This is a genomic window from Methylobacterium sp. DB0501 (genome assembly GCF_011043735.1).
GTDB classification, from domain to species: Bacteria; Pseudomonadota; Alphaproteobacteria; order Rhizobiales; family Beijerinckiaceae; genus Methylobacterium; species Methylobacterium alsaeris.
Genome location: NZ_JAAKGV010000016.1, coordinates 1 through 55,914 on the forward strand (window position 1 = coordinate 1; position 55,914 = coordinate 55,914).

52 protein-coding genes and 1 pseudogene (1 of these 53 only partly in view) are annotated in these 55,914 nt (G+C 73.1%); 25 read left to right on the forward strand and 28 right to left on the reverse strand.

Annotated features, from left to right (window positions below):
- From G4G93_RS35550 to G4G93_RS36030, 8 genes are all read right to left on the reverse strand, one after another.
- The coding region (locus G4G93_RS35550) for a hypothetical protein (RefSeq protein ID WP_206289950.1) at positions 1-183 on the reverse strand (183 nt) is incomplete at its 3' end.
- A 948-nt stretch (positions 184-1,131) separates the two neighbouring features.
- Entirely contained in the window at positions 1,132-1,620 is a 489-nt protein-coding gene (locus G4G93_RS22040; protein WP_165087202.1) for a hypothetical protein, read from the reverse strand.
- Between the two features lie 152 nt (positions 1,621-1,772).
- Entirely contained in the window at positions 1,773-2,669 is an 897-nt protein-coding gene (locus tag G4G93_RS22045) for a general secretion pathway protein GspK (RefSeq protein ID WP_165087203.1), read from the reverse strand.
- A gap of 25 nt (positions 2,670-2,694) precedes the next feature.
- Positions 2,695-3,345: a general secretion pathway protein GspJ gene (locus G4G93_RS22050; RefSeq protein WP_165087204.1), complete on the reverse strand. Its 651-nt coding sequence runs from the start codon at positions 3,343-3,345 to the stop codon at positions 2,695-2,697.
- Complete coding sequence (locus tag G4G93_RS22055; protein WP_312892198.1) at positions 3,342-3,749, reverse strand: type II secretion system protein; 408 nt, start codon at positions 3,747-3,749, stop codon at positions 3,342-3,344. Before G4G93_RS22055 ends, G4G93_RS22050 begins: the two co-directional genes overlap by 4 nt.
- Positions 3,746-4,192, reverse strand: coding sequence for a prepilin-type N-terminal cleavage/methylation domain-containing protein (locus G4G93_RS22060; RefSeq protein ID WP_246736943.1), 447 nt, complete (start codon positions 4,190-4,192; stop codon positions 3,746-3,748). The genes G4G93_RS22055 and G4G93_RS22060 overlap by 4 nt, the downstream gene beginning before the upstream one ends.
- Complete coding sequence (locus G4G93_RS22065) at positions 4,192-4,692, reverse strand: prepilin peptidase (RefSeq protein ID WP_246736944.1); 501 nt, start codon at positions 4,690-4,692, stop codon at positions 4,192-4,194. Before G4G93_RS22065 ends, G4G93_RS22060 begins: the two co-directional genes overlap by 1 nt.
- A complete protein-coding gene (locus G4G93_RS36030) occupies positions 4,692-5,627 on the reverse strand; it encodes a hypothetical protein (protein WP_246736945.1) in 936 nt (311 codons plus the stop codon). The genes G4G93_RS22065 and G4G93_RS36030 overlap by 1 nt, the downstream gene beginning before the upstream one ends.
- Positions 5,628-5,820: 193 nt before the next feature.
- On the opposite strand from G4G93_RS36030, the gene gspG reads away from it, so the two are divergent.
- Positions 5,821-6,273 carry a type II secretion system major pseudopilin GspG gene (gene gspG, locus G4G93_RS22075; RefSeq protein ID WP_165087451.1) on the forward strand — a complete coding sequence of 151 codons (453 nt, stop codon included), beginning with the start codon at positions 5,821-5,823 and terminating at the stop codon, positions 6,271-6,273.
- Positions 6,274-6,960: 687 nt separating this feature from the next.
- On the forward strand, positions 6,961-9,309 hold the full coding sequence (gspD, locus tag G4G93_RS22080; protein WP_165087206.1) for a type II secretion system secretin GspD: 2,349 nt from the start codon (positions 6,961-6,963) through the stop codon (positions 9,307-9,309).
- 160 nt (positions 9,310-9,469) lie between these two features.
- Here the strand turns inward: gspD and G4G93_RS22085 are convergent, their stop codons facing one another.
- From G4G93_RS22085 to G4G93_RS22095, 3 genes are read right to left on the reverse strand one after another with little or no spacing between them, the layout of a single operon-like run.
- Positions 9,470-10,030, reverse strand: a complete 561-nt coding sequence (locus G4G93_RS22085; protein WP_165087207.1) for a hypothetical protein — start codon at positions 10,028-10,030, stop codon at positions 9,470-9,472.
- Positions 10,027-10,551, reverse strand: a complete 525-nt coding sequence (locus tag G4G93_RS22090) for a hypothetical protein (RefSeq protein ID WP_165087208.1) — start codon at positions 10,549-10,551, stop codon at positions 10,027-10,029. Before G4G93_RS22090 ends, G4G93_RS22085 begins: the two co-directional genes overlap by 4 nt.
- Positions 10,548-11,621: a hypothetical protein gene (locus tag G4G93_RS22095; RefSeq protein ID WP_165087209.1), complete on the reverse strand. Its 1,074-nt coding sequence runs from the start codon at positions 11,619-11,621 to the stop codon at positions 10,548-10,550. The genes G4G93_RS22090 and G4G93_RS22095 overlap by 4 nt, the downstream gene beginning before the upstream one ends.
- Positions 11,622-11,795: 174 nt before the next feature.
- On the opposite strand from G4G93_RS22095, the gene G4G93_RS22100 reads away from it, so the two are divergent.
- The 3 genes from G4G93_RS22100 (at position 11,796) to G4G93_RS22110 (ending at position 15,129) form a co-directional block, all read left to right on the forward strand.
- Positions 11,796-13,526, forward strand: coding sequence for a GspE/PulE family protein (locus tag G4G93_RS22100; protein ID WP_165087210.1), 1,731 nt, complete (start codon positions 11,796-11,798; stop codon positions 13,524-13,526).
- Positions 13,527-14,741 (forward strand): type II secretion system F family protein, encoded by a 1,215-nt coding sequence (locus G4G93_RS22105; RefSeq protein WP_165087211.1) that lies wholly within the window; start codon positions 13,527-13,529, stop codon positions 14,739-14,741.
- Between the two features lie 64 nt (positions 14,742-14,805).
- Entirely contained in the window at positions 14,806-15,129 is a 324-nt protein-coding gene (locus G4G93_RS22110) for a hypothetical protein (protein WP_395411606.1), read from the forward strand.
- Positions 15,130-15,168: 39 nt separating this feature from the next.
- Here G4G93_RS22110 and galU read toward each other — a convergent pair whose 3' ends face one another.
- Positions 15,169-16,035: a UTP--glucose-1-phosphate uridylyltransferase GalU gene (gene galU / locus G4G93_RS22115; RefSeq protein WP_165087212.1), complete on the reverse strand. Its 867-nt coding sequence runs from the start codon at positions 16,033-16,035 to the stop codon at positions 15,169-15,171.
- A gap of 180 nt (positions 16,036-16,215) precedes the next feature.
- On the opposite strand from galU, the gene galE reads away from it, so the two are divergent.
- The 3 genes from galE (at position 16,216) to G4G93_RS22130 (ending at position 19,261) form a co-directional block, all read left to right on the forward strand.
- Positions 16,216-17,208 (forward strand): UDP-glucose 4-epimerase GalE, encoded by a 993-nt coding sequence (galE, locus tag G4G93_RS22120; protein WP_165087213.1) that lies wholly within the window; start codon positions 16,216-16,218, stop codon positions 17,206-17,208.
- Between the two features lie 2 nt (positions 17,209-17,210).
- On the forward strand, positions 17,211-18,398 hold the full coding sequence (locus G4G93_RS22125) for a lytic murein transglycosylase (RefSeq protein ID WP_206289951.1): 1,188 nt from the start codon (positions 17,211-17,213) through the stop codon (positions 18,396-18,398).
- A gap of 65 nt (positions 18,399-18,463) precedes the next feature.
- Entirely contained in the window at positions 18,464-19,261 is a 798-nt protein-coding gene (locus G4G93_RS22130; protein WP_165087214.1) for an aldolase, read from the forward strand.
- A gap of 3 nt (positions 19,262-19,264) precedes the next feature.
- Here G4G93_RS22130 and G4G93_RS22135 read toward each other — a convergent pair whose 3' ends face one another.
- The 8 genes from G4G93_RS22135 to G4G93_RS22170 form a co-directional block, all read right to left on the reverse strand.
- On the reverse strand, positions 19,265-19,720 hold the full coding sequence (locus G4G93_RS22135) for a DUF4267 domain-containing protein (protein ID WP_312892199.1): 456 nt from the start codon (positions 19,718-19,720) through the stop codon (positions 19,265-19,267).
- 84 nt (positions 19,721-19,804) lie between these two features.
- A complete protein-coding gene (locus G4G93_RS22140; RefSeq protein ID WP_165087215.1) occupies positions 19,805-20,548 on the reverse strand; it encodes an ABC transporter ATP-binding protein in 744 nt (247 codons plus the stop codon).
- The gene (locus G4G93_RS22145; protein WP_165087216.1) at positions 20,529-22,334 is read right to left on the reverse strand and encodes an ABC transporter permease subunit; all 1,806 of its coding nucleotides are present in this window, start codon (positions 22,332-22,334) and stop codon (positions 20,529-20,531) included. Before G4G93_RS22145 ends, G4G93_RS22140 begins: the two co-directional genes overlap by 20 nt.
- The gene (locus tag G4G93_RS22150) at positions 22,331-23,191 is read right to left on the reverse strand and encodes a branched-chain amino acid ABC transporter permease (RefSeq protein ID WP_165087217.1); all 861 of its coding nucleotides are present in this window, start codon (positions 23,189-23,191) and stop codon (positions 22,331-22,333) included. The genes G4G93_RS22145 and G4G93_RS22150 overlap by 4 nt, the downstream gene beginning before the upstream one ends.
- A 24-nt stretch (positions 23,192-23,215) precedes the next feature.
- Positions 23,216-24,412, reverse strand: coding sequence for an ABC transporter substrate-binding protein (locus G4G93_RS22155; RefSeq protein WP_246736946.1), 1,197 nt, complete (start codon positions 24,410-24,412; stop codon positions 23,216-23,218).
- 39 nt (positions 24,413-24,451) lie between these two features.
- Positions 24,452-25,540 carry a mandelate racemase/muconate lactonizing enzyme family protein gene (locus tag G4G93_RS22160; RefSeq protein WP_165087219.1) on the reverse strand — a complete coding sequence of 363 codons (1,089 nt, stop codon included), beginning with the start codon at positions 25,538-25,540 and terminating at the stop codon, positions 24,452-24,454.
- A gap of 14 nt (positions 25,541-25,554) precedes the next feature.
- Entirely contained in the window at positions 25,555-26,667 is a 1,113-nt protein-coding gene (locus G4G93_RS22165; RefSeq protein WP_165087220.1) for a mandelate racemase/muconate lactonizing enzyme family protein, read from the reverse strand.
- Positions 26,668-26,726: 59 nt separating this feature from the next.
- Complete coding sequence (locus tag G4G93_RS22170) at positions 26,727-27,515, reverse strand: IclR family transcriptional regulator (protein ID WP_165087222.1); 789 nt, start codon at positions 27,513-27,515, stop codon at positions 26,727-26,729.
- Positions 27,516-27,875: 360 nt separating this feature from the next.
- Here G4G93_RS22170 and G4G93_RS22175 point away from each other — a divergent pair, with 360 nt between their 5' ends.
- From G4G93_RS22175 to G4G93_RS22185, 3 genes are read left to right on the forward strand one after another with little or no spacing between them, the layout of a single operon-like run.
- Positions 27,876-29,006, forward strand: coding sequence for a thiolase family protein (locus tag G4G93_RS22175; RefSeq protein ID WP_165087224.1), 1,131 nt, complete (start codon positions 27,876-27,878; stop codon positions 29,004-29,006).
- The gene (locus tag G4G93_RS22180) at positions 29,003-29,377 is read left to right on the forward strand and encodes a Zn-ribbon domain-containing OB-fold protein (RefSeq protein WP_165087225.1); all 375 of its coding nucleotides are present in this window, start codon (positions 29,003-29,005) and stop codon (positions 29,375-29,377) included. Before G4G93_RS22175 ends, G4G93_RS22180 begins: the two co-directional genes overlap by 4 nt.
- A gap of 10 nt (positions 29,378-29,387) precedes the next feature.
- Positions 29,388-31,481: an acetate--CoA ligase family protein gene (locus G4G93_RS22185; RefSeq protein WP_165087227.1), complete on the forward strand. Its 2,094-nt coding sequence runs from the start codon at positions 29,388-29,390 to the stop codon at positions 31,479-31,481.
- Positions 31,482-31,666: 185 nt separating this feature from the next.
- Here the strand turns inward: G4G93_RS22185 and G4G93_RS22190 are convergent, their stop codons facing one another.
- Positions 31,667-32,332, reverse strand: a complete 666-nt coding sequence (locus tag G4G93_RS22190; protein WP_165087229.1) for a GntR family transcriptional regulator — start codon at positions 32,330-32,332, stop codon at positions 31,667-31,669.
- Between the two features lie 532 nt (positions 32,333-32,864).
- Between G4G93_RS22190 and G4G93_RS36775 the strand changes: the two are divergent.
- The 9 genes and pseudogenes from G4G93_RS36775 to atzF form a co-directional block, all read left to right on the forward strand.
- A pseudogene (locus tag G4G93_RS36775) lies at positions 32,865-33,053 on the forward strand (ABC transporter substrate-binding protein); the annotation flags it as partial.
- Positions 33,054-33,121: 68 nt separating this feature from the next.
- Positions 33,122-34,162 (forward strand): ABC transporter substrate-binding protein, encoded by a 1,041-nt coding sequence (locus tag G4G93_RS22195; RefSeq protein WP_409513826.1) that lies wholly within the window; start codon positions 33,122-33,124, stop codon positions 34,160-34,162.
- A gap of 200 nt (positions 34,163-34,362) precedes the next feature.
- Positions 34,363-35,376, forward strand: coding sequence for an ABC transporter permease (locus G4G93_RS22200; protein WP_165087231.1), 1,014 nt, complete (start codon positions 34,363-34,365; stop codon positions 35,374-35,376).
- Positions 35,373-36,269 carry an ABC transporter permease gene (locus tag G4G93_RS22205; RefSeq protein WP_165087233.1) on the forward strand — a complete coding sequence of 299 codons (897 nt, stop codon included), beginning with the start codon at positions 35,373-35,375 and terminating at the stop codon, positions 36,267-36,269. The genes G4G93_RS22200 and G4G93_RS22205 overlap by 4 nt, the downstream gene beginning before the upstream one ends.
- The gene (locus tag G4G93_RS22210; RefSeq protein ID WP_165087234.1) at positions 36,266-37,930 is read left to right on the forward strand and encodes an ABC transporter ATP-binding protein; all 1,665 of its coding nucleotides are present in this window, start codon (positions 36,266-36,268) and stop codon (positions 37,928-37,930) included. The genes G4G93_RS22205 and G4G93_RS22210 overlap by 4 nt, the downstream gene beginning before the upstream one ends.
- Before the next feature lie 218 nt (positions 37,931-38,148).
- On the forward strand, positions 38,149-38,376 hold the full coding sequence (locus G4G93_RS22215; RefSeq protein ID WP_165087237.1) for a DUF4089 domain-containing protein: 228 nt from the start codon (positions 38,149-38,151) through the stop codon (positions 38,374-38,376).
- Positions 38,373-39,758, forward strand: coding sequence for an AtzE family amidohydrolase (locus G4G93_RS22220; protein ID WP_165087238.1), 1,386 nt, complete (start codon positions 38,373-38,375; stop codon positions 39,756-39,758). The genes G4G93_RS22215 and G4G93_RS22220 overlap by 4 nt, the downstream gene beginning before the upstream one ends.
- Positions 39,759-39,886: 128 nt before the next feature.
- Positions 39,887-40,276, forward strand: coding sequence for an oxalurate catabolism protein HpxZ (gene hpxZ, locus G4G93_RS22225; protein ID WP_165087240.1), 390 nt, complete (start codon positions 39,887-39,889; stop codon positions 40,274-40,276).
- On the forward strand, positions 40,273-42,057 hold the full coding sequence (gene atzF, locus G4G93_RS22230) for an allophanate hydrolase (RefSeq protein ID WP_165087241.1): 1,785 nt from the start codon (positions 40,273-40,275) through the stop codon (positions 42,055-42,057). The genes hpxZ and atzF overlap by 4 nt, the downstream gene beginning before the upstream one ends.
- Positions 42,058-42,184: 127 nt before the next feature.
- On the opposite strand, the gene G4G93_RS22235 is transcribed toward atzF, so the two are convergent.
- The 5 genes from G4G93_RS22235 to G4G93_RS22255 form a co-directional block, all read right to left on the reverse strand.
- Positions 42,185-44,614 (reverse strand): glycosyl hydrolase 2 galactose-binding domain-containing protein, encoded by a 2,430-nt coding sequence (locus tag G4G93_RS22235; RefSeq protein ID WP_165087243.1) that lies wholly within the window; start codon positions 44,612-44,614, stop codon positions 42,185-42,187.
- Positions 44,615-44,885: 271 nt separating this feature from the next.
- Positions 44,886-45,890: a DUF1839 family protein gene (locus G4G93_RS22240; protein ID WP_165087245.1), complete on the reverse strand. Its 1,005-nt coding sequence runs from the start codon at positions 45,888-45,890 to the stop codon at positions 44,886-44,888.
- A 7-nt stretch (positions 45,891-45,897) separates the two neighbouring features.
- The gene (locus G4G93_RS22245; protein ID WP_165087246.1) at positions 45,898-46,866 is read right to left on the reverse strand and encodes an amino acid--[acyl-carrier-protein] ligase; all 969 of its coding nucleotides are present in this window, start codon (positions 46,864-46,866) and stop codon (positions 45,898-45,900) included.
- Positions 46,866-48,071 carry an acyl-CoA dehydrogenase family protein gene (locus tag G4G93_RS22250; RefSeq protein WP_165087459.1) on the reverse strand — a complete coding sequence of 402 codons (1,206 nt, stop codon included), beginning with the start codon at positions 48,069-48,071 and terminating at the stop codon, positions 46,866-46,868. The genes G4G93_RS22245 and G4G93_RS22250 overlap by 1 nt, the downstream gene beginning before the upstream one ends.
- A 2-nt stretch (positions 48,072-48,073) precedes the next feature.
- Positions 48,074-48,328, reverse strand: coding sequence for an acyl carrier protein (locus G4G93_RS22255; RefSeq protein WP_165087248.1), 255 nt, complete (start codon positions 48,326-48,328; stop codon positions 48,074-48,076).
- Positions 48,329-49,012: 684 nt separating this feature from the next.
- On the opposite strand from G4G93_RS22255, the gene repA reads away from it, so the two are divergent.
- The 4 genes from repA (at position 49,013) to G4G93_RS22275 (ending at position 52,333) form a co-directional block, all read left to right on the forward strand.
- Positions 49,013-50,242: a plasmid partitioning protein RepA gene (gene repA / locus G4G93_RS22260; RefSeq protein WP_165087250.1), complete on the forward strand. Its 1,230-nt coding sequence runs from the start codon at positions 49,013-49,015 to the stop codon at positions 50,240-50,242.
- A complete protein-coding gene (gene repB / locus G4G93_RS22265; RefSeq protein WP_165087251.1) occupies positions 50,239-51,333 on the forward strand; it encodes a plasmid partitioning protein RepB in 1,095 nt (364 codons plus the stop codon). Before repA ends, repB begins: the two co-directional genes overlap by 4 nt.
- A 348-nt stretch (positions 51,334-51,681) precedes the next feature.
- Positions 51,682-51,903: a hypothetical protein gene (locus G4G93_RS22270; RefSeq protein ID WP_165087253.1), complete on the forward strand. Its 222-nt coding sequence runs from the start codon at positions 51,682-51,684 to the stop codon at positions 51,901-51,903.
- A gap of 7 nt (positions 51,904-51,910) precedes the next feature.
- Positions 51,911-52,333 (forward strand): MgtC/SapB family protein, encoded by a 423-nt coding sequence (locus G4G93_RS22275; protein ID WP_312892202.1) that lies wholly within the window; start codon positions 51,911-51,913, stop codon positions 52,331-52,333.
- A gap of 312 nt (positions 52,334-52,645) precedes the next feature.
- Here G4G93_RS22275 and G4G93_RS22280 read toward each other — a convergent pair whose 3' ends face one another.
- Together G4G93_RS22280 and G4G93_RS22285 are read right to left on the reverse strand one after the other, a co-directional pair.
- Positions 52,646-54,073: a HAMP domain-containing sensor histidine kinase gene (locus G4G93_RS22280; RefSeq protein WP_246736947.1), complete on the reverse strand. Its 1,428-nt coding sequence runs from the start codon at positions 54,071-54,073 to the stop codon at positions 52,646-52,648.
- Entirely contained in the window at positions 54,070-54,756 is a 687-nt protein-coding gene (locus G4G93_RS22285) for a response regulator transcription factor (RefSeq protein WP_165087254.1), read from the reverse strand. Before G4G93_RS22285 ends, G4G93_RS22280 begins: the two co-directional genes overlap by 4 nt.
- A gap of 149 nt (positions 54,757-54,905) precedes the next feature.
- Between G4G93_RS22285 and G4G93_RS22290 the strand changes: the two genes are divergently transcribed.
- Positions 54,906-55,914 carry the 5' portion of an efflux RND transporter periplasmic adaptor subunit gene (locus G4G93_RS22290; protein ID WP_165087256.1) on the forward strand. Its footprint extends 341 nt past the window's final position, so 1,009 of the gene's 1,350 nt are visible here — the first part of the coding sequence; the start codon lies at positions 54,906-54,908; the stop codon falls past the right edge of the window.

A 55,914-nucleotide genomic window follows, 5' to 3' on the forward strand; every position in this document is an offset into this window, starting at 1 on the left:
CCGTCGCCCTTTCAGGCGCGAGGCGAGATCTCCCCAGGTAAGAGCACGTTCCGTCCCTGCACGACCGCCGGATCTACGCCGCCTCGCCTTGATCACGAGAGCTTCGCGGCTGTTTGCCCGCTCGCCCTGCTCAGCGTCGCCTTCTATCCGGTTCTTGTTCATCGGCCCGCAGGTGCGCTCCACGCTTCCTCCCCACGGTCGGTCGCCCTTCCGCAGTTGCGCTTCACTTCGCTCGCCGTGACCAGCTCACGGAGGGACTTCCACCCTCAAGAACGCGCCCATGCTGGGCGCACAAACGACGAAGGCCCGCCGGCGCACCGACGAGCCTTAAGGGGCAGGGTCCACGTTTCAGGGTTCGCGGGTGGTTTCGCACGATACGATCGTGATGGCCGTCTCGGCCCCGTACCGTATTTCAGCCCGCCCTGAAGCCACTATCCCTGTCGATCGACATTCGGTGGATTGTCCTGGTCAGCGGCATCGATGTGAGAAGCGTGAGGGCTGCAACCTTGAGAAGTCATGGCCACCTCCTCGAGTTCGTCTCGATGAAGGCTATGCTGCCCCTCCTCGCGGAGGCGGTCAAGAGCATTTCGTAGCCGGCTGCCATGGATCTTCGCTAAGGATTATAAACCTTGCGGAAGAGGCGCGGGACGGCGCGCCTCGTCGCCACGGCAACGATCATCAGGTCGAGGGCGAGACGACGGAGCCTCCGCGACGACGCCGCGGATCCGATCGCGCCGCGAGCCGGGATATCGCCGGGCCCGAAACACAACGAAGGCCCGCCGGCGCACCGACGAGCCTTAAGGGGCAGGGTCCACGTTTCAGGGTGCGGGTGGTGTCGCACGATACGATTGTGATGGCCGACTCGGCCCCGTATCGTATTCAGCCCGCCCTGAAGCCACTATCCCTGTCGATCTGTGTCCGGTGGAGTTTCCTGGTCACCGGCATCGGTATGTGTCGCGTGAGGGCTGCAACCTTGAGAATTCATGGCTACCTCCTCGAGTTCGACTCGACGAGGACTATGCTGCCCCTCCCCGCGGGGATGGTCAAGGGGAATTCGTAGCCGACTTTTTTTCAACTGCCGTGCTGGAACAAAACCTAAGGACAGGTTAAGGGGCCGCGCCGGTGCCGCGGTCACGCGACGTGCAGGATGGCGTCATTCATCACCCGGGCGACGACGTCGCAGGTCAGGTCGCTCGCGGCGCAATGGGTCACCTGGCGGTCGCGGTGATCGTGGTCGAGGCGGGGGTCGCAGGCGCTGGCCAGGAAGTAGCCCGCATCGGTGATGCTCATCACGTAGACGTCCGAGGCGCGGCCGGTATGCCGGTCGATCAGCATGAACTGAGTGTAGGCCTGTTCGAAATCGGGCCGACCGCGCAGGGAGGGCCCGCGCTCGATCAGGACGCCGTGGGGCGCGAGCTGGGCGCCGGCCGCCTCCAGCACCTCGGCGGCGATGTCGTGCAGGAGCGCCACGCGCTGCGCGTCCTCGGGCGAGAGCGGCTCGGCCTCCTGCGGCTCCGGATCCGCCTCGGCCTCGCGCCGGCGCCGGTGCTCCTCGAAGAAGGTCCCGAAATCCGACAGCACCACGTCCGGGCACCGCGGCAGAGTCCTGGTCTCCATCATCGCCTGGTCTCCGTCATCGCACCGCGCTCCGTCCCGTTCTCCAAGGTCCCGCCCCGAAGATCTCGTCGACGCTTCGCCCAAGCTTAACTCCGTGCCCCGCCGATCAGATCCGGCTCGGTCCGGGCAACGGCGCGGTTTCCTCTTCGGCATCGTCACGGACCGGCCCCGAGGGCCGCCGTCACCATTGCGCAGGCGGGGTGGCCGACGCCGCCGACGAGGTCGGGCGCCACGGTCTGCTGCCAGACGACGAAGCCGGCGCCGCCGAGGTTGAGGATCGCCGAGCGTCCGGCCCGGGCCCGGCCCTCCTCGACGACGACCGAGAGGCGGAAGACCTGGCGCGGCGACGGGACCGGGCCGGCGGAGCCCGGCAGGGAGCGGATGGCCGAGGGATTGGCCCGCCGCACCAGGGCGGCGAGGTCGAAGCGACCGCCCTCGTTGTAGACCGTCAGCACCGGCCGCAGCCGGGCGGCGATGGCCGGCGTCATCGAGGGCAGGCGGTCGACCTCGTCGATGCTGACGAAGGGTGCGTTGCGCGGCCCCCAGGGCAGCCCGCGGGCGCGGTATTGCGGCAGCTCGGCGCCGCCATTGGGTTCCGGCACGTCGTCGGGATCGCGGTAGTCGACGATCTCGGCGGCGAGCGCCAGCACCTCCCGGTCCGGGATGCCGAGGAGCCGGAACGCCTCCTCCATCGCCGGGCGCAGGCTGGCGTTGAGGTCGATCAGCGTGCCCTGGTCCTGGAGCGACAGGTACGCGGTGCGGCCCGGCGCGAGCGGGCAGGCGGTGACGGTGCCGTCCTCCGGCAGGCCGCCGCCGGCGCGGCGGTAGCTCCGGCCGAGATCGAGCTCGTAGGCGATCAGGCGGCCGAGGCCGTCCGCCGCGCCCTGGAGCCGCACCGCCTCGGCCCGGGCCTGGGCGAGGCCGGTGGCGGAGCGCACCTGCAGGATCGCCGCCGCCAGCACGGCGCCGACGACGATGAAGATCGCCAGCACCGAGAGCAGCACGAAGCCGGCCTCGCGGTCCTCGGATGGGCGCCCGCCGGAGGGGGTCATGGCGGCGATGGCCTGTCGGCGTTGGTCATGGGCCGGGATCGAGGGCGATCAGCAGGGGCGGCCACCGGCGGCGGTCCGCGGGGGAGAAGGCGACCTGGATCTCGACGATCTGCGGCGGCCGGTCCGGCCGCGACCAGGCCGGCAGCCAGACCGGCCGGGCGCCCTCGGACGGGGCGCCGTAATAGCGCAGGGCCAGCCCGCCGATCCGCCCGAGGATCACCTCGGCCCTGGGGAGCGCCGGCTGCCCCGGCGGCGGCTCGGCCTCGGCGCGGCTTTCCAGGAGGTCGAAAGCGCCGTCCCGGCCGGGCACCCGCGAGGGCAGTTGCCCGCGCGAGGGCACCCGGGAGAGGGTCACGGCGAGCTCCGTCGGGCGCTCCAGGGCCTGGTCGGGGGCGAGCGCCGCCACGAGCCCGTCGGGGCCGCCGCGCAGCGTCGGCCGCCGGCCGTCGGGGCGGCGTTGCGCCAAGCTGCCGAGGGTGCGCCGCAGGTGGTCGCGGACCGACTGCACCTCCTCGGCCCCGGCCGCCCGGGCCGCCGCCGCCGAGGCGCCGCCGGCGATCCGCACGGCGTTGAGCAGCAGCACCCCGATCAGCCCGGCGAGCGCGAGGCAGACCAGGGTCTCGACCAGGGTGAACCCGGCCTCCACGGCCCCGCGGTCGGGCGCGCTCCGACTCATCGGGGCTTCTCGGGGATCAGCGTGGCGTAGAGCGGGACGCCCGCCCCGCCGCGGGAAACCCGGACCTGCCAGAGCGGCGGCACCCGGCCGAGGCCGAGCACCGGGCGCAGGTCGGTGATGCTGAGCGTCCAAGGCGTGCCGTCCGAGAAGGCGCCCTGCAGGAGGCCCGGCCGCAGCGGGCCGGCGGCGAGGCGGCGCAGCACGACGCCCTCGGCCTCGTCGGCGGCGACGCGGCTCGCCTCGATTGCCTTGACCGCGCCCGCCGCCGTGCCGGCGATCTGGAACGCCATCACGGTGGCGGCGGCGGCGATGCCGAACGCCACCAGCACCTCGACGGTGGTGAAGCCGTCCTCGTCCGACGGGCGCGGCCGGCGGCAGCGCAGGCGGCGGAGCCGCGCGATCACCGGGCATCCTCCCGCAGCACCCGGCCGGTGAGCGCGCTCACCGACAGGACCCGGCGCGCCGGGCCGGCGGCGAGCACGATGCGCCCGCCGGACGAGCTGCCGTCGGGCAGGAGCCGCAATTCGCCCGGCACCGGCCGCCCGGTCGGGCCGGGCTCGACGGCGATGCGCAGGGTGCCGACCGGGATCGGCGGCGCGCCGGGTCGGGAGCTGACGAAGCGGGCGCCCTGCGGCTCGAAGGCGAGGCGCCCGGGCCGGCCCGTGCGGATCGCCTCGGCGCGCAGGCGACCGATCTCGGCGGCGACGGTCTCGGAGACGAGGAGCGCGCGCCGGTCGAGGGCGCCGGGGCCGAGGGACTGGAACGCGATCCCGGCGGCGAGGCCCAGGATCGCCATCGTCACCAGCATCTCGACGAGGGTGAAGCCCTCCTGCCCCCGCCCCGCCATCATCGATCGAGGAGGCCGGCGACGAGGGAGGCCTGGAATCCGAGCGCCGCGTGCAGCCCGAGCGCCAGGAACGGCCCGAACCGCAGGGCGGTGTCGCGCCCGATCTCCCGGCCCGCGGCGGCGAGGATCCCGATGACGGCGAGCGCCGACAGGCTGGCGGCCAGGATCAGCACCGGCAGGCCGGTCAGCCCGGTCCAGGCGGCGGCGGCACCGATGAACTTGACGTCGCCGAGGCCGAGCCCGATCCGGCCGGTGAGGCGGGCGTGCCCGGCGCGCACGGCCCGGAACAGCGCGTAGGCGGTCGCGGCCGAGGCGAGAGCGAGAGCGACCCCCCGGGCCCCGTCCTCCCAGGCGGCGGCACCGAGGCCGGCGACCAGGAGCGCGAGGTTGAGCGCGTTCGGGATGATGCCGCGGCGCAGGTCGATCAGGCCCGCCGGCAGGGTCAGCGGCAGCGGCAGCAGGGCGGGCAGCATCGCGCCGGCGAGGAGGGCGGCGGACATCACGCCCGCCGGCCCGGACGCGCCCGGACCGGGGTGAGCGCCAGGATCCGGTCTGAGGGAATCCGCGCCGCGGCCAGCCGCGCCGGCACGGGGGCCGCCGGGCGAGCCGCCGCGGGTGCCGGTGCGATCCCGGGATCGCTCGTCGGGACGGGCTCCGGAACGGGCTCCGGCCCGAATTCAGATCCGAGTTCAGACCCGAGTTCCGGGGCCGGGCGGGGGGCGTGCCGCAGGGTCCATTCGCGCAGGTGCAGCCAGTAGACGTAGGCCGCCAGGGCGGCCGCCATGACGGCGGCGAGCCACAGGGCGAGGAGCAGGCCGGCGGGGACGCGGCCGTTCAGCTCGCGCATCAGCCCGAGGGCGAAGGCCGCGTACCACGACACGCCGGAGACCGCGCCGGAGACGAGGAAGATGGCGGTGCGCCGGCCCGACACCCCGTCGAGCATCGGCCGCGAGAGGTCGCGCAGCACGCCGGGCAGCACGACCGCGTGGATCAGGAGACCGTTGACGGTGAGCGCCAGCACCACGGCGATCTTGGCCCAGAGCTTCGGGTTGTCGAACTTCTCCGGCGATTCCACCGCGTAGACGGCAAGGAAGCCGAGCCCCGAGAGCCAGAGCAGCCCGAGCCCGACCGACACGACCTTGCCGACGAACAGGAACATGCGGGCGATCTCGCCCGGCAGGCTGCCCCAGCGCATCCAGCGCAGGATCCAGAAATCGAGCATCGTCGCGCCGCCCAGGCCGAAGCTCAGGCCGACGAGGTGCACGGCGACGAGCAGCGTCAGGACGCGGACCGGGGGCAGCGGCGCCGGCAGCGGGATCTGCAGCGGCTCGCCGGCGAGCGCGGCGCTTCCGAGCGCGACGAGGCCGGCGAGCGCGAGGCCGGCGACCGCCAGGCGGCGGCCGGGACGACCCGCGTGTTCGGCTGAGCGCACCATGCTTCCTCCTGCCGCTGCCCCAGGGACTCTCCGACGAGGGCGGGATCCTGGCCGGAATTGGATAACAAATCCCGACCGCACCCGCGGCCCGTCCCTCCGTCAACCCCGGCAGTGAGGGGTTCTTTACGAAGGAGTGGCAGCGTGCCGGCGACTTGTCCGCTCGCCCCGAGGCCGCACGATGCCCGTCACGACCATGCAGGACCGCCGGACGCCGCCGGAGACGCGGCAGGATGGCCGGAACGAGAACCAGGCCGGGTTCTCGCTGGTCGAGTTGCTCGTCGTCCTGGCGATCATCGGCATGATCGCCACGATGGTGACGCCGCAGGTCCTCGGCTATCTCGGCCGCGCCAAGGGCGAGACCGCGCGCATCCAGGTCAAGAACATCGCCCAGGCGGTCGAGCTGTACTACCTCGATCTCGGCGCCTACCCGACGACCCAGCAGGGCCTGCAGGCGCTGCTGCAGCCGAGCGGCCCGTCCTGGCGCGGCCCCTACGTGCGCGACGCCCGCGGCCTGACCGACCCGTGGGGCCACACCTACCTCTACCGCTCCCCGGGCGCCGGCGGCACGCCGTTCGAGGTCTACAGCCTGGGCGCCGACGGCAAGCCCGGCGGCAACGGCGACCAGGCCGACGTGGCGAGCAACTGATATCGTTTGCGCCCGATCGGCTCTGGACCAGCATGGCGCAGGATCACCTCCCCCCAAGTGGGAGACAGGACGTGCGCTGCGCCTCTACTCGAACGGCTCAAGCCTGACCTGCACGAGCCGAGCCAGGGGACTGCGCCGGTCAATCAGGCATAACCATCGACACCTCTTCACGTCATCCCGGGGCTCGCTGCGAGCGGGAGCCCGGGATCCGTGACCGCTGACGATACAGAGTGAGACGAACCGCGTCCCGACCTGTTCTCTGACGTCAACGGCGATGCGTCCCGGGTTCTGCTGCGCGGCTCCAGGATGAGGATGGAGGGTTCGCGTTCGGTCGATCCGATCGAACAAGCAGCGCCGTCATCGTCGTTCCAAGTCTGCGCAGCAAGGCTCGGACCAACGGGTCGGGAATCGGCAAGGCTAGCGAGCGCCCGTTCCCGCCTCCGGCCAGATTCAATCCCCCGATCGAGCGGACTTGCGTCGAGTCTCCGGCCCTCCCGGCCCCCGCAGGACTCCGTGCCCACCCTCGGCCGCATTGGCAACCGCTCCGGCAAGACGCACCCGAAAGCTGCATTCTTCATCGACGGCAACTGCCGGCACTGGGTCTCCGGCCCGCCCTCAACCCCTCATTAACCATGATCCGCCTAACGTTCGGTCATCGACGAAGCGGGTTCAAGGGACGGCGAGCGGATGACCAGAGGTGCGCCTGTCCTCGTCCTGGCGCTCGCCTGCGGCTGGTCGTCGACGGCCTACGCCGCCGAGCCGGTCCAGCACCATCCCGGCCCCCGCGATCCCGGCGCCCTGGTGATGCGCGGCACCGACCGCCTGATCGGCGGCGAGGCGCCGGCCCGGGAGCCGATTCCGGGCGGCCCGGTCAGCCTCAACCTCGTCGAGGTGCCGCTGCCGGTCGCCGCCAAGGCGGTATTCGCCGACACGCTCGGCTGGGGCTACAGCCTCGACGAGCGCGCCTCCGGCACCATCACCCTCCAGACCGGCGGGCCGGTGAGCCGCGACGCCCTGCTGCGGATGTTCGAGGGCGCGCTGGCGAGCCGCGGCCTGTCCCTGCGCCGCGCCGGCCGCAGCGTCCAGATCGTGCCGGCGGGCACGCCCGCCGAGATGCGGCCGGTCCAGGGACTGGGCGGCGAAGCAGGCGCGGTGGCGGTACCCCTGCGCTGGATCTCGGCGGCCGAGATGCAGGCGATCCTGGGGTCGGTCGCGCCGCGCGAGGTGGTCTTGCGCGCAGACCGGGCGCGCAACCTCCTGATCCTCTCCGGCGACGCCAACCAGATCCGGATCCTGCGCCAGACCATCGCGGTGTTCGATGTCGACTGGATGCGCGGCATGTCGACCGCGATGGTGCCGGTGCGCAGCACTAACCCGGTGGCGCTCGCCCGCGACCTGACCCAGATCTTCGGCGGCGAGACCGCCGGCACCGGCGACGTGATCCGCTTCATCCCCAACGAGGCCCTGAACGCGATCCTGGTGGTGAGTTCGCGTGCCGCCTATCTCGACCGCGCCCGGGCGCTGCTGGAGCAGCTGGAGACCCTGGCCGCCGACCGCGAGCGCCAGCTCTTCGTCTACCGGATCCAGAATCGCTCGGCCAAGGAACTCGCCGCCGTGCTGCAGGGCGTGGTCATGGCGGAGATGGGCGGCGCCTACGGGGCCGCCGGGATGGGCGGCTACGGCGGGTCCTACGGGGGAGGCTCCGGCGGCGGCTACGCGGCGATGGGTGGCGGGACCCTGGGTGGCGGGCTCGGGGGCGCGGGCGGCTTTGGCGGCGCGGGCGCCGGAGCCATGGGATCAGGAGCGTCGGGCGGTCCCTTGGGTGGTGCAGCGGGCGCCTCCCCGTCGGGCTCGGGCTGGGCGGCGAGCGGATCGGGCGATCCCGCCGCCGGCGGGGCGGGCCTCGGCGGCGCGGCGGGAGGCTTGGCGGCGGGAGGCTTGGCGGCCGGGGGCTTGGGCGCCGGCATGGCCGGGGGCGGCTACGGCGGCGGCTATGGCGGCGGGTTCGACGCGGGCTTCGGCGGCGCCGGGATGCGGCGGGACGCCGTCGGCATCGTGGCGGACGACGCCAACAACAGCCTGGTGATCTCGGCCACCCGCAACCAGTACGACAAGATCCTGCGCATCCTCGGCCGCCTCGACGCGATGCCGACGCAGGTGCTGCTCGAGACGGTCATCGCCGAGGTGACGCTCAACGACAACCTCGCCTTCGGCGTGCAGTGGTTCCTCAAGCAGCAGGGCAGCCGCTTCAATCTCGGCAGCGTCGACACCAGCAAGGCGGCGGCGAATCTCGGCCTCAGCGGCACCTCGGGGCTGGTCGCCGCGGCGGCCCGGGGCATCCCCGGCTTCAACTACCTGCTCAACGCCGCCGACTTCAACGTGGTGCTCAACGCGCTCCAGGGCGTCACCCGGGTCAACGTGATCTCGTCGCCCAACATCACGGTGCTCGACAACCGCACCGCCAAGCTCCAGGTCGGCGACCAGGTGCCGATCATCAAGCAGACGGGCCAGAGCGCGCTCACCGCCGGCGCGCCGATCCTCAACCAGATCGAGATGAAGGATACCGGCGTGATCCTCTCGGTCACGCCGCGGGTGAACAAGAACGGCCTCGTCGTGCTCGACATCAACCAGGAGGTCAGCGACGTCGTCCCGACCACGACGTCGCAGATCGACTCGCCGACGATCCGCCAGCGCCGCGTCGCGACCAGCGTCGCGGTGAACGACGGCCACAGCCTCGCCATCGGCGGCATGGTGCAGGAGAAGGCGCAGATCACCAACGAGAACCTGCCGGTGCTGAGCGACCTGCCGGTGATCGGCCCGGCCTTCCGCAACCGGGTCGACAGCCGGGTGCGGACCGAGCTCCTGGTGTTCATCCGCCCCCGGGTGATCCGCGGCACCGCCGAGGCCGACCGCATCGCCGAGGATTTCCGCCAGAAGTTCCGGACGATGATGCCGGTCCGCCCGGTCCTGCCGCCCCCGCCCCTGCCGGTGGCGCATGAGGGCTCGCAGGGGATCCTGCGGCGGATGCTGGATTAGGCGTCTGGTCGTTCCGGGTTGCAGGGGACGCGCAGTACGAATCCTGACGTGGCGCCCGAACCCTCCCCCGCAGAGGGGGGAGGGTTCGGGCGCGCGGTCGAAGCGGCTCCCGGTTCGCCGCAGAGAATACAGTAAAACCAGAGACCTAGGGCAGCGCCCCTCACCGCCGCAAGCCCGCCTCCGACTCCGCCACGGGCCTCGCCCCCACCGGCCGCAGGGTCGTGGGCGCTCCCAGGAAGGTCGCGACGTAGCGGCGCTCCCCCTGGACCAGGGTGACCCGGTCGCGACCGACCTCGGCGATGCGCCAATCCCCCCTCCCCTCGCCGCGGGCGAGCCAGGCCTGGACGCCGCTGCCGTCGTCGATGAGCGCCCGGGCGATCGCCCCGTCGAGGAGGATGCCGCGCACGGTCAGCACCGGGCGCAGCGGGTCGCCGGCGAGGATGTCGCGCGGGCCGCGGGCGGTCCAGGGGCGCCGGCCGGGATCGAAGAGCGGGCGGGCGAGCGCGGTCTCGTCGGAAGGCGGCGCCGGGGCGGCGGCCCGGCGCGGAGGGGCGTCCGGCCCGCCATCGACCGGCCAGGCGAAGGCGGCGAGCATCAAGGCCGCCGCGGCCGCGCAGGCGGCGCGCGGCCCGCGCCCGGTCGCCGCCAGGGCGGCGCGCAGGGGGAGGCCGATGCGTCCCACGGCGCGCTCGGGGATGCGCTCGGAGATGCGCTCGGTCATGGCGTCTCCTTGGCCGGTGGAGGAGGCAGAATCACGCCGCGCACGGTGAGGTTCAGGCGCATCACCGTCGGCCGCCCGATCTCCGGATCGGCCGGGCGCTCGACGCTGAGCTCGGCCGCCTCCGGCACGACCAGGGGGCTTTCCGTCTCCAGGGCCTGGACCAGGCCGTGCAGGCCCTCCGCGGTGCCGCGCAAGGAGGCCGAGAGGCGCGGCAGGGTCGGGCGCGCCGGATCGGGCTGGAGCCCCGCCCCGTCCACCAGAACCGCCCGCCCGGCGGCGAGCGCGTCGAGGCGGGCCCGGAAGGCGAGGACGAGGCCGGCCTCGTCCGGGGCGCTGAGCGGTGCCGGCACCGGCGGCGCCGCGGCGGCGCCTTGGACCCGGGCGAGGCGGTCGCGGGCGAGCGCGATGTCGTCGGCCGCAGCCAGCGTGTCGAGCACCGGCCCGACCGCGACGGCGGCGGCGAGGCTCAGGCCGGCGAGTCCGAAGAGCAGCGCCCGGCCGTTGACCGGAGGCGCCCTCACGGCCGGCCTCCGGCGGGGCGCCGCGGCAGCGCGACGACGAGGCGCTGGCCGCCCTCTGCGGGCGAGGCCTGGCGCAGGTCCGGCGCCCCGAAGCCCGGCAGGTGGCCGAGGGCCGTCAGCACGGCCTGCGGGTCGGGGGCGAGAAGCGTCAGTTCGAGCCCGGCGCCGGTCAGGCGCAGGCTCTGGGCCGACACCGTGGCCGGGAGCGCCGCCGCGACCGCGTCCCAGGTCCGGGCCACGGAAGGGCCGCGCTCGGCCAGGATCGCGGCGGCGCCCGCCTGCAACGCCGGCGGCAGGCCCGAGGCGGCCGCCCGGCGCGCGGCCATGAAGGCGTCGTCGAGAGCATGGAGCGTCGCCGCCTGGTGCTGGCGAAAGGCCATGAAGGCCGCGAGCAGGAACAGGACCGTCACCGCGGCGAGGACGAGGTCGCCGGCGCCGCGCAGGAGCCCGGGCAGGGCGCGGTGCCCGCTCGACAGGAGATCGACCGGCATCGTCCGATCCTCGGCGGGGCCGACCGCGACGACGCTCGCGCTCATGCCCGCGCCGGCGAGCGCCGCCAGGAGCGGGCTGAGGCGGGCGCGCTTGAGCACGACGTGGCGCACCCGCAGGGTGCGGGTCGCGAGATCCTCGCCCTCGACGTACCAGTCGCTGAACACCAGGTCGGCGCGGAACGGGGTCGCGGCCTCCAGCTCCTGCGCCAGCACCGCGCGCATCCGCGGCAGCGCCGCGCTCGGCAGGTCGAGGGTGCGGATGAAGCAGGCGGCGGGATCGACCAGCACCTTGGCGCGCGCCTCGGTCCGGCCGCCCCGGATCGCCGCGAGCCGGTCGGCGAGGTCGTCGGCCGCGAGGTCGAGGCGGTAGGTCCGGTCCTGGCCGTCGCGCCGGTCGATCAGCGTCAGGGCGGGATCGGCCGGCGGGCCGAGCCGCAGGGTCAGCAGGGCCGGCGCGCGGTCGGTGCGCGGCTCGGAGAAGCCGAGGAGGTGCGAGGCGGCGTCGAGGCCGTGGCGGAACGAGGCCTTGGCCGGGTCCAGCAGGACTTGGAGCGAGGACAGGGCGGATGGCGCGCGCAAGACGGGTCGGCTCCGGCGTCGCGGGGGACGTCGGGACCGGTCTAGCGCTGCGATATTTCCGTCCGCTTAAGGACGCCGCGCGAGAATAGCCCGGTCCCGCGCCGGAGACAGGTTCCTCCATTCGGGTTCCTCTGGGCGAGTTTCTTGCGAGCGGGTTTCTTCTGGGATGGGGCGATGCTGAGCATCTGGGGGGCGAAGACCCGGCCGCGGCGGGCGCGGGCCGACCGGCGCGACGCAGCCCGCAGCCGCGCCGAGGACCTGCGCGCCTTCGTCGACCGCCTGGCCGAGAGCGAGGTGCTGGATGCCGCCGGCCACGAGCGGGCGCTCGCCGCCCTCGACGGGCCCGGCCGGCGCCCGCTGCCCTTGCTGCTCACCGAGCTCGGCCTCGTCCACGAGGCGACCCTGGTCACCGCCCTGTCGGAGGCGACGGGCCTGCCGATCCTGCGCCAGGACGAGCTGCCGGGCGAGCCGGTCCTGGCCGACCTCCTCTCGCCCGATTACTGCGCCCGCGCCCGGGTGCTGCCGCTCGTCGCCGAGCCCGACCGCCTCGTCGTCGCCCTCGTCGATCCGTTCGACGCCGAGACCACGAGGGCGCTGGAGCACCTCGTCGACCGCGCGGTGGCGCCCTGCCTCGTCGGCCCGGGCAGCTTCGAGCGGGCGCACCGGGCCGTCTACGGCGACGTCGCCGAGGAGGGCGAGGCGGGGGGCGACGACGACCTCGCGCGCCTCGCCGACGTGGCGAGCCAGGCGCCGATCGTACGGCTCTCGGCCCGGCTGGTGCGCAAGGCCTTCGAGCTCTCGGCCTCCGACATCCACCTGGAGGCGGAGGAGACCGACATGCGGGTGCGCTACCGCGTGGATGGCGTGCTGGTCGAAGCCGAGCGCCTGCCGAAATCGGTGCAGCTCGCGCTCACCACCCGCATCAAGATCCAGGCCGGCCTCAACATCGCCGAGCGGCGCCTGCCGCAGGACGGGCGCATGCAGGCCCCCGACCGCGGCCAGGACGTCGACATCCGCGTCTCGACCCTGCCGACGGCCCACGGCGAGAGCGTCGTCCTGCGCGTCCTCGACGGCTCGCGAAGGGTCGAGGACTTTTCCGCCCTGGGCTTCGACGCGGCGGCGATCGGCGAGATCGCCGCGATGACGAGCCGGCCGAACGGCCTCGTCCTCGTCACCGGCCCGACCGGCTCGGGCAAGACCACGACGCTCTATGCGGCGCTCCGCCGGATCAACGGCCCCCATCTCAAGGTCGTCACCGTCGAGGACCCGGTCGAGTACCGGATGGCGGGGGTGAACCAGGTGCAGGCCCATCCGGGGATCGGCCTCGACTTCGCAGCCGCGCTCCGCTCGATCCTGCGCCAGGACCCGGACGTGGTGATGGTCGGCGAGATCCGCGACGGCGAGACCGCCCGCATCGCCGTGCAGGCGGCGTTGACCGGCCACCTCGTCGTCTCGACGCTCCACACCAACTCCGCCCCCGCCACGGTGACCCGGCTGATGGACATGGGCATCGAGCCCTACCTCATCGCCGCGACCCTCAACGGCGTGGTGGCCCAGCGCCTGGTGCGGCGCCTCTGCGGGGCCTGCGCCGAGGCGAGTCCCGCGACGCCGCAGGAGCGCCTGCGCCTCGGCGTCCCGGCCGACGCCCCCGTGAGCCTGAAGCGCGCCCGCGGCTGCCCCTCCTGCAACGGCACCGGCTATCGCGGCCGCATGGTCGCCTCCGAGATCATGACGCTCGACGGCGAGTTGCGCGGGCTGATCGCGAATCGCGCCGACGAGCAGACCCTGACCGCCCGGGCGCGACAGGCCGGCATGACCGGGCTGTCCGACAGCGCGAGGGCGCGGGTGCTCGACGGCGACACCACCCTCGACGAGGTCGGGCGGGTGCTGGAAGGGACGCTCTGAATGCCGCGCTTCGCCTACAAGGCCTATGGCGGCGACGGGCGCTCGCGCGCCGGCACGATCGAGGCCGAGACGCGCCAGCGCGCGGTGGCGCGCTTACGCGCCGACGGGCTCCAGGTCTACGAGATCGCCCAGGCCGCCGCCGGCCCGGCGCCGTTCTGGCGACGCGACCTGTTCGGGCGCGACCGGGTCAACGACGCCGCCCGGGTCGCCTTCCTGCGCGAGTTCGGGACCCTCGTCGGCGCCGGGCTCACCGTCGACAAGGCGCTGCGCCTCGTCGAGCGCCAGGCCGGCCCGGCCCTGAAGCCGGTCCTCGCCGACCTGCTCGAGCGGGTGGTGGCCGGCGCCTCGCTGTCGCGGGCGATGGCGGCCCACCCGCAGGCCTTCCCGCGCGACATGGTCGACATCGTGCGCGCCGGCGAGGCGACGGGCACGCTCGTCGACGTGGTCGGCTCGCTCACGGCGTCGATCGAGCGGCGCGACGCGGTCAAGCGCCACCTGATCTCGGCGATGATCTACCCGGCGCTCCTCGTCGCGATGGCGGTCGGCACCGTGGCGATGATCGTCGGCGTGCTGGTGCCGGCCCTGGCCCCGCTCTTCGAGGGCAGCGGCCAGGCGCCGCCCTTCGCGATCCGCGCCGCCGCCTGGCTCGGCGACACGCTCTCGGCCTCCTGGCCGGTCCTCGTCGGCGGGCTGGCGCTCCTCGTCCTCGTCCTCGCCCGGGCCTGGGGGCTGCCGGGCTTCGCCGGCGCGCGGGCGCAGGCGGCGCTCCGGATGCCGCTGGTGCGCGACATCGTGGTCGGCATCGAGTGCGGCCGGTTCTGCCGGGTGCTCGGTACCCTGCTGGTCGCCGAGGTGCCGATCCCCGACGCGGTGGCGGCGACCCGGCCGCTCGCCGGCAACCGGGTCTTCCGCCGCGCCCTCGACGAGGCCGGGCGGCGGCTCGCCGAGGGCGGCAGCCTCGCCTCCGGTCTCGCCTCGCTCAAGCCCTACGCCGCCTCGACCCTGAACCTGATCGCCAGCGGCGAGCAGGTGAACCGCCTCGGCAGCGTGCTCCTCCACGCCGCCGAGATGCACGAGACCGAGACCCGCCAGCGCATCGACCGGCTGCTCGCCCTGCTCACCCCCCTGGTGACGGTGGCGATCGGCGGGCTGATCGGCGGGCTGATCATCTCGGTGATGGGAGCGATCCTGAGCGTGGGACAATTGACGCAGTAGGGGCGGCGGATCCGGGCCGGGGCCAGGCGCGTTGGCGGGCCTCAGAACCTCGGAGCGCACCGCCGTGTCCGCCCATCGTCGAAACCCCGGGTCGCCGGCTCTCCTCGCCGCCCTCGCCCTGGCGGCGACCTCCGCCGCCGCCCTCGCGCAAGGGCGCCCCTCGACCCTCGCCATGACCTGCGGCCAGGCGCGGAGCTTCCTGGCCGCGCAGGGCGCCGCGGTGCTCGGCACCGGCGGCTACACCTACGACCGCTACGTGCGCGACCGCAGCTTCTGCGAGCCGACGCAGGTCACCAGGAACGCCGTCGTGCCGACCCGCGACACGCCGGAATGCCTCGTCGGCTATCGCTGCATCGAGCCCGGGCGCAACTGGTTCGACGACGATTAGGCGGGCCCGGAAGCCCGACGGGCGTCCGGGCCGGGCGCCTCAGCCCTTCTTCAGCAGCGCCTCGATCTCCCGGGTGAGCGCGTCGCGCAGTTCCGGGCGCTCCAGGCCGTAGGCGAGGTTGGCGACCAGGAAGCCGAGCTTCGAGCCGGTGTCGTAGGTCTTGCCGCGATAGTGCATGCCGTAGAACTTCTGCGTCTCGGCCAGGCGCTTCATGCCGTCGGTGAGCTGGATCTCGCCGCCCGCGCCGCGCTCCCCGCGCTCCAGGATCGAGAAGATCTCCGGCTGCAGGATGTAGCGGCCCGAGATGATGTAGTTCGAGGGGGCCGTGCCCTTCGGCGGCTTCTCCACCATGCCGGTGATCTCGAAGGTCTCGCCGAATTCCTGGCCGACGCTGACGATGCCGTACTGGTGGGTCTGGTCGGGGGCGACCTCCTCGACGGCGATGATGTTGCCGCCGTGCTTCTCGTAGGCGTCGAGCATCTGCACCATGCTGCCGCGGCTGAGCATGTCGGGCAGGATCACCGCGAAGGGCTCGTCGCCGACGATCTCGCGGGCGCACCACACCGCGTGGCCGAGGCCGAGCGGCTCCTGCTGGCGGGTGAAGCTGGTCTGGCCGGCGGCCGGCAGGTCCTTCTTCAGGGCCTCGAAGGCCTCGGCCTTGCCGCGCTCCTGCAGGGTGCGCTCGAGTTCGTAGGAGATGTCGAAATGGTCCTCGATCACCGCCTTGCCGCGGCCGGTGACGAAGATGAAGTGCTCGATCCCGGCCTCCCGGGCCTCGTCGACGACGTGCTGGACCACCGGACGGTCGACGACCGTCAGCATCTCCTTGGGCACCGCCTTGGTCGCCGGCAGGAAACGGGTGCCGAGGCCCGCGACCGGGAGGACGGCTTTGCGAATGCGTTTCATCGTGCGTGATCCAGTAAACACGTCAGGAGCTGCCGGACCGCCCGGCGGGAACGGGCGCTTCCGGGCTCTCACGCCCGACCAGCCGATCCCCTCCCCGCTGCCTTGGCACCCGACAGCTTAATTGACGCTGAAGCATTGCGGGTTATGGATCAACCCGCATCACGGCTGGGAGCGAACGGAATGGCGGTACTTGTCACGGGCGGCGCGGGCTACATCGGCAGCCACATGGTGCTGGCCCTGATCGACGCCGGCCATGAGGAGGTCGTGGTGCTCGACGATCTCTCGACCGGGTTCGACTGGGTGGTGCCGCCGGAAGTCACGCTGGTGCGCGGTGACGTCGCCGACCAGTCCCTCGTCGCCGAGACGATCCGCCGGCACAAGATCGACGCCCTGGCGCACTTCGCCGCCAAGATCGTGGTGCCCGATTCGGTCTCGGATCCCCTCGGCTACTACCTCGGCAACACGGTGAAGTCGCGGGCGCTGATCGAGGCGGCGATCGGTGCCGGCGTGCGCCACGTGATCTTCTCCTCGACCGCGGCGGTCTACGGCGAGCCGGCTGTGGTGCCGGTGCCCGAGGACCTGACCCCGAACCCGATCAACCCCTACGGCCGCTCGAAGCTGATGACCGAGTGGATGCTGGAGGACGCCGCCCGCGCCCACGGCATCAGCTACGTCGTCCTGCGCTACTTCAACGTGGCCGGCGCCGACCCGCGCGGGCGCTCGGGCCAGTCGAGCCCGAACGCCACCCACCTGATCAAGGTCGCCACGCAGGCCGCCCTGGGCAAGCGCGGCCAGCTCGAGGTGTTCGGCACCGACTACCCGACGCCGGACGGCTCGTGCCTGCGCGACTACATCCAGGTCTCCGACCTCGCGGCCGCCCACCTCGTGGCGCTCAACCACCTGCGCGGCGGAGGCGAGAGCCTGACGCTCAATTGCGGCTACGGCCGCGGCTACTCGGTGCTGGAGGTGATCGACGTGGTGAAGTCGGTCTCCGGCGTCGATTTCCCGGTCAAGCTGTCGCCGCGCCGGCCCGGCGACCCGTCGCGGATCGTCGCCGGGGCGGACCGGATCCGGACCGAGCTGGGCTGGGCGCCGCAGCACGACGACCTGCGCGAGATCGTCACCCAGGCGCTCGCCTGGGAAGAGGCGCTCGGCCGGCGCAACCGGGTCTGACGATGCGCGCGTTTCGCGTGGCGGCCCTGCGGGCCGCTCTCGCGCTCGCCGTCGTGCCGGTTCTCGCCGCCCCGGTCGGGGCAGGCGATTTCCGGGTCTTCGTCGAGGAGCTGTGGCCGGTCGCGCAAGGACGCGGGGTTTCCCGCGCGACCTTCGACGCGGCGTTCCGGGGCGTGACCCCGGACCCGGCGGTGCTGGCGCGCCTGCGCCGCCAGGGCGAGTTCGGCCGGCCGGTCTGGGAGTACCTGACCGGGGCGGTCTCGACTGGCCGCATCGCCCGCGGGCGCGCGGAAGCCGCGCGGCGCGCCGACATCCTGGCGCGGATCGAGGCGGCTTACGGCGTGCCCGGCCCGGTGCTGCTCGCCTTCTGGGGCATCGAATCGGATTTCGGCGCCAGCGCCGGCACGATGCCGGTGATCCGCGCGCTCGCCACCCTGGCCGAGGCGCGCCATCGCGGCGAACTCTTTCGCGACGAATTGCTGGCGGCGCTCGAGATCCTGGAGCACCACGACGTCGCGCCCGAGCGCATGCGCGGCTCCTGGGCCGGCGCGATGGGTCAGACGCAGTTCCTGCCCTCGGCCTACCTGCGGGCGGCGGTCGATTTCGACGGCGACGGCCGGCGCGACATCTGGGATTCGGCGCCGGACGCGCTCGCCTCGATCGCGAGCTTCCTCGCCCAGGCCGGCTGGCGGCGCGAGCTGCCCTGGGGCGTCGCCGTCACCCTGCCGGCGGGGTTCGACCTCGCGCGCTACCGCGGCCCGTTCGCCGATTTCGCCCGGCGCGGGGTGCGGGCGATCGACGGCGCGGCCCTGCCGGAGACCGGCGAGGCGAGCCTGTTCCTGCCCGGCGGCGCCGGGGGGCCGGCCTTCCTGATCACGGCGAATTTCGAGGCGATCCGGGCCTACAACACCTCGGATTCCTACGCGCTGGCCGTGGGCCACTTCTCCGACCGGATCGCCGGCGGGCCGGCGCTCGCCGCCCCCTGGCCGACCGGCCCGCGCCTCGACCAGGCCGGGCTCGCCGCGCTCCAGCGCGGGCTCTCGGCAGGAGCGTTCTACGACGGCCCGTTCGACGGGCGCGCCGGCCCGAAATTGCGCGAGGCGGTGCGGCGCTACCAGATCGCCGCCGGGTTGCCGGCCGACGGCTACGCCACGCCCGCCCTGCTGGAACACCTGCGCGGGGCGCGCTGACGGGTGGACAGGAGGGGCCGTCCGCGGCCAGGATCGGCCGGCCTCGCGAGGAGAGACGAAGAACCATGGCTCACGCACTGGGCGCGCCGACGAGCGAGCGAATCCCGAGCGGCCTCAACCAGCCCGACCTCGCCGGCCCCGAGGTGCGCCAGGCCAAGGAGGAGCTCGCCGCCTGCTTCCGCATGGCGGCGCGGCTCGGGCTGGAAGAGGGCATCTGCAACCACTTCTCGGCGATGGTGCCGGGCTACGACGACCTCTTCCTCGTCAACCCCTACGGCTACGCCTTCGCCGAACTCACGGCCTCGAAGCTGCTGGTCTGCGACCTCCACGGCAACGTCGTCTCGGGCGAGGGCCAGCCGGAGGCCACCGCCTTCTACATCCATGCTCGCCTGCACGCCCGCATCCCGCGGGCGCGGGTGGCGTTCCACACCCACATGCCCTACGCCACCGCCCTGTCGATGACCGAGGGCGATCCCCTGATCTTCGCCGGGCAGACGTCGCTGAAGTTCTACGGCCGCACCGCCTTCGACCGGAACTACAATGGCCTCGCCCTCGACGCGCGCGAAGGCGACCGCATCGCCGACAGCGTCGGCGAGGCCGACATCGTGTTCATGAAGAACCACGGCGTCATGGTGCTGGGGCCGACCATCGCCGAGGCCTGGGACGACCTCTACTACCTGGAGCGCGCGGCCGAGGTGCAGGTGCTCGCCCTCTCGACCGGCCGTCCGGTCCTGCCGGTCGATCCCGCCATCGCCGAGGCCGCCTACCGCCAGATGCGCGAGGGCGATCCGGAATCCGCCCGCCTCCACCTCGCGGCGATCCGCCGGCGGCTCGACCGGGAGGAGCCGGACTACGCTGAGTGAGCGCTACGGCGGCCCCGGCAGCCGGGCCAGCCACAGGGCCACGAGCGCCAGCACGAAGGCGCTCGCGAGATGCAGCGCCACCTGCCACCACGCCGCGCTGCCGGCGACCAGCGCCAGGTCGCAGGCCGGAACGGCGAGGCTCGCCGCGAGGACGATCGCGACGGCGCGACGGGTCGAGAACACCGCAAGTCCGGCGAGGGTGAGCGCAAGACCGGCGTCGCGGGCGCCGATGGCGCGCAGGGCAATCCGGCCGGCCCCCTCCGGCTCGGGAATGCCGTAGATCAGGGCACCGGCCCCGGGTGCGGCCAGGAACAGGGCGCCGAGGACGAGGAACACCAGTGCCAGGGCGAGCACCGCCCAGACGCTCAGGTCCGCGGGGGTCAGGCGTGCGCCGCCGGGGTCGGGATCGGGCCGGTCCATCGCACCGGCATGCCCGATCCGGCGGGCGGGCGCCTTCACCTGGAGCACGTCCGGACGCTACCCGGTGAGACGCGCGGGCACAGGATCCCGCGCCCTCGTCCCCGGATCCGAACGACCGAAGCATCACGCGTGCACCACCCCCGCATTCCCGAAATACGCCCGCTCCAGCCGCTCCGGCAGATCGGGTGCGCCGGCCGCGGCCTCCAGCACGATCCGCCCCTGCGCCAGGGCGTAGACCCGGTCCGACACCGCCCGCGCCTTCTCGACCAGCTGCTCGACCAGCAGCACCGCCGTGCCCTGCCGGCGCAGGCGTGCCACCACCTCCAGCACCCGGTCGACCAGAACCGGCGAGAGGCCGGCGGAGGGCTCGTCGAGCATCAGGAGGCGCGGGCGCTGCACCAGCCCTTGCGCCACCGCCAGCATCTGCTGCTGGCCGCCGGAGAGCGAGGCGCCCTTGTCGTGGCTCTTCGCGGCGATCTCGGGGAAGTGCGAGAGGGCCTCGTCGATCCGCGCCGCGCGCTCGGCCCGGGGCAGGTCGTAGGCCGCGAGCAGCAGGTTCTCCCGCACCGTCTGCGCGGTGAAGACGCGGTGGCCCTCGATCACGTGCGACAGCCCGGCCCGCACGGCCGAGCGGGGGCCGGCCCCCGAGAGCACGGTCTGCCCGAGCCGGACGGTGCCGGCCTGGACCGGCAGGAGGCCGGAGAGCGCGCGCAGGAGCGTCGACTTGCCGGCGCCGTTGGGGCCGAGCAGCGTCACCACCTCGCCGGCCCTCACCGTGAGGTCGACGCCGTGCAGCACCCGGATCTTGCCGTAGCCGGCCTCCAGCCCCTCGACCCGCAGGAGCGCTTCACCCGCCGAGATAGGCACTGACCACCTCCCTGTGGCTGCGGATCTCCGAGGGCTTGCCGGCGGCGAGCACCCGGCCGAGATTGAGCACCGTGACCTCGTCGCAGATCGCGAAGATCAGGTCGGCATGGTGCTCGACGAGGAGCACGCCGATCCCCGCATCCGCCACCGCCCGGATCAGCCCGCCGAGGCGCTGGATCTCGGCGGCCGAGAGGCCGGCCGCCGGCTCGTCGAGGAGCAGGAAGGCCGGGCGCAGCATCAAGGCGCGGGCGATCTCGAGGAAGCGCAATTCGCTGTGCTGGAGCCGCCCGGCCCGGACCTCGTCGAGCCCGTCGAGCCCGACCGCCCGGAGCGCGAGGCGGGCCGAGTCGCGCAAGGCCCGCTCGTCCTCGCGGTGGCGCGGGAGCGACAGGAGCGATTCCGCCAGGGTGGCGCGCCCCGCGACGCTGCCGCCGAGCATCACGTTCTCGATCACGGTCGCCTCGGCCACGATCCGCGGGGTCTGGAAGGTGCGGGCGATGCGCAGACGCGCGCGGGCCTCCCGCGCCTCGGCGAGAAGCGAGCGGGCGCCCAAGGTCACCCGCCCCTCCTGCGGCCGGTAATAGCCCGAGATGACGTTCAGCGTCGTGGTCTTGCCCGACCCGTTGGGGCCGATCAGCCCGTGGACGCTCCCCGGGCGCAAGGCCAGGTCGAGCCCGTCGATCGCCTTCACGGCGCCGAAGCTCAGGCGCACGCCTGCGAGCGTGATCGGCGCCGAGCGCGTCGCGCTCGCGGCGAGGTCCTGGAGCGCGGTCTGGCGCGGGGCGATGCTGCGCTCGGCCGGCAGCGGGCGGTTCTTGCCCCGGTCGAGGAGGTCGGCGATGCCGCCCGGCAGCACCAGCACGATGACGAGGAGCAGGAAGGCGTAGAGGAAGGTCGACCACGCCGCCAGCGGAGCCGCCACCTCCGGCAGGATGGTGAGGACGATCGTGCCGATCAGCGGCCCCAGCACCGAGCCGCGCCCGCCGATCAGCACGGCGATGAAGAACAGGAGCGAGAGGTCGAAGGTGAAGGCGTCCGGCGTGATGTAGGTCTGGAGCGAGGCGAAGAGGCCGCCGGCGATGGCGGCGACGCAGCCGGCGAACAGGAACACCGCGACGAGGAGCCTCGGCTTGGCGATGCCGACCGCCTCCGCCGCCACTTCCGCGTCGCGGACCGCCACCAGCGCCCGGCCCCAGCGGCTCGCCGCAACGTTCAGCGTCATCCAGGTGCACAAGGCGGCGCCCGCGAGGCACAGGCCGTAGAAGCCGAGGCGCGAGTCGAAGGGGGCGGGCATCTCCGGCCCGGCGATGCCGATGCCGCCGCCGGTCACGTCCTGCCAGGCGAGCGCGATCTGCGTGACGATGGTGGCAAAGCCCAACGTCGTCATGGCGAAGTAGAAGGTGCGCAGGCGCAGGGCCGGCAGCCCGACCACCACCCCGACGAGAGCCCCGACGATGCCGGCGCAGGCCAAAGCCGCGAAGGCCGGAAACGCCGGCAGGATCGTGCCGGCGGCGAGCACGCTGGTGGTGTAGGCGCCCACCAGCAGCAGAGCCACGTAGCCGATGGCGAGCTGCCCGGCGAAGCCGACCACGAGGTCGAGGCCCGAGACCAGGATCCAGTAGATCGCCGCCCGCGTGGCGATCAGCGTCCAGTAATCGTTGCCCGCGAGCGGCACCGCGAGCGCGAGGCCGAGGATCAGCAGGAAGGGCGCGGCACCGGCGAGCCGCGTGCCGATGCCTGTCCGGGCGGGGCCGTCGGAGGCGGCAAGCGCGGAAGGAATGCTCATACGCGCCTCGCCTGGGCCGAACCGAGCAGCCCTTGCGGGGCCGCGAGCAGCACGACGATGAACAGGGTGAAGACCGCCACCGAGGCGAAGATGCCGCCGACGACGAAGTTCGCCGCCTGCTGGAACAGCCCGAGGACGAGGCCGCCGACCAGCGCGCCGCGGTTGTTGCCCAGGCCCCCGAGCGCCACCGGGATGAAGCCGTAGAAGTTGAGGTGCGGCCCGTTGGCGAAGAAGGCCAGCAGCAACTCGCCGCCGGCATAGCCGGCGAGCGCCCCGATGCCGCCGGCGAGCGCGTAGCTCATCACCCGCAGGCGCCGCTCGGGGAGGCCGAGGGCGCGGGCGGCGAAGTTGTCCTCCGCCACCGCCAGGAAGGCGTGACCGATGAGGGTGCGCCGGTAGAGGAGTTCGAGCCCGACGACGACGACGAGGCAGGCCGCCACCGGCAGCCAGAACTTCTCGTCGAGGACGGTCTCGCCGAAGCCCCCGAGGAGGCGCGGGAAGGGCTGCGGCTCGGTGCTCCAGCCGATCGCCGTGACCTGCTGGATCATCAGGGCGAGCGCCAGGGTCGAGAGCACGTAGAGGTGCTGGTCGAGGCTCTTCAGGACCGGACGCACCGCCACGAACTCGGTGACGACGCCGACCAGCGCCCCGCAGGCGATCGTCAGCAGCAGCCCGAGCGGCCACGGCAGGCCGAGGCGAAGCGTGAACAGCGAGCCGAGCACGCCGCCGAGCATCCCGAGCTGGCCTGCGGTGAAGCTCATCACGCGCGAGGTCGAGAACATCGTGTTGTAGGTGATGCCGATCAGCGCGTAGATCGCGCCGACGGCGAGGCCCGAGGCCAGGATCGAGGCGAGCATGGCGGCGCTCCCCGGATCGTCGCCTCAAGAATAGCCGGGGGCGAGCCGGAAGCTGCCGTCGCGGCCGGAATTGGCCGCCGACATCACCACCTCCTCGGTCGGGTAGCCGTTGTGCTCCTTCGGTGTGTAGGTGTAGTCGCCGAAGATGCCTGGATACTTGGTCAGTCCGTTCCAGTGCTTGACGATCGCGTCGGGCGCGCTCGATCCCGTCTCCTCCACCGCCTTGGCGATCAGGGTCACGGCGTCGTAGCCGGCCGCCACCCACCACAGCAGGGTGTCGGAGAGCGCGACCTTGCCCTTGAGCCGCGCCACGAAATCCTCGCTGCGGGGCGTGAGCTTGCCGGCCTCGTCGTAGGAGCAGCTGCGGTAGCCGACCGCGTAGACCTTCTCCCAGTTCGCCGGCTTCTCCAGGAGCCCGCCGATCTCGCCCGAGGCCATCGAGGGGTGGCCGACGAAGGGCACGTCCCAGCCCATCCGGGCGCGGGTGTTGAACAGGCGGGCATCCATGCCGGTCGACACGCTCCAGACCACGATCACCTCGGCACCGGCATTGCGGGCGCGCAGCAGATCGGGGGTCATGTCGGGCTGGGTCGAATCGATGTTGCCGAGATAGACCACCTCGGCGCCGTCCTGCTTGAACGCCGCGGCGGACGCCTTGGCGGCGGTGACGCCGTAGCCGGTCGTGTCGCCGATCACCGCGACACGCTTCACCTTCAAGACCTTGAGGCAGTAATTGCGCACCGCGTCGTCCCACTGGGTGTTGGACGGGGCAATGCGGAAGGCGTTGGGATACTTCGCCGGATCGATCAGGGTGTCGATCACGCAGGGGTGGATGTTCGGCATCCTGGCCCGCGCCATGATCGGCGTCGTCGCCAGGGCCTCGCCGGAATTGGTCGGACCCCAGATGGCGTGGACCTTGGCCTGGCTGATCATCTCCTGCACGGCGTTGACCGCCTTGGTCGGATCGCCCTGCGAATCGCGGGTGACGAGGTCGATCTTGCGGCCCTTGGCCCCGCCGGCGCCGTTGATCGCCTCGACGGCGAAGACCACGCCGCGGTTGAACCCGACCGTCGGGGCCGAGCTCGGGCCGGTCATCGCCGCGAGCCAGCCGATGCGCAGGGGCTCGCCCTGCGCCAGCGCCGGCCGGGGAAAGCCGAGGGCCGCCGCCCCCGCGAGGCCGGCAGCATTCATCACGAGCGCACGACGGTTCGTCGTCACCATGGCGTCCTCCTCCCGTTGTCGCTTCGGCCGGCGCGTTCTTTAGGCGCCTTGCCGCTCCAGGTGCCGGATCCGGTCCTCGTCGAAGGTGAACCCGAAGCCTGGCCGCTCCGGCACGATGGCGGATCCGTCGGCGAAGTCCAGTCTCTCGCAATACAGGTCGGAGAACCACGGCATGTATTCGAGTGAATGCGCGTTCGCCAGCGCGCCGAGGACGCTCAGGCTCTGCTCCGGGAACAGGTGGCTCGAGACCGGCAGGTCGTGCGCCTCGGCGAGATGGCCGACCCGCATGAACTCGGTGACGCCGCCGACCCGCTGCAGGTCCGGCATCAGGATGTCGGCCGAGCGCAGCTCGATCATCCGGCGGAAGCCGTAGCGGGTGTAGTCGGTCTCGCCGCTGGCGATCGGCGTGTCGAGGGCGGCGGCGACGCGGGCGAGGCCCTCGACGTCCCAGGCCGGCAGCGGCTCCTCGAACCAGGTGAGATCGAATTCCTCCAGCCGCCGCCCGAGGCGGATGGCGTCGTTCTCGGTCAGCCCCTGGTTGGCGTCGGCCATCAGGCGGACCTTCGGGCCGATCGCCGCGCGGACCGCCCGCACCCGGTCGACGTTCCAGTCGGGGTCGCCGGCCGAGAGGCGCATCTTCATCATCCGGAAGCCCGCCGCCTTGAAGCGCGCGGCTTCCGCGACCAGCTCGTCGGTCGAGCGGTCGAGCCACAGCCCGCCGGAATGGTAGGCCGGGACGTGGGCACTCGCCCCGCCGAGCATCCGGTAGAGCGGCAGCCCGGCGCGCTTGCCCGCGAGGTCCCACAGCGCGCCGTCGAGGGCCGAGATGCCCATGACCGGCATCCCCTTGTGGCCCATGAAGTTCACGTCGCGCCAGGCCCGCGACCAGAAGCCGGCGATGTGGCCGGCATCCTGGCCGATCACCAGGTCGGCCATCTCGTCGATCAGGCTGCGCAGCACCTTGGTGCGGCGGTCGTTCAACGTGAACACGATGTTTTCGCCCGTCAGCCCCTCGGCACGGACCGTGACCAGGATGCAGCCGAACGCATGCAATTGCCCGAGCGCCGAGCCGATCGGCCGCTCGGGGCGCAAGAGGATGGGGCGCGTCTCGACGCGGTCGACCTTCATGGCGTCTCCTCCCTTTATGCCGTGCGGACGATGTCGCCGACCCGGTAGCGGTCGAGCACGCTCAGGTCCGGGTCGCAGCCGAGGCCGGGGCCGGGGGGCAGCCGCACGTGGCCGTTCTCGGCCCGGACCCAAGGATCGAACGGGTTCGCCTCCATGTCGAGCCACAGCACCTCGACCAGCGGGTCTTCGACGCGCGCCGCGATGACGTGCAGGGAGGCGATGAAGCCGGGGCCGAAATAGGGGCTGTGGGGGGCGGGCCTGATCCCGTGCGCCTCGCAGAGCGTGATCACCCGCAGCATCTCGCCGATGCCGCCGACCTTGGTCACGCTCGGCTGCGCGACGTCGATCGCCCCGGCCTCGATCAGCGCCTTGAAGCCGAACAGCCCGGCGGTGTTCTCGCCGGCGGCGATCGGGATCCCGCGGGCCCGGACCTGCGCGAGACCATGCACGTCCTCCGGCGGCCAGACCGGCTCCTCGAACCAGAGGAGGCCGTGGGGCGCGAAGGCATCCGCCATCTTCAGCGCCGCCGGCACGCTCCAGGCGCAGTTGACGTCGACCATCAGGGCGGCACCAAACGCCCGCGTCACCTCGGCCGCCGCCGCGACCGCCTCTTCGGTGACCTCGTGCAGCTTGATGTGGCGGTAGCCGGCGGCACAGGCCGCCTCGACGTTGCGGCGCACCAGCGCCGGCTCGTGGTAGGCCAGCAGCGAGGCATAGGCCGGCAGCCGCTCGCGCAGGTCGCCGCCCAGGAGGCGCGCCACCGGCTGCCCCGCCCGCTTGCCGGCAAGGTCCCACAGGGCCGTCTCCAGCCCCGAGAAGGCGAAGACGAACGGGCCGTTGCGGCCGAGCAGATGCGTGGCGTGGAGCACGCTGCGCGTCAGCGCCGCGATGTCGCCCGACGAGCGCCCGAGGACGAGGGGCGCGACGATCCCGTCGAGGGCGGCCCGCGTCGCCGCAATGCCGGCATGCCCGAAGGCCTCGCCCCAGCCGACCAGCCCCTCGTCGGTCTCGACCCGCACCAGCAGGATGTCGAGATGGGTCCAGGCCTTGCCGGCGAAGCGGGCCGGCGGACCGCCCATGTCGAAGGGGAGCGAGACGATCTGGGACTGGATGTCGACGATCTTCAATCGTTCCTCCGAAGGTGATGTTCTCTGTGATCGACACGACCGAACTGCCGCCCTTCGCGTCATCCCGGGATCCGCTCCCGCTCCATCAGGTCGGCCTCGCGCCGGAGCGCCTCCGCGAGTTCCGCCTCCCGCGCCCGGATGCGGGTGGTGAGCGCCGCGAGGCTCAGGGCCGCGACGGTGCGGCCGGTCTCGTCGCGCACCGGCACGCCGATCGCCCCCATCGTGTCCACCACCTGGTCGAGGAGCACGACGTGGCCCCGCGCCCGTGCCTCGGCGATGCCGGCGCGGATCTCCGCCCGGCCGAGGCGCGGATAGGGCCCGAGACGCTGGACCACGATGCCGAGGACCGCCTCGATCTCGCGGTCGGGCAGCCAGGCGAGCAACGCCATGGCGCCGGCCCCGACCCCGAGGGGCCGGCGGCTGCCGATATCGAGGTAGTTGGCGCGGATCGGGTAGGCGCCGATCTCCCGCTCGACGCAGACGGCCTCGACGCCGCTGCGCACCGAGAGCAGCACCGTGTCGCCGGAGAGTTCGGCGAGCCGCATCAGGCTCGGCCGCGCCAGCGCCCTCAGGTCGTCGGGCCGGCCGGCGCTGGCGGCGAGCGCCATCAGTTCCGGCCCGGGCCGCCACCGCCGCCCATCGCCCGCGCGGGCGGCGAAGCCCTCCTGGGCCAGGGTGTCGAGGATGCGCAGGGCCGTCACCTTGTTGAGCCCGGTCTCGGCCGCGAGGTCGGTCAGGCGCCGCGGCGCCGGGGCGGCGAGCGCCCGCATCACGGCGCAGACCTTCTGCACGGCGTTCGGTTCGGCGCCGGCCGTCGCAGGCGGGGCGTCGTCGGCCAGGGGGCTCATGCGGTTCCCGGCACCGCACGCGAATCCAGGCCCGGCCGAGGGTGCATGGCGCCTCTCACGCGTTCCCGAGCCCGCCGCCCTTGATGGGCCGGTTCCGTGTTGCGGAACCAATCCGGTCGGTCTCGGCTCTCCCCACCCGGCGACGATCGCGATCATCGGCCGGCACGGGATAGTGTTGACAGGCTATTCGGCGGAAGGCAACCATCTTCCGACAAGAGGTCGCCGGCATGACGCCGTGACGGCCCGGCCCGGAGGACGCCCGATGCCAAGTTCCGCCAAACGGAATATTGTGCGGACCGATTGTCCATCGGCGCCTGACCGCGCGGTGCGATCCGGCCCATCGCCCGGAACATCCACCCGGTGAGCCGGATCACCGGCATCGGGCTCACCCCGTTCGGGCGCCTGCCCGGCCTCTCCACCCTCGACCTGATGAGCCGCGCCGCCACGGACGCGCTCACCGACGCCGGGCTGGAGCGGCGCGAGATCGACGGGCTGATCACCGGCTACTCCACCACCCACCCGCACCTGATGCTCTCGACGGTGTTCGCCGAGCATTTCGGCCTGCGGCCGGCTTACGCCCACGCGGTGCAGCTCGGCGGCGCCACGGGCTTCGCCCTGGTGATGCTGGCGCATTGGCTGGTCGAAGCGGGCGCGGCGCGGCGGATCCTGGTCGTGGCGGGGGAGAACCGGCTGTCGGGCCAGTCCCGCGACGCGGCGATCCAGACGCTGGCCCAGGTCGGCCACCCGACCTACGAGGTGCCGCTCGGCCCGACGATCCCCGCCTATTACGGCCTCGTCGCCGCGCGCTACGCGCATGAATACGGCATCGACGATCATGCCGAACTGGCGGTGCTGATGCGGGCGAACGCCGCCCGCACGCCCGGCGCCCACCTGACCGAGCCGATCACCGCCGCGATGGTGCGCGATTCGAAGCCCATCGCCGCGCCGTTGCGCCTGCTCGATTGCTGCCCGGTCTCGGATGGCGGCGCCGCCTTCGTGATCGAGCGGGCGGATTCCGCCCGGCCCGGCCCGAGCATTCGCGGCGCAGGCCAGGCCCACACCCACCAGCACGTCAGCGCCGCCGCCTCGCTGACCGCCTTCGGCGCCGGCGACAGTGCCGGCCGGGCGCTCGCCCAGGCGGGGATCGGGCTGCCGGACATCCGTTACGCCGCGATCTACGACAGCTTCACCATCACCCTGGCGATCCTGCTCGAGGAGATCGGCCTCGCGCCCCGGGGCGGCGCCGGGCGGCTCGCCCGCGAGGGGCGTTTCTCCCCGGGCGGCGCGATGCCGCTCAACACCCATGGCGGCCTCCTGAGCTACGGCCATTGCGGCGTCGGCGGCGCCATGGCCCACCTCGCCGAGGCCGTGCGGCAGATGCGGGGGCAGGCCGGCCCGCGCCAGGTCGCGCCCCCGTCCCTGGCGCTGCTCCACGGCGACGGCGGCGTGCTCTCCTCCCATGTCAGCCTCGTCCTGGAGAACGGCCGATGAGCCCGGACGGCGATCCCCCGGACTGGACCAAGGGCGGCGAGGGGCTGGTGCTCGCGCGCTGCCGGGCCTGCGGAGGCGTGCAGTATTTCCGCCGCCCGTTCTGCCCGGCCTGCGGCGGCGAGGATCCGGCGGTGGAGACGGCCTCCGGCCGCGGCACGGTCTACGCCGTGACCGTGGTGGCGCGCGCGCCCTCCCCGGACCTGCAGGCCCACGCCCCCTACGGCATCGCGCTGGTCGATGCCGAAGAAGGCTTCCGCTTCATGGCGCATTGCCCGCCCGAGGGCGTCGCGATCGGCGATTGCGTCCGCACGACGTTCCGCGCCTTCGGGGCCGGCCTCGTCCCCTTCGTCACCCAGGACGTCCGATCATGAAGGGTCATCCATGAGTTCCAGCCTCCAGGCCGCCCTCGACCCGCGGGCGATCGCGGTGATCGGCGCGTCCGAGAATCCCGACAAGATCGGCGGCCGGCCGCTCCTCTACCTGTCGCGCTTCGGCTTTCGCGGCGAGGTCTGGCCGGTCAACCCGAAGCGCGACGAGGTCCAGGGCCTTCGCACGGTGCCGCGCCTCTCTTCCCTGTCGCGGGCGCCGGACCTCGCGATCATCGCGGTGCCGGGCGAGGCGGCGGTGGCGGCCCTCGACGAATGCGCCGAGATCGGCGTCAAGGTCGCGATCATGATGGCCTCGGGCTTCGGCGAGACCGCCGACCCCGCGGCCCAGGCGGCCGAGCGGGCGATGGTGGCCCGCGCCCGGGCGCGGGGCCTCAGGATGATCGGCCCGAACTCGCAAGGCCTGGCCAATTTCGGCACCGGCGCGGTGGCGAGCTTCTCCAGCATGTTCCTGGAGGCGCCGCCGCAGGACGGCCCCGTCGGCATCGTCAGCCAGAGCGGGGCGATGAGCGTCGTGCCCTACGGCCTCCTCCGGAGCCGCGGCATCGGCGTGCGCCACACCCACGCCACCGGCAACGACGCCGACGTGACGGTGTGCGAGCTTGCCGCCGCGGTGGCGGCCGATCCGGCCTTGCGGCTCCTGCTCCTCTACCTCGAGAGCATCCCCGACCCGCACCACCTGGCGGAGGCCGCCGCCATCGCCCGCGACCGCGGGCTGCCGATCGTCGCGCTCAAGTCCGGCCGCACCGCCGCCGGGCAGGCGGCGGCGCAGTCCCATACCGGGGCGCTCGCCAACGAGGACCGGCTGGTCGACGCCTTCCTGGAGCGGCATGGGATCTGGCGCGCGCGCGACACCACCGACCTCGTCGCGGCGGCCGAGCTGTACCTGAAGGGCTGGCGGCCGGAGGGGCGCCGCCTGGTGGCGATCAGCAATTCGGGCGCGACCTGCGTGATGGCGGCGGATGCCGCCTCGGCCCGCGGGCTCGAGATCGCCCCTCTGAACGACGACACGCAAGGCCGCCTGCGGGCGATCCTCCCGAGCTTCGCCGCGACCCGCAACCCGGTCGACATCACGGCGGCGCTGATGACCAACTCCGCCCTGTTCAGCCAGATCCTGCCGGTGATCGCCGAGGACCCGTCCGCCGACGCCTTCCTGGTCGGGGTCCCGGTGGCGGGCCGGGCCTACGCGGTCGACGATTTCGGCCGCGACACCGCCGCCTTCGCCGCGGCGACCGGCAAGCCGGTGGTGATCGTCGCGCCCCAGGAGATCGTCGCCGCGCCGTTCCGCTCCCGCGGCCTGCCGGTCTTCCCCGGCGAGGACGAGGCGGTGCGGGCGCTCCACCAGTTCATCGCCCACCACGAGCGGATGGCGGCCGCCGCGGGCCGCCCGCCCCACCCGGCCCCTCCCCCGCCCTCCGATGCGCCGCCGCGCCTCCTCGACGAGGCCGAGAGCTTGGGCCGCCTCGCCCGCGCCGGGGTGCCGGTGGTGCGCCACCGGCTCTGCCGCACCGCCGAGGAGGCGGTGACGGCGGCAGCCGGGATCGGCGGCCCGGTCGCGGTCAAGGGCTGCTCGGCGGAGGTCGCGCACAAGAGCGAGCTCGGCCTGGTGCATCTCGGGGTGAGCGGAGCGGAGGCGGTCGGCGCCGCCTTCGAGGCCTGCCGGGCCGGGCTGGCAGGGGCCGGCCACGCGTCGTCCGGCGTCATCGTCGCCGCGATGGCGCGGGGGCGGCGGGAGCTGATGCTCGGCGCGCATCGCGACCCGTTCTTCGGCCCGGTCGTCGTGGTGGGGGACGGCGGCAAGTACGTCGAGGCGATGCCGGACGTCGCCTTGCTGGTGCCGCCGTTCTCGGAGGCCGAGGCGGCCCGGGCGCTCGGACGGTTGCGCATCGCCCCGCTGATCGCCGGCCTGCGCGGCGAGCCGCCGCTCGCGATCGGGCCCTACCTCGCCGCCGCGGTGGCGGTGGGGCGGCTGATGGTCGAGGAGCCCGGCCTCGCCAGCCTCGACGTCAACCCGATCCTGGTCGGCACGGAGCCGGGGGAGTGCCTGGCGCTCGATGCCGTGGTGTTCCAGGCGGGAGACGCAGCCTGAGGGGGCGGACCGGCGAGCCTCGGTGTCCGCTCGATCGGATCCGGCGGAGCCGACACCCTCGATGTCAGGCCGGGGCCGCGAACGCGGAGCCCGGACTGACATCGCGGGCGTCGAGACGATCGGGCAAGTCAAACAGGCTCTGAAGGAACGGCGGTGCGGCCCGGTACGCTCCCGCAGGATCCCGGTCACCGCCCGCCGGCCTCCCGCACCAGCATCCCCTCCACCGAACTCTCCACCAGGGTGACGTGCCGCAGCATCGCGGCATGCGCCTCCTCGGCCCGTCCGCCCAGGATCGCGGCGACGACCGCCCCGTGCTCGGCATGGGAGCGGGCGAGCCGGCCCGCCAAGCGGAACTGCGCCTCGCGGTAGGGCTGCAGCCGGCGGCGCAAACCGAGCGCGAAATCGGCCAGGACCGCGTTGTGGGCGCCGGCATAGACTGCGCCGTGGAACGCCGTGTTGGCCCGCGCATAGGCCGCGGGGTCGTCGGAGGCGGCGAGGTCGGCCATGGCGTCGTGGAGGGCGTCGAGGCGGCGGCGCTCCAGCGGGCTCATCGACTGGGCGGCGAGCCGGGCGCAGGTCGCCTCGATCTCCGCCATGGCGACGAACAACTCGGCGAGCTGCTCGGGCGTCACCTGCGCCACCACCGCGCCCCGGCGCGGCCGCATCTCGACGAGGCCCGACGTGCCGAGCTGGCGCAGGGCCTCGCGCACCGGCGTGCGCGACACGCCGTACCGGTCGGCCAGGGCCTGCTCGTCGAGGCGGTGGCCCGGCGCCAGCGCCCCGGTGACGATCGCCTCGGCGATCTCCGCCGCCAGCCGCTCGGTCCGCGTCCGTCCTGCCGCCTCGTCCATCTCAGCCCCGATCGCCCACGGCCCGCACCCTGCCGCATCGTCAGACTGCGAGCATGCCTGAAATTAGGGCTCTCGCGCCCAAACAACATGCGTGCAAGATCGCCGAAATGCATGCACTCTTTCTGAGTTGCATGCAATTTCCGGTGCCGGTCCGAACCTTGCCTCATGGCGGCGTGACGCCCGCCGGTGCGGGCATTCACCCCCTCTCGCCGACGAAGGCCCGTGCCGCATGATCACCCGCCGCACCGCGCTGACCGCCGGGCTCGCCGCGCCGTTCGTGGCGCGCTCGCGGGCCCAGGCCCAGAACCCGACCCGCAACGAGACCCTGCTCCTGGTGCAGGAATACGGGCCGAACTCCCTGGACATGCAGGGCATCGGCGCCTCGCAGCCGGTGAACGGGGTGGCGCTCAACTGCTACGACCGGCTCCTGCGCTTCAAGCCGGTGCCGATCCCGGGCGGCGGCGGGAATGCCGTGAAGATGGGGGAGATGGAGGGCGAACTCGCCGAGAGCTGGCAGGTCGCCTCCGACGGGATGAGCTGCACATTCAAGCTCCGGGACGCCAGGTTCCATTCCGGCCGGCCGGTCACGGCCAAGGACGTGAAGTGGTCGCTGGACCGGGCGGTCTCGATCGGGGGCTTCGCCACCACGCAGATGAATGCCGGCTCGCTGGAGAAGCCCGAGCAGTTCGTCGCCCTGGACGATAAAACCTTCCGCGTCGACTTCGTCCGCAAGGACAAGATGACGATGTCGAACCTCGCCGTCACGATTCCCTTCGTGTTGACTCCGAGCTGGCCCAGCGCAACGGCGGCGGCGATCCGTGGGCCAAGGAATGGCTCAAGAACAACGTCGCCGGCTCGGGCGCCTACCGGGTCGAGAGCTGGAAGCCCGGCGTCGAGACGATCTACGCCCGCAACGATGCCTGGACCTCCGGCAAGCTGCCGCAGCTGCGCCGGGTCATCGCCCGCGACATCGCCTCGCCCTCGACCCGCCGGGCGCTCATCGAGAAGGGCGACGCCGACATCTCGTACGGGCTGCCGCCGAAGGACTTCAAGGATCTGATCGACGCCGGCAAGATCAAGGTCGTCGGCGTGCCGATCCCGAACGGGGTCTGGTCGGTCTACCTCAACACCGCGGTCGGGCCGTTCACCGATGTCCGCCTGCGCCAGGCGGTCGCCTGGGTGCTGCCCTACGAGAAGATCCTGCAGGCCTCGCTGTTCGGCCGCGGCCTCGACATGTCGGGCGGGCCGGAGACGCCGCGGGTGGCCTGGCCGCAACGCTTCCCGTACCGGACCGATCCCGCGAAGGCCAAGGCCCTGGTGCAGGCGGCGGCGCCCGGCGGCCTCTCGACCACGCTGCTGTTCGATGCCGGCAACGCCACCGTCGCCGAGCCGATGGCGGTGCTGATCAAGGAGGCGCTCGCCGGGATCGGCATCACGGTCGAGATCGGGAAAATTCCGGGCGCGAATTTTCGCGGTGAGATTGCCAAGAAGACGAACCCGATGGTGCTCAACCGCTTCGCCGGCTGGCTCGACTACCCCGATTATTACCTGTTCTGGACCCTGCACGGGGCGAACTCGATCTTCAACATCGCCTCGTACCAGAATCCGGCGCTCGACAAGCTGATCGATACCGCCCGCTTCACCGACGACCAGGCGGTCTACGACAGGAGCGTGATCGACTTCGTCTCGCTCGCCGAGCGCGAGGTGCCGATGGTGCCGATCGCCCAGCCGACCCACGACGTGGCGATGCAGCGCACGATCAACGGCTACCAGTTCCAGCCCTGCCGCGAGCCGGACTTTCGCTACCTGACCAAGGGGACGGCGTCGTGAGGGGCGGGACGCTGGAGTGCTGAACTCTCTCCTCTTTCCCTGAACTATCCGGGAAAAGACAAGGCACGGGTTTTCTCCTCTCCCCGCGGGCGGGGAGAGGAGAAAACCCGCGCTTCATTCCTTCCCCGGACCATCGTTCACGGGGGACGCCGGACCGGCCGGTCAAAGACCCGCGACCCCGCACCCAGGAGGGCCACACCATGCTGCGCACGCTCCTCGACCGCCTCGCCACCACCCTGCCGGCGCTTGCCGGGGTGGTCGTGGTGTCGTTCCTGCTCACCCGGGTCCTGCCCGGCGACACTGCGGCCTATTTCGCCGGCCCGGCCGCGACGCCCCAGGCCATCGCCCAGATCCGCACCGAACTGGGCCTCGACCGGCCGCTGCCCGAGCAGTTCGCCCGCTACGTCGCCGACCTCGCCCGGGGCGATCTCGGCCGCTCGCTCACCACCGGCCAGCCGGTGACGGCGGATCTCGGGAGCCGGCTGCCGGCTTCCGCCGAGCTGACCCTGGTCGGACTCGCCCTCGCGCTCCTCGTCGCGGTGCCGCTCGGGGTGGCGGCGGCGCTGCGGCAGGGCTCGCTCGTCGACCACGCCTGCCGGATCGTCGCCACGGCCGGGGTGTCGCTGCCGGTGTTCTTCACCGGGCTGCTCCTCGTCTACGTGTTCTACTTCGTGCTCGGCTGGGCCCCCGCACCGCTCGGGCGCCTCGACGCCTTCGCCTCGCCGCCGCCGACGCGGACCGGCTTCCTCCTTCTCGACAGCCTCGCGGCCGGCGACCTCGAGACCTTCCGGGCGGCGCTCGCCCAGATCGCGCTGCCGGGCCTGACGCTGGCGGTCTTCGCGCTCGCCCCCATCGCCCGCATCACCCGCGCCGCGATGCTGGCGGTGCTGGCCGCCGATTTCGTCCGCACCGCCCGGGCCGCCGGCCTGTCGCGCCGCCGGGTCGTGGTCACGTATGCGCTGCGCAACGCGATGCTGCCGGTGGTGACGACGCTCGGCATGGTCTTCTCCTTCCTGCTCGGCGCCAACGTGCTGGTCGAGAAGGTGTTTGCCTGGCCGGGGGTCGGCTCCTACGCGGTCGAGGCCCTGATCGCCTCCGACTTCGCCCCGGTCCAGGGCTTCGTCCTGGCGATGGCGCTGCTCTACACGGTGCTGAACCTCCTGATCGACCTCGCCTACGGGCTGATCGACCCGCGCGTGGGGCACGCCGCATGAGCGCCACCGGCTCCCCCGCCCTCGTCCCCACCCGTCCCCGCACCGGGATCTCGGCGACGCTGGCGCATGCCGGCACCGTCGTCGCCGGCAACCCGGTCACGGGCTTCGCCTTCGCGCTGCTCCTCGGGCTCATGGCCTGTGCGGTGCTCGGCCCGTCGCTGGTGCCCTACGACCCGCTCGCCTCCGACACGGCGATCGCGCTCCAGGCCCCGACGCTGGCGCACCCCTTCGGCACCGACCAGCTCGGGCGCGACATCCTCTCGCGGGTGGTGGTGGCGGCCCGGCTCGATCTCGCCATCGCGGTCTTCTCGGTGGCGCTGGTCTTCGTCGCCGGGGGGCTCGCCGGGATCATGGCCGGGTTCTTCGGCGGCTGGACCGACCGGATCGTCGGGCGGCTCGCCGACACCATCATGGCCTTCCCGCTCTTCGTCCTGGCGATGGGGATCGTGGCGGCGCTCGGCAACACGGTCGGCAACATCGTGCTGGCCACCGCCATCATCAACTTCCCGCTCTATGCCCGGCTGGCCCGGGCCGAGGCCGCGCAGAGGCGCAACGCCGGCTTCGTCATGGCGGCGCGGCTGACCGGCAATACCGACCTGCGCATCGTGCTCACCTGCATCCTGCCGAACATCCTGCCGCTCATGATGGTGCAGATGTCGCTGACGATGGGCTACGCCATCCTCAACGCGGCGGGCCTGTCCTTCATCGGGCTCGGCGTGCGCCCGCCCACCCCGGAATGGGGGATCATGGTGGCGGAAGGCGCGGGCTTCATCGTCTCGGGCGAGTGGTGGATCGCGCTCTTCCCGGGCCTCGCCCTGATGCTCGCGGTGTTCTGCTTCAACCTCATCGGCGACGGCCTGCGCGACATCGTCGACCCCCAGAGGCGCACGTGACCGCGATCCCGCTCCTCGCTATCCGCGACCTCACGGTCGAGTTCGCCACCCGCCGCGGCACGGTGCAGGCGGTGCGCCGGGTCGACGTCTCGGTCGCCAAGGGTGAGACCGTCGGCATCGTCGGCGAGTCGGGCTCGGGCAAGTCGGTCACCTCCTACGCGGTGATGCGGATCCTCGACCGGGCCGGGCGCATCGCCGGCGGCGCGGTCGACTTCTCAGGGATCGACCTGCGCGCCGCGACCGAGCGCCAGATGCGCGACCTGCGCGGGCGGGAGATCTCGATGATCTTCCAGAATCCCCGCGCGGCGCTGAACCCGATCCGCAAGGTCGGCCACCAGATCGAGGACGTGCTGCGCCAGCACGCCGAGGCCGGCTCCGGCGACGCCAAGGCCAAGGCCATCGCGGCGCTCGAACAGGTGAAGATCGCGCGGGCGACCGAGCGCTACCACGCCTACCCGTTCGAACTCTCGGGCGGCATGTGCCAGCGGGTGGTGATCGCGCTCGCGCTCGCGTGCCGGCCGCAGCTCCTCATCGCCGACGAGCCGACCACCGGCCTCGACGTGACGACCCAGAAGGCGGTGATGGACCTCGTCACCGGGCTCACCCGCGAGCGCGGCATGGCGACCGTGCTCATCACCCACGACCTCGGGCTGGCCGCGACCTATTGCGACCGGATCGTGGTGATGGAGCAGGGCCGGGTCGTCGAGACGGCACCCGCCACGACGATCTTCCGGGCGCCCGCCCACGCCTATACCCGCAAGCTGATGCAGGCGACGCCGCGCCCGGGCGTGACCTTGCGCGACCTGCTGCCCGAGGGGGCGCCGGCCGCCCCCCTGGAGCGAGCCAAGGCGGCGGGAACCCCGCTCCTCGCGGTTTCGGGGCTGGTGAAGGCGTACCCGAAGAAGGCCGGCCTGCTCACGCGCAAGGCGGCGGAGGCGCCGTTCCGGGCGGTCGATTCCTTGAGCTTCACGGTCGCTCGCGGCGAGAGCGTCGGCCTCGTCGGCGAATCGGGCTGCGGCAAGTCCACCACCTCGACGATGGTGATGCGGCTCCTCGACCCGACCGAGGGCTCGATCGTGTTCGCCGGCGAGGAGATCGGCCGGGTGCCGGCCGCGCGCTTCGCCCGGCACCGCTTGCGGCCGAAGATCCAGATGGTGTTTCAGGATCCGACCGAATCCCTCAACCCGCGCTGGACCGCGGCGCGTGCCATCGCCGACCCGCTGCTGCGCTTCCGCACCGTGACCGGCTCGGATGCGGTCCGCGCGCGCTGCGAGGAGCTGGCCCGCCTCGTCGGCCTGCCGGTCGATCTCCTCGACCGGTTCCCGCACCAGCTCTCCGGCGGCCAGAAGGCGCGCGTCGGCATCGCGCGGGCCATCGCGCCCGCCCCCGACCTCGTGATCCTCGACGAGCCGACGGCGGCCCTCGACGTCTCGGTGCAGGCTCTGGTGCTCAACCTCCTCGCCGACCTCAAGCAGGCGCTCGGCATGAGCTACCTGTTCGTCAGTCACGACCTGCAGGTGGTGCGCCTGCTCTGCGACCGGGTGATCGTCATGCGGGCCGGCCGGATCGTCGAGGAGGGCCCGACCGCCGCGGTCTTAAGCGCGCCGCAGGCCGAGTATACCCGCGCGCTGCTGGCCGCGATTCCGAGGCCGCCGGTGTGAGGAGCACGCGCATCCCGCCCTCACCCCGGTCGTCGGTCTCGACACGATCGACATCCTCCGGGTCATTCCGAGGCCGCGCGCGGCATGACCCGGAGGATGTCAAGATCGCAGGGAGAATTCGGCTTGGTTCTCACATCGAAGACGATATCGCCACCGAGACGAACCAAGGCCCTGCAACGCCTTCCGCCGCCGCATCGACTCATCCCCGAGGTTCGACCATGACGACACCTCCCCTCGCTCCTGCCCTCCCCCCTGCCCTCCCCCTCGACGACGCCTCCGCCGGCGCGATCGTCGACGCGATGATGCCGCTGGTCGGCATCCCGATGGCGCCCGAGTGGCGCGAGACGGTGATCGCCAGCGTCAAGGCGACGGCCGCCGCCGCCCGCCTCGTGCTCGATTTCCCCCTCGACGACACCGTCGAGCCGGCGCCGGTGTTCCGGGCATGAGCAACCAGAGCACGGCCGCCGGGATCGCCGCCGCCGTGGCGGCGGGCCGGCTCACCGCCGCGGAGGCGATCGAGGCCGCCCTGGCGCGGATCGCCGCGATCGATCCCGGCGTGAACGCCTTCACCGACGTGACGGCGGAGCGCGCCCGCGCCCGCGCCGCGACGATCGACGCCGACCGCGCCGCCGGCCGGGCGCCCGGCCCGCTCGCCGGCGTGCCCTTCGCGGTCAAGAACCTGTTCGACGTGGAAGGCATTCCGACCCGCGCCGGCTCCAAGATCAACCGCGACCGCGAACCGGCCGCCCGCGACGGCGCCCTCGTGCGGCGGCTGGAAGCGGCCGGCGCCATCCTCGTCGGCGCCCTCAACATGGGCGAATACGCCTACGACTTCACCGGCGAGAACGCCCATGACGGCCCCTCGCGCAACCCGCACGACCGGGATCGGATGACCGGCGGCTCGTCGGGCGGCTCGGGGGCGGCGGTCGCGGCGGGGCTCGTTCCCCTCGCCCTCGGCTCGGACACCAACGGTTCGATCCGGGTGCCGTCGGCGTTCTGCGGCACATTCGGGCTCAAGCCCACCTTCGGCCGGCTGTCGCGGGCGGGGTCGTTCCCGTTCGTCGCGAGCTTCGATCATCTCGGGCCGCTCGCCCGGTCGGTCGCCGACTTGAGCCTCGCCTACGACGCGATGCAGGGCGCGGATCCCGACGATCCCTGGCAGGCGCCGCGGCCCGTCGAACCGGTGACGGCGGCGCTCGCGCAGGGCGCGACGGGCCTTCGCATCGCGGTGGCCGGCGGCTACTTCGCCCGGGGCGGTGAGCCGGATTGCTTCGCAGCCGTTCAGCGCGCCGCCGAGGCCCTGGGCGCGACCCGGGCCATCGAGATCCCGGAGGCGGCCCGCGCCCGCGCCGCGGCCTTCGTCATCACCGCCTCCGAGGCGGCGGGCCTCCATCTCGACCGGCTGCGCGCGCGCCCCGGCGACTACGACCCGGCGGTGCGCGACCGGCTGATCGCCGGCACGACCATTCCGGCGGCGTGGGTCCACCGCGCCCAGCGCTTCCGCAGCTGGTACCGGACGCGGGTGCTGGCCCTGTTCGAGGAGGTCGACGTGGTCCTCGCCCCCTGCACCCCCTGCCGGGCGCTGCGGATCGGCCAGGCGACGATGGAGATCGACGGCGTCACCGTGCCGGCGCGGCCGAATATCGGGGTCTTCACCCAGCCGATCTCGTTCGTCGGCCTGCCGGTCGTGGCGGTGCCGGTGCGGGTCGGGGACGGCCTGCCCCTCGCCGTCCAGGTCATCGCGGCGCCGTGGCGGGAGGACCTGGCCCTGCGGGTCGCCGGGACGCTCGAGGCGGCGGGCGTGGGGGCGGCGCCGGTGGCGGAGTGAGGCCTGGTCCGGAGCGATCGCGGCCCATCCAATCGCATTTCCTCGATCCACCCGCTCACCTCAGGATGAGATCGCGAGTGGACTGCGTCGAGGCAGACGCCAGGAAACGTCTTCAGGGAGAAAACCCCATGGACATCGACCACCCCGACGTGAAAGCCGAGGTCGAGGCGGCCTTCGCTGCTTACGAGACCGCCCTCGTCACCAACGACGTGCCGACCCTGGAGGCCCTGTTCTGGGACGATCCCCGCACCATCCGGTACGGCGTCGGGGAAAACCTCTACGGCATGGATGCGATCCGGGCCTTCCGCCGGGCGCGCTCGCCGGTCGGGGTCGAGCGGCGCATCGATCGCACCGTCATCACCACCTTCGGGCGCGACTTCGCCACCGCCTCGACGCTGTTCTGGCGCGAGGCCCATCCCGGCAAGGTCGGGCGCCAGATGCAGTCCTGGGCCCGGCTGCCCGAGGGCTGGCGGGTCGTCGCCGCGCATGTCAGCCTGATCGACGAGGTGCCGGCATGAGCCCCTTCCCCCTGACCCTCGGCCAGTACCGCGAGGCCTACGCCTCAGGATCGCTCACCCCCGGCGGGGCCGTGCGCGAGGTCTACCGGCGCATCGCGGCCCATGCCGATCCGGCCGTGTTCATCACCCTGCGGCCGGAGGCCGAGGCGGCGGCGGAGGCCGACACCCTGCCGGCGGGCCCGCTCCACGGCATCCCGGTCGCCGTGAAGGACAACATCGACGTGGCGGGCCTGCCCACCACCTGCGCCTGCCCCGGCTACGCCCGTGTCGCCGAGGCGGATGCCGCGGTGGTGGCGCGCCTGCGGCAAGCCGGGGCACTCGTCATCGGCAAGACCAACCTCGACCAGTTCGCCACCGGCCTCGTCGGCGTGCGCTCGCCCTACGGCGTGCCGCGCAACACCCTCGATCCGGCTCTGGTGCCGGGCGGCTCCTCGTCGGGCTCCGCGGTGGCGGTCGCCGCCGGCCTGGTGCCGCTGGCGCTCGGCACCGACACCGCCGGCTCGGGCCGGGTGCCGGCGGGGCTCAACGCCATCGTCGGGCTGAAACCCAGCCTCGGGGCGCTCTCGACCCGCGGCGTGGTGCCGGCCTGCCGCACCCTCGACTGCGTCTCGGTCTTCGCGCTGACCGCCGAGGACGCGTTCGCGGGCCTCACCGCGCTCGCCGGGTTCGACGCCGCCGATCCGTTCTCGCGGGCCCTGTCCCTCGGGCATCCCGGGCCGCTGCCGCGGCGGATCGGCGTGCCGGATGCGGGAAGCCGGCGCTTCTTCGGCGATGCGCCGTCCGAGGCCGCCTTCGACGCCGCGCTCGCCGATCTCGAATCCCTCGGCGCGACGCTGGTCCCGGTCGATCTCGCGCCGTTCTTCGCCACCGCCGCGCTGCTCTACGACGGGCCGTGGGTGGCCGAGCGCTGGGAGGCGATCCGCTCCTTCATCACCGGGCAGCCCGAGGCGCTGCACCCGGTCACCCGCGCGATCACCGAGCGCGCGACCGGATTCTCCGCCGCCGACGCCTTCGCGGGGCACTACCGGCTGGCCGAACTGCGCCGCGCCACCGAGCCGGTCTGGCGCGATATCGACGCGTTGTGCGTGCCGACATTCCCGCGCCCGCAGACCCTTGCGGCGCTCGACGCCGACCCGATCGGCCCCAATGCCGAGCTCGGCACCTACACCAACTTCGTCAACCTGCTCGACCTTTGCGCGCTCGCCGTGCCGAGCCGTCCGCGCGCCGACGGCCGGCCGGCCGGCGTGACGCTGATCGCTCCGGCGGGCCGGGACGCCGCCCTGATCCCCTTGGGCGACGCCCTCCACCGCGCCGGCGGCATCCCGATGGGGGCGACCGGCACCCCCCTGCCGCCGGCCTCCGAGCCGGGGCCGGCGCGGGCGACGGCCGACGAGATCGAGCTGGCGGTGGTCGGCGCGCACCTGTCGGGTCTGCCCCTCAACGGCGAGCTGACGGCGCTCGGCGCCCGCTGCCTCCGTGCGGTCGCGACCCGGCCGGACTACCGCCTCTACGCCCTGCAGGGAGCGGGGCCGCGCCGTCCAGGCCTCGTGCGGGTGGCGGAGGGCGGCGCGTCGATCGCCACCGAGGTCTGGGCGCTGGCGCCGGCGGCCTTCGGCCGCTTCGTCGCGGCGATCCCCGCCCCCCTCGGCATCGGCACCCTGCGGCTGGCCGACGGCACGACGCCGAAGGGGTTTCTCTGCGAGCCCGAGGGCGTGCGGGCGGCGGAGGACGTGTCGCGGTTCGGGGGGTGGCGGGCGTATCTGGCGGCGGCGCAGGGGTGAGCGCCGGTTCGGTGTCGGCCTGATCCGTTCCTGGACCGATCAGGCGCGGGATCCCCTCTCCCGTGCGGGAGAGGGGAGAAGTCCTCTGCCTTGATTCGAACCGACCCGGCCTGACACGGATGCCCCGTCAGAACCGCACCGCCTCGCTCCCGTTCACCGCCCGCACCGTGCCGCTCGGCCGCCCCCTCGTGCCGATGAGCGCGAGGCGGCGCTCGCCTCCCGGCGCCAGGTGGAACCAGTTGTCCGAGGACCGCCCGGGCCCGTCGAGGGCGACGTGGACGGCGAGCGCGTGGCGCGACGCGGCGACCCGCAGGCCGACCCCCCTCCCCTCCTCGACGAGGTCGGCCGACAGCCCGATCTCCTGCGGCGTCGCATCCCGCCCGGCCGGGAAATGGAACGCCTCGGCGAGCGGCGCTCCGTCCGCACCGGTGAGCCGCAGATGCGCCAGCGCATGCGCCGCCGGGCCGAAGCGATAGGCCGCCGTCGCATCGAAGAAGCGCCCGAGCAGGACGGCCGAGGACAGGCTGACGGAGTCGCGGGGGCCGAGCGACAGGGACCGCTCCGCCTGCGCGGCGACCTTGCCGGCGGCGCTGGTGAAGGTGAGCGCGAGCGTCGCGTCGAGCGGCCGGTCGGACTCGTTCAGGACGTGGGCGTGGAGGCCGTTCAGCCCCTCGTCCGAGAGCACGGCCTGGACCGGCCGGAAGGCGCGCTTGAGCGCGTACCAGGCCGATTTCGGCCGGCCGGCGACGTCGACCACGCCCCAGCCCGCCCCCGGCGCGAGGTCGCGCCAGAGCCAGACCAGGCCGCCGGCGGCGACCGAGGCCGGGCGGCGCCACTCCGAAAAGGTCGCCTCCATCACCTCGGCGACGGCGGCGCGGCCCAGCGTCAGGTAGCGCTCCGGGTCGTCGCGCCGTAAAGCCTCCGGGTCGACGCCGTAGAGCGATCCCACGTAATGGTCGCGCACGCCCTCGAAGTCCCAGTCGGCGCCGCGGTCGCGCGGCACGCCGAGGCCCCAGGCCGGGCTGCTCGGATCGGTCAGCCCGGCCTGCGCGAGCGAGACCGGTTCCGGCACGTTGGCGAAAGCCAGGCACTCGGAGGCGAAGCGCACCTCGGCGCGGCGGGCATCCTCGAACGGGCGGCAATAGGCGCCGACGCCGTAATAGTGGGTCACGCCGGCATTGGCGGAGAACGGTAGGTCGCCGCCGGAGGGGGAGTTCGGCACCACGACGAGGTCCGGCCGGCGCGCGGCGACCGCCTCGTGCAGCATCGCCTCCACCGCGGCGGCGCGCCAGACGGTGTCCGGAAACCCCAGCATCGCGGCCTGCTGCTCGACCTCGCTGCCGCCGCCGACGACGCAGAGCGAGGGCGAGGCCTGGAGCCGGTCGAGGAGCTGCGCGATCTCGGCCTCGAGCGCCGCCCGGAAGGCGGGGTCGTCGGTCGGGTAATCGAAATTCGCCAGCATCAGGTCCTGCCAGACCAGGATGCCGAGTTCGTCGCAGAGGTCGTGGAAGGGTTGGGCCTCGTACAGCATGGTGCCGCCGACCCGCAGCATCGTCGTGCCGGCCTCGACGGCGAGCGCCAGGAGCGGGGCGTAGGCCTCCCGGTCGCCCGGCAGCCCGACGAGATCGGCCGGGGTCCAGCAGGCGCCGCGGCAGAAGACCGGCACGCCGTTCACCGCGAGGCTCAGGCCCTCCGCGAAGGGGCGCAGCCTCGCGATCGTGCGGAAGCCGACCCGTCCGAGATCGAAGCTCCGCCCCCCGGCCTCCACCGCGACGGCGTGCAACCGCGGCTCGCCGTGGGTGTGCGGCCACCACAGGGCGATGCCGGGCAGATCCAGCCGGCCCTCGAACCGGCCGGGCGCGGTCTCGGCGAGGGCCGCTTCCCGGCCGTCGCAGCGCAGGATCATGGGCCCGCGGGCACCCGGACAGGTCAGGCGGACGGTGAGGATCCCCGTCCCGTCCTCGACCCGCGTGCGCAGGTCGATGTCGGCGGGGCGCGCCCCCCCCTCTCTCCGGGTGATCGGGCGATACGGGCCGACGGCGTCGACGCTCGGGCACCAGCCCGGCATGAAGCCGAGCAGCGTCGTGCGGGCGTGGCGCAGCGAGCCGGGCGTGGCGAGAAGCGGCCGCCAGCGGCCGCGCTTGTGCGGCCGGGCGAGCTCCTGCGCCAGCGAGCGGAACGCGAGGGCGAGGCTGTGCGTGCCGGCGAGATCGACCGCGACCTCGTGGGCCAGGAACATCGAACGGGAATCGAGCAGACGCCGCCCGTCGAGCCAGACCTCGCAGAGCGTCGCCAGGCCGTCGAAGCGCAGGGTCTCGCGGCCCTGTCCCGCGAGTGTCGTGCGGTACCAGATGTCGGAGCCGTGGAGCGGCGTCGGCTCGGCGTCGGACCAGCGGCCGGCCGCGCGAAGCGCCCCCGCGGCGGTGCCGGGCACCGGCGCGGGAAGGAAACCGGCGAGGCCCGCCAGGTCATCGGGCCCGGGGCAGGCGCCGGGCGCGGTGACGATCATCTCCCACGGCCCGTCGAGGGTCCGGTCGACGTTGCGCAGAAGGGCCATGTCGTCCTTGGAGGCGGTTCTTGAGGGCTCGACACATCTTGCACCCTCCGCGCGACCCCGGCTTCCCGCCTGGGGCGAGCCCCGGGATCACGAGGAGGATTTTTGCTGCGTGTCCGTTCGACCGGCCGGAGCACTGCCCGATCGCAGCGACACGGTCCACGACGCGGCAGAGTGCGCGGCGTGGGAGCGATGGCCGCCGCGCCGCGCACCCTGCTGTGTCGTGGACCGTATGGCAGCGCGGTCGGGCGTCCAGGCTAAGGCAGCCGGCCCGTCACCCGGCGGCCAGCGCGCGGTCGAGGGCGTCGAACACCGCCGCGTAGGTCGCCTCGGCGGCGGCCAGGCGCTCCGGAAGGCCGGCGAGCCGGCCGCGGGCATAGGCGCGGGCGAGCTGGAACTGGAACGCCTTGGCCTCCTCGGCGAGCCGCGTCGCCGCCTCCGCCGCCGCACCGAACGGCCCCACGCCCTCGGATTCCAGCCAGGCGAGATGGCTGCCGAGCAGCTCGAAATTCGATCCGAGCTGGCGGGTGGTGTTGAAGGCGTAGGCGTGGAAGGCCGAGAGCGGCCGCTGCACGAAGGCGTCCTCCTTCGCGGCGAGCGCCGCGCGGAAGGCCGTGACCGGGTTGGCCCCCGGGGCCTGGGCGCGGTGCCGGCGCAGCAGCGCCAGCGCCGCTTCGGCCAGGGCCGTGCCCGCGAGGCCCGAGCCGCACGGCTTCACGAACTCGGCATAGGGCAGGAGTTCGCCCCTGGCGAAGATCCCGTCGTAATCGGCGCCCTCGAGCGTGAAGCGGCCGGCATTGTGGATGTAGTCGAGCCAGCGCCGCGCCGGGTCGAGGGCCAGGATCGCGATCGTGGTCTTCGAGGCCTCGCGCCGGTAGGTGGTGCCGGCGGTGTCGGGCAGGAAGAAGGCGTTGACCTCGACCAGCACAGGGAATCCGCGCGCCGCCTGGATCAGGCTGTGGCTCTCCAGGTCCTCGTAGAGCGCGAGTTCCAGGATCTCCAGGCCGTAGAGGGCCTCGAGATCGGCCGCCTTCGGCTTGAAGAAGGTGAACTGGTCGCCCTCGAAATCCTGCCGCAGGGTGAAGCCCAGCATCGCCTCGGGCCTCAAGCCCCGCAAGTGCAGGAGCTCGATCCAGAGATCGACGTAGCAGTTCGTCTCCGGCCAGGTGCGGTCGGGCGCGTGGAGGGCGTGCGGGGGGGTGCGAGGGGCCGCGGACGTCTCCGTCCGCGGCGGCTCGGTGACGAGGTCCCGAGTTAGTTGCGCGAGGGCGGCCGACATCGCGGCCTCAGCCGAAGAGCTGGGCGCGCACATCCGCCGGCCAGGCGTCGAGGTCGAGGCCGTGGTGGCGCAGGAGCGCGAGGGTGATCCGCTCCAGCCCGAAGCCGACGCAGGCGGTGTGGGCGGTCGTGCCGTCGGCCTGGTCGATGCCCCAGGTCGTGCCGAAATGGTCCTGGTGGTAGTTGAAGCTGAGGCAGGCGGTCGGGCTGTCCTCGCTGTTGACCGGCACGTTCAGCTCGAACTTCAGCGCCTGGGCGCGCTGGTTGTTGGCGAGCATCTTGCCGGCGCGGCCGAAGAACGGGTCGTTGGCCGGGTCGACGGCGAGCGGCAGGCCGAGGTCGCTCATCATCGTCGTACCGCGCTGCAGCCACATCTCGCGGAAGGCCAGCACCTGCTCGGGGCTCCCCATGCGGACGTATTCGCGCATCCGGAACAGCTGCATCCGGGTCGGCTCCAGCGACGGCTCGTGCCGGAAGCAGTAGGATTGCAGGTCGAACAGCAGGCCGTCCGCCGGCAGCCGGCCGCGGGCGGCGGCGACCGGGTAGAGCGGGTAGCAGGCGGCCGGCGTCAGCACGATGTCGGTGGCTGCCTGCTTGGCGGTCCAGTCCTCGCCGGCATCGAGGCAGGCCAGCAGCCGGGCGTGGTCGGCCTCGTTGCCGCAGAAGCTGTGCACCGTGCCGGCGAGGTGCGGGAAGCCCTTGAGGTAGCCGCTGCGCTCGAAGCTGGAGCGGGCCATGCCGGGCGGGAAGCGCAGGACCTCGGCGCCGTCGGCCCCGCCGATGCGCGAGACCAGCCGGTCGAGGGCCTCGACCACGCTCTCGAAGGCGCCGGAGCGGCCGTAGAGCCCGTCGACCCCGGTGCGGATCAGGAGACCGCGGTCGAACAGCCGGTCGAGGAACGAGCGCGGCTCGGGAGCCGCGTGGTCGGGCGCCTCGTCGGTGACGGGCTGGAGATCGGAGGAGAGGTTCTGGTCCATCACGCGCTCAAGAGCTTGCCGCTGCCCTTCTGCACCAGCAGGAGGTTGGCGGTGTTGGAGAGGATGCGGTCGTTGTTGATCATCAGCGGCGCCGAGAGGACGTCGCGCAGCTGCCGGCCGAGGCTGAACGGGGTGCCGTTCTTGTAGCCGGCGAGGCCGACCACCGAGAGGGCGCGCTGCACGATGTCGACGGCCTGGACCGAGACGGTGGTCTTGACGTTGTTGAGCATGATCGAGAAGCCGATCGCGCTCAGCGCGTCCGGGTCGCCCTTGGCGGCCTCGTAGCGGGCGAGCCCGGCGACGATCGTGCTCTTCATCGCCTGGAGCTCGTTGGCGGCCTCGGCCAGGCGCAGCGCGCCCGGGGGCGCCTGGCCCGGCTTCTTGCGCGCCTCGGCCTGCACGAAGGCGCGGGCGCGATCGACCGCGTAAGTGGCGATCCCGAACCACACGCTGCCCCAGAGCAGGTGCGAGGCGGCGAGCATCGACTGGGCGGCGATCTCCGCGAAGGGCTTCTGCAGCACCTGGGCCAGGGGCAGGCCCTCGGCCTTGAGCAGGAAGCCGTCGCTGCAGGTGCCGCGCATGCCGAGCGTGTCCCACACACCGGTGCGCTCGAGGGTGATCTGGTCGGCGAGGAGCGCCACCAGCACCTGGTCCGAGGTCGCGGCCTCCGTGTGGCGGCGGGCCGTCGCCAGGATCAGGTCGGCCTGCGCGCCGTAGGAGATGACGCTCGCCTCCTTGGTCAGCCGGAAGGCGTCGCCCTCCGCCTCGACCGCGCAGAGGCTGTTGCGCAGGTCGCCGCCGATCCCGGCCTCGGTGGTCGAGGAGGCGATCAGCATCTGCTCGGCGGCGATCCGCTCCATCAGGGTGCAGTGCCAGGCGCTGTCGAGGCCGTGGGTGACGAGGCTCGCGAGCTTGATGTGGTGCATCGCGAACACCATCGCGGCGGCCGAGCAGGCGCGGCCGAGGATGGCGCAGAGCTCGGCGATCTCGCTCATCGTGGCCCCCTCCCCTCCCAGGGAATGCGGGACCTGGATGCCGAGCAGCCGCTCGGCCTTGAGGGCGGCGACGGCCTCGGCCGGGAACCGGCCCTCGCGGTCGACCGCGTCGGCATGCCGGGCGGCTTGTTCCGCGACGCGCTTGGCCCGCACGTCGAGGGACTCCACCGGCGTCGCGACCGGCAGGGCCGCCGCGACCTCGACGTGCATGTTCATGCGGCCTCCTGCTGGCACAGGCCCGTGACGGTGTCGCGGATGATGCGGATGGTCGAGAACGACCGGCGGCCGAGCGCCGAGTCGGGGAACTCGATCTCGAACCGTTCCTCGAGGGCCAGCATCAGCTGCACGGAGCCGAAGGAATCGAGGCCCTTCTCGAACAGGTCGTCGTCGTCCGTCAGCGTGTCGGCCACGCCCTTGAGCGACTCGAGCGACTTCAGCACGTCCCGGATGTCGGAGATTTCGACCATGAGGCTCCACCTTCTGTATGAGACGACACTCTCATCCCGCAGATGAGGGTGCAATGTCAGATGTAAGTCTTGGTAAATTTTCGGATGTCTATTTTAGCGAAACACCTGCTCCACTGCGGCGCAGGACGCTCGATCCGAGCTGATGTCGATCACTCAACTCGACCCGGCTTAACGGCTGGCAAATCGCATCGCGGAGTCGGGCCTGAGGATTTCATCAAGCTTACGGATTTCTCCCACGTGACGAGCCTGTCCCGCGTGACGAGCTTCCCCGAGTGACGGGGCCGGAGACTGAAAGCCCCTCCGCGAGTCGAGCCCCGAGCCGCTCTGCCGGCTGGCCATGGCCTTGACGGGTGCGGACCGCGCGGTCGCGGGCTTGTCGGGTCTCTCCTGTCCGGTGGAGTCGGGGTGGCGCCGTTCCGAACCCTAGCGCCGGAGACGCGCGCGATGAAGCGGCCGGCGTAGCCCCATTTGGAGGTAGGCTCTCGCTCTTCCGGCGGTCTCGCCTCCGCTTCGGGCGGGGTGTCCGCAGCCCCCTCCCCCACCGCCGGTGGACGCCGCTGGCGCGTCGGGCTTGCGCGAGGCTTGCGCCGGTCCGGCGGTGCCGATTGCGAATCGGGGCGCGAACGGGCCAATTGCAGTTTGAACGCCGAACCGGCGATATTTCTGCAAGCAGGGCTCGCGAGCATGAATCAGCATACGCCGCCGCACCCCCCCGCCCCCATCGCTCCCGCCCCCGCCCCCGTCGCGCCCGCGGCGATGATCGGCGCCCACGCGGCGACCCTGCGCGCGCAGCTCCAGGCGATCTCGTCCGGGCTGTTCCCGCCCACCGCCGCCAAGGGCCTGCGCCGCTTCACCTCGACGGAGGCCGCCCGGATCATCGGCGTGACGGCGTCGCGGCTGCAGCAGCTCGCCGCCGACGGTCTCGGGCCCCAGCCGGAGGTCTCGTCGAACGGCCGGCGCTCCTACTCCCTCGCCGACATCCACGGCCTGCGCGCCTATCTCGACGAGAACACGCGAGGCGGCCGGCGCTACCACCCGCGGCGCGGTGCCGGCGAGCACCTGCAGGTCGTGGCGGTGGCGAACTTCAAGGGCGGATCGGGCAAGACCACCACCACCGCCCACCTCGCCCAGTCCCTGGTGCTGCGCGGCTACCGGGTGCTCGCCATCGACCTCGATCCCCAGGCCAGCCTCTCGGCCCTGATGGGCGTGCAGCCGGAACTCGACGTCGGCGCCGACGAGACGCTCTACGGCGCGATCCGCTACGACGACACCAAGCCCCTGCGGGACGTCGTGCGCCCGACCTACTTCACCGGCCTCGACCTCGTGCCGGCGAACCTCGAACTGATGGAGTTCGAGCACGAGACGCCGCGGGCGCTGAGCCGACGCCGGACCGGCGAGCCCCTGTTCTTCGACCGCGTCGCCCACGCCATCGAGACGGTGGCCGACGATTACGACGTGGTGGTCATCGATTGCCCGCCGCAGCTCGGCTACCTGACCCTCTCGGCGCTCTGCGCCGCGACCTCGCTGCTCATCACCGTGCATCCGCAGATGCTCGACGTCGCCTCGATGAGCCAGTTCCTCGCGATGACCGAGGACCTGCTCGGCGTGGTGGCGGAATCCGGCGGGCGGCTGCAATACGACTGGCTGCGCTACCTCGTCACCCGCTACGAGCAGCAGGACGCGCCGCAGACCCGGATCGTCGGCATGCTGCGCACCCTGTTCGAGGATGCGGTGCTGACCGCGCCGATGCTGAAGTCCTCCGCGGTGTCGGATGCCGGCCTGTCGAAGCAGACCCTCTACGAGATCGGCCGCGAGAGCGTCACCCGCTCGACCTACGACCGGGCGCTCGAATCCCTGGAGGCCGTCAACGGCGAGATCGAGGGCCTGATCCGTCGCGCCTGGGGCCGGTCATGAGCCGCAAGTCGAACCTCGACGCGCTGTTCGGCGCCCGCCCCGCTAAGGTATCCGCCTCCCAGCCCGCCGCTCCGCCCGCGCCCGAGCCGGAGGCGTTTGCAGCTGCAAACCCGGACGCCGCCGAGCCCGAGTTTGCAGCTGCAAACGCCCCGGTCCCGGAGCACAAGGCGCCGGACGGCCCCAGGCCTCCGGAGCGCAGCCGCAGCGGCCCGGTCCGGGCGATGAGCAGCACCCTGCGCGGCCTCGCCGCCCGGGCCGACGCCGCGGCCGAGATCGAGGCCGGCAGCGTCGTGGTCGAGATCGAGCCGGGCCGGATCGACGATTCCTTCATCGCCGACCGGGTGGCGGATGCCCACGACCCGGGCCTCGCCGCCCTCGTCGAGAGCGTGCGCGAGAGCGGCCAGCAGGTGCCGATCCTGGTGCGGCCGCATCCCGACGACCCGGAGCGCTACCAGGTCGCCTACGGCCGCCGGCGCATCCAGGCGGCGCGCCAGCTCGCGCGTCCGGTCCGCGCCGTGGTGCGCCCGCTCAGCGATGCCGAGCTGGTGGTGGCGCAGGGCAAGGAGAACCTGGAGCGCCAGGACCTGAGCTACATCGAGCGGGCGTTCTTCGCCCTGCGGCTCGAGGAGCACGGTTTCCCCCGGGGCACGATCACCGCCGCGATGGGCGTCGGCAAGGGTGACCTCTCGACGCTGATCTCGGTGGCGCGCACCGTCCCGGCGGAGATCGTCCGGGCGATCGGCCCGGCGCCGGCGGCCGGGCGGCCGCGCTGGATGCTGCTCGCCGAGCGGATCAAGGCGGCGCGCCCGAACCGCATCGCCGGCCTGATCGCCGATCCGGCCTTCGCCGGGAAGCCGACCAACGAGCGCTTCGCCGCCCTGCTGCACGCCCTGGCCCCGCCCGCGGCGCCGCGGCCGGCGCCGCAGGTGTGGAGCGACGAGGCCGGCCGCAACCTTGCCAGGATCGAGCGCGGGCCGGACCGGGTGGCCGTGACCTTCGACGACCGCCTGGAGCCCGGTCTGGCCGATTACGTCCTCGACCGGCTGCCGGAGATCCTGGCCGCGTACCGGGCCGGCCGCTCGCGGCCCTGACCGACCGCCCGGGGATCCGGGCCCTGGGCGGGACATGTCTTCGCGAGTCCCGCCCCCGATCGAGGCCCGCCCTGCGCCACGCCCTCCTGATCCTCGCGCTCCTCGCGCCCACCGGCGTCCTCGCCCAGAACGCGGCCGAGACGAACGCCGCCGACGGGCGCCGCCGACGGGCGCCAGGTCTGCGAGGCCAAGGCCGACCGAAGCGGCATCACCGGCGACAACCGGGCGACGTCTCGTCGCGAATGCGAGGCCGGCGAGCGCCTGGCGCGCGGCGCCACCCCGCCCTGAGGCGAACGGGACCAGACCCGGCGCGTTGGAGCTCCAGACACACTCGCCGCGGAGCAGCCGATGTCCGACTGGAGGCCCATCGACCGCGCGCCCCAGGACGGCCGCTGGATCGTCGCCATCCACCGGGACGTGCCGGACCGGCGCGCCGTGATCCGCTGGGATCCCGGGCGGGCCGGGGACGGCCGGCCCTGGCACGTCGCCACCACCGAGTACGGCTACGCGTCGGACGCGTTCACCCACTGGACGCCGTTCCCGGACCCGCCCGAGCCGGGAAGGGAGTGACGATGCGGTGACGCTGCCCGACGCCACGGCCTTCACCCTCTCGGCGGTCGTCGCGCACCTCGGAGCCGCCACCCTGTGCGGGCTGGGCCTCGTCGCCTCGCGCGCGGCCGTCATTGCCACCTCGGCGCTCGGCCTTCACGCGGTGGTGCGCCGGGAGGGCGGGAATGCCGATCGGCTGCGGGTGATCCAGGGCCTGGCCCAGGCGATCGGCTTCATCTCGGCGGGAACGATCGTCGTCGCCCGGCGCAATGTGAAGAATCTCACGACCGCCGCGAGCCTCCGGTTCGCAGCCTCCGCCGGCATCGTCGCAGGGGCGGCGCAGTTCACGCTGCCCGCGGTCGCGATGGGATTCGGCGGCGTCGTCCTGATCGCGCTGAGGCAGCTCGCGCGGCTGGGCTTGGCCCCCGCCGAGGATCGCCAGGAAAGCTGACGTTGCGAGCGCTGAAGTCGGGAGGGCAGGGGCGACCTGGCCCGCCGGCCGGTCGAAACAATGGGCTCGAAACAGGAGCACCGCCGCGATGGCGTCGCGGCGGTGCTTGCCCTCGAAGAGGGCGTTCCTCCCCAGACTTCGGGCCGCTCTCAAGGGCGGCCTGTTTCGTGTCTGTGATCACAGTGGTACCCGGCGACGGGCCGGCGCACAAGCACAATTGTGCGTCATTTGCGGGCAAGTGGCACTTTCGTGCTCAGGCGTCAGGCCGGGCCGGGGAGGGGAGTCCGGTCCCCCGGACCGGTCTTGCGGCCGTCACGGCGCGGCGTTTCTCTCCGGCGCCCGGCCCGCCCGCCGGTCCGCTCCGCGCTCCGTCTCCCGCGGGCACAGCATCGTGAACCGGGCGCCGCCGCCATCCGCCTCGCCGACCTCGACCGGGAAGCCGTGCAGTCCGGCGATCGCCGCGACGAGCCCGAGGCCCAGGCCGTTGCCGGGCGTCGGGCGGGCGGGCTCGGCGCGGTAGAAGCGGCGGAAGACCCTCGCACGCTCGGGCAGCGGGATCCCCGGGCCGGTATCCTCGACGCTGACGAGGGCGAAGCGGCCGGTCTCGGCGAGGCCGACCCGCACCCCGCCGCCCGGGGGCGTGAACTTCACGGCGTTGTCGATCAGGTTCGCCAGCGCCTCGAAGACGAGGTCGCGGTCGCCCCGGACCGGCACCGGGCCCGGGGCGACCGCGACGCCGAGCGACACCCCGCCATCCTCCGCCAGCGGCGCGAACAGCTCCGCCGCCTCGCGCACCACGGTGGCGAGGTCGAAGGCGGAAAAGCCTGCGGCGCGGCGGCCGTGCTCGATCTCGCCGATGCGCAGGACGGCGGTGACCATCGCGAGGGTCTGGTCGATCCAGGCGAGGCCCTGGTCGATCGCGTCGCGAAGCTCCTCGACGGTCGTCGCCTGCTCGCGGCTGCGCTCCAGGCGCGCCCGCAGCCGGGTCAGCGGCGTGCGCAGATCGTGCGCCACCGCGTCGCCGACGCTGCGGACCTCCTCCAGCAGGCGCTCGATCTCGTCGAGCATCCGGTTGACGTCGCGGGCGAGCCGGTCGAACTCGTCGTCCCGCGTGCCGACCGGCAGGCGCCGCCGCAGGTCGCCGCGCCGCACCTCGGCGAGCGCCGCTTCCGTCGCGGCCAGGCGCCGGCGCGCCCGGCTCGCCAGCACGAGGCCGCCGAGGCCGGACAGGAGGAGGGCGGGCACGAGACCCAGGGACATCGCCCGCAGGGTCGTCGTCCGCACCCGGTCGATCTCGTCGGTGTCGTGACCGATCACCACGGTCCCGCCGTCGGGGAGCGCCAGCGCCGTCGCCCAGATCTCGTCGGCGATCGGGCCGTCCGCCGTCTCGATCGTCGCCCCGACCCGGGCCGCGTCGCCGTCATCGGCGAGGCCCGCCGGCCGGGCGACGAGGTTGCCGGCCCGCCGCACGCCGTCGCGGCCGAACACGCCGCCGTAATGGGTGGCGTGACGGTCCATGGCGATCCAGGTCTCGACCCGGCCGGTCGCGCCGGCCGGGTCCTCGGCGGCGGCCCGCACCTCGAGCCGCAGCGTCTCGGCGAGTTCCTCGCGCAGGAACGCCGCCGTCTGCCAGTAGACGAAGCCGAACATGACGAGCGCCAGGAGGGCCGACCACAGCGCGATGCCGAGCGCCCAGCGGAAGGTGGCGGAGCGCAGGAGCTCGGACAGCCGGTCGGTCATCGCGGTCCGTCGTCCGGGACGAGCGTGAAGCCGATGCCGCGCACGCTGTGGATCACCGGCGGCTCGCCGGCCGCTTCGAGCTTGCGGCGCAAGCGGCCGAGATGCACGTCGATGAGGTTCGATTTCGGGGTGAAGCGGTAGTTCCACACCTCCTCGAACAGGAGCGCCCGGGTCACGACCTGGCCGGAGCGGCGCATCAGGTATTCGAGCAGGGTGAGTTCCCGCGGCAGCAGGTCGAGGTCGCGGCTGCCGCGCCGGCCGGTCCCGGCGATCAGGTCGATCTCCAGGCTGCCGACCCTCAGCAGCGTCTCGCGGGTATCGGCCGGGCGGCGCAGGAGCGCCTCGATCCGGGCGGCGAGCTCGGCCAGCACGAAGGGCTTGGCGAGGTAATCGTCGCCCCCGGCCCGCAGGCCCCGGATGCGCTCGTCGACGTCGGAGAGCGCCGAGAGCACCAGGGCCGGCGTCCGGTCGCCGGCGCCGCGCAAGCCCCGCAGCAGGGTCAGGCCGTCGAGCCCCGGCAGCATGCGGTCGAGGACGATCGCGTCCCAAGGGGCACCCCGGGCGCGCTCCGCCCCCTCCGGCCCGGTCGCCGCCCAGGCGACGTCGTGCCCGCGCCCGCGCAGGTCGCCCAGGATCTCCTCCGCCGTCGCGGCATCGTCCTCGATCAGCAAAAGCTTTGCCACGACTCCCCCTCCGGCCTCGGACCGGGGTTTTGCCCCGGAACGCCGGTCCCGTCCCTGCGGGAACGGCAGGATGAACGCGAATTTAATGGCGATGGCCTGTCCCGCATCTAGGTGTTGGAATCATTCCAATCCAGCAGGTGGGAGAGGCCGTGCTCCTGGCCGTCGAGACCGTCGCGCGCATCGCCGGGAGCGAGGTGCGCCCGAGGCAACGGACGAACGAGGCGCCGGCTTTGCGGCCGTCGCGCCCGGGCGGCCGGCCGCCGTGGCGCGGCCTCGCGCTCCTCGTCGTCCTGGTCGGCCTCGCCGGCGCCGGCTGGACCGAGCGCGACGCGGCCGGGACCGCGCTGGCGCCCCTCCTCGCCAAGCTCGGGCTGACGGCGCCCGCGCCGGCCCCGGCCGCCGCGGAGAGCACCACGCCGGCCGACCCGAACCTCGTGACCCTCGACGCGGCCGGCCAGACACGCATCGGCCTGGCCTTCGGCACGGCCGAGACCCGCCGCATCGTCCTGCCGGTGCGGGCGCCCGGCATGGTCGCCTTCGACGAGCGCCGCGTCACGCATCTCAAGCCCCGCACCCCCGGCCGGGTGCTCTCCCTCGCGGTGCAGCCGGGCGATCCCGTCCGGGCCGGACAGACCCTCGCGACCCTCGACGCCGCCGGCCTGCTCGAGGCCCGCAACGGCCTCGCCGAGGCGCAGGCCAGCCTTGCCGAGGCGCAGGCGACCGAGACGGTGGCGGAACTCAACCTGAAGCGCGGCCAGGACCTGCTCAAGGTGATGGGCGTCGCCCAGGCCGAGGTCGACCGCCGCCGGGTCGACCTCGCCAAGGCCCATGCCGCGACGCTCGCCGCGAAGGCCAAGGTCGATCTCTACGCCGCGCAGGTCCAGCGCCTCGCCCCCGAGCCCGGGGCGCCGGCCGGCACCAGCGCCATCGTGTCGCCGATCGACGGGGTGGTGACGGCGAGCGGCATCACCCTCGGCGAAGTGGTCGACACCGGCAGCGACGCCTTCACGGTGGCCGACCCGTCGCGGATCCAGGTACTGGCGAACCTCTACGGCCGCGACATCGCGGCGGTGAAGCCGGGCGATACCGCCACCGTCCGGGCGCCGGTGCCGGACCATCCGACCTTCGCCGGCCGGGTGCGCTCGGTCAACGCGGCGG

What these genes read in the sequence shown, in the direction of transcription:
- hpxZ (WP_165087240.1), top strand. Translation starts at nt 39,887, where the DNA reads ATGGACATCGACCACCCCGACGTGAAAGCCGAGGTCGAGGCGGCCTTC.
- G4G93_RS22180 (WP_165087225.1), top strand. Translation starts at nt 29,003, where the DNA reads ATGAGCCCGGACGGCGATCCCCCGGACTGGACCAAGGGCGGCGAGGGG.
- atzF (WP_165087241.1), top strand. Translation starts at nt 40,273, where the DNA reads ATGAGCCCCTTCCCCCTGACCCTCGGCCAGTACCGCGAGGCCTACGCC.
- G4G93_RS22100 (WP_165087210.1), top strand. Translation starts at nt 11,796, where the DNA reads ATGCTGAGCATCTGGGGGGCGAAGACCCGGCCGCGGCGGGCGCGGGCC.
- G4G93_RS22065 (WP_246736944.1), bottom strand. Translation starts at nt 4,692, where the DNA reads ATGTCCGCCGCCCTCCTCGCCGGCGCGATGCTGCCCGCCCTGCTGCCG.
- gspG (WP_165087451.1), top strand. Translation starts at nt 5,821, where the DNA reads ATGCAGGACCGCCGGACGCCGCCGGAGACGCGGCAGGATGGCCGGAAC.
- G4G93_RS22170 (WP_165087222.1), bottom strand. Translation starts at nt 27,515, where the DNA reads ATGAGCCCCCTGGCCGACGACGCCCCGCCTGCGACGGCCGGCGCCGAA.
- repA (WP_165087250.1), top strand. Translation starts at nt 49,013, where the DNA reads ATGAATCAGCATACGCCGCCGCACCCCCCCGCCCCCATCGCTCCCGCC.
- G4G93_RS22220 (WP_165087238.1), top strand. Translation starts at nt 38,373, where the DNA reads ATGAGCAACCAGAGCACGGCCGCCGGGATCGCCGCCGCCGTGGCGGCG.
- G4G93_RS22145 (WP_165087216.1), bottom strand. Translation starts at nt 22,334, where the DNA reads ATGAGCATTCCTTCCGCGCTTGCCGCCTCCGACGGCCCCGCCCGGACA.
- G4G93_RS22150 (WP_165087217.1), bottom strand. Translation starts at nt 23,191, where the DNA reads ATGCTCGCCTCGATCCTGGCCTCGGGCCTCGCCGTCGGCGCGATCTAC.
- G4G93_RS22105 (WP_165087211.1), top strand. Translation starts at nt 13,527, where the DNA reads ATGCCGCGCTTCGCCTACAAGGCCTATGGCGGCGACGGGCGCTCGCGC.
- G4G93_RS22245 (WP_165087246.1), bottom strand. Translation starts at nt 46,866, where the DNA reads ATGGACCAGAACCTCTCCTCCGATCTCCAGCCCGTCACCGACGAGGCG.
- G4G93_RS22185 (WP_165087227.1), top strand. Translation starts at nt 29,388, where the DNA reads ATGAGTTCCAGCCTCCAGGCCGCCCTCGACCCGCGGGCGATCGCGGTG.
- G4G93_RS22270 (WP_165087253.1), top strand. Translation starts at nt 51,682, where the DNA reads ATGTCCGACTGGAGGCCCATCGACCGCGCGCCCCAGGACGGCCGCTGG.
- galU (WP_165087212.1), bottom strand. Translation starts at nt 16,035, where the DNA reads ATGAAACGCATTCGCAAAGCCGTCCTCCCGGTCGCGGGCCTCGGCACC.
- G4G93_RS22280 (WP_246736947.1), bottom strand. Translation starts at nt 54,073, where the DNA reads ATGACCGACCGGCTGTCCGAGCTCCTGCGCTCCGCCACCTTCCGCTGG.
- G4G93_RS22125 (WP_206289951.1), top strand. Translation starts at nt 17,211, where the DNA reads ATGCGCGCGTTTCGCGTGGCGGCCCTGCGGGCCGCTCTCGCGCTCGCC.
- G4G93_RS22160 (WP_165087219.1), bottom strand. Translation starts at nt 25,540, where the DNA reads ATGAAGGTCGACCGCGTCGAGACGCGCCCCATCCTCTTGCGCCCCGAG.
- galE (WP_165087213.1), top strand. Translation starts at nt 16,216, where the DNA reads ATGGCGGTACTTGTCACGGGCGGCGCGGGCTACATCGGCAGCCACATG.
- G4G93_RS22045 (WP_165087203.1), bottom strand. Translation starts at nt 2,669, where the DNA reads ATGACCCCCTCCGGCGGGCGCCCATCCGAGGACCGCGAGGCCGGCTTC.
- G4G93_RS22215 (WP_165087237.1), top strand. Translation starts at nt 38,149, where the DNA reads ATGACGACACCTCCCCTCGCTCCTGCCCTCCCCCCTGCCCTCCCCCTC.
- G4G93_RS22250 (WP_165087459.1), bottom strand. Translation starts at nt 48,071, where the DNA reads ATGCACGTCGAGGTCGCGGCGGCCCTGCCGGTCGCGACGCCGGTGGAG.
- G4G93_RS22040 (WP_165087202.1), bottom strand. Translation starts at nt 1,620, where the DNA reads ATGATGGAGACCAGGACTCTGCCGCGGTGCCCGGACGTGGTGCTGTCG.
- G4G93_RS22155 (WP_246736946.1), bottom strand. Translation starts at nt 24,412, where the DNA reads ATGGTGACGACGAACCGTCGTGCGCTCGTGATGAATGCTGCCGGCCTC.
- G4G93_RS22255 (WP_165087248.1), bottom strand. Translation starts at nt 48,328, where the DNA reads ATGGTCGAAATCTCCGACATCCGGGACGTGCTGAAGTCGCTCGAGTCG.
- G4G93_RS36030 (WP_246736945.1), bottom strand. Translation starts at nt 5,627, where the DNA reads ATGGTGCGCTCAGCCGAACACGCGGGTCGTCCCGGCCGCCGCCTGGCG.
- G4G93_RS22190 (WP_165087229.1), bottom strand. Translation starts at nt 32,332, where the DNA reads ATGGACGAGGCGGCAGGACGGACGCGGACCGAGCGGCTGGCGGCGGAG.
- repB (WP_165087251.1), top strand. Translation starts at nt 50,239, where the DNA reads ATGAGCCGCAAGTCGAACCTCGACGCGCTGTTCGGCGCCCGCCCCGCT.
- G4G93_RS22060 (WP_246736943.1), bottom strand. Translation starts at nt 4,192, where the DNA reads ATGGCGGGGCGGGGGCAGGAGGGCTTCACCCTCGTCGAGATGCTGGTG.
- gspD (WP_165087206.1), top strand. Translation starts at nt 6,961, where the DNA reads ATGACCAGAGGTGCGCCTGTCCTCGTCCTGGCGCTCGCCTGCGGCTGG.
- G4G93_RS22200 (WP_165087231.1), top strand. Translation starts at nt 34,363, where the DNA reads ATGCTGCGCACGCTCCTCGACCGCCTCGCCACCACCCTGCCGGCGCTT.
- G4G93_RS22050 (WP_165087204.1), bottom strand. Translation starts at nt 3,345, where the DNA reads ATGAGTCGGAGCGCGCCCGACCGCGGGGCCGTGGAGGCCGGGTTCACC.
- G4G93_RS22085 (WP_165087207.1), bottom strand. Translation starts at nt 10,030, where the DNA reads ATGACCGAGCGCATCTCCGAGCGCATCCCCGAGCGCGCCGTGGGACGC.
- G4G93_RS22240 (WP_165087245.1), bottom strand. Translation starts at nt 45,890, where the DNA reads ATGTCGGCCGCCCTCGCGCAACTAACTCGGGACCTCGTCACCGAGCCG.
- G4G93_RS22205 (WP_165087233.1), top strand. Translation starts at nt 35,373, where the DNA reads ATGAGCGCCACCGGCTCCCCCGCCCTCGTCCCCACCCGTCCCCGCACC.
- G4G93_RS22130 (WP_165087214.1), top strand. Translation starts at nt 18,464, where the DNA reads ATGGCTCACGCACTGGGCGCGCCGACGAGCGAGCGAATCCCGAGCGGC.
- G4G93_RS22235 (WP_165087243.1), bottom strand. Translation starts at nt 44,614, where the DNA reads ATGGCCCTTCTGCGCAACGTCGACCGGACCCTCGACGGGCCGTGGGAG.